The organism is Falsibacillus pallidus, from assembly GCF_003350505.1.
Taxonomy (GTDB): domain Bacteria; phylum Bacillota; class Bacilli; order Bacillales; family DSM-25281; genus Falsibacillus; species Falsibacillus pallidus.
In genome coordinates, this window is sequence record NZ_QQAY01000001.1 from 574917 (window position 1) to 632587 (window position 57671).

The window sequence follows — 57671 nt, forward strand, 5'->3', positions numbered from 1 at the left end:
AGGTTCAAAATACACCAGCTGGGGCATAAACGGCTTCATCTTCCCATCACCCTTCCAAAGCATCCCCAAAATAATATTGGTAAGCTTCTTCTGCTTCTGTTTCAGAAGCATAGACTGCCACCTCATCATTCAAGGGATAGTAAGTATCATATAAAAATATCGATAGAGCTTCTGGATTATCAGGATCATGGACCACTGCTGCCGACTGCACGTTGGCGACATTTTGGGTATGAGGGTTTCGATAGATGACATAAACGATGTCCCCTGCCTGGAACCCATGACCTGATTCATTAAGATTCATGAAGTATTCTCCTTTCCTGACTTGCTATTATTCATTATTCCTCGATGAAAAAGAAACATGTCCTTTTATTCATAGGAAAATAAAGGACTGTCTGAATACCTTTGCTTTGTTTTTAAATGGAGGTGTTATGTATAATGAGGCTAATGACTTTTTAAGGAGGCATTCGATGGAACGAATACAAATGGCGGATGGATTGTCCTTTTCAAGGATCGTCCATGGCTTATGGCGCTTAAATGAATGGAATTATTCTTCACAACAGACACTGGATCTCATCCATCACGCTTTGGATAAAGGGATCACTACATTTGATCATGCTGATATTTATGGAAGTTATACGTGCGAGGAGTTATTCGGGGATGCCCTATCGCTTGAACCTTCCATAAGGGAAAAAATTGAACTTGTGACGAAATGCGGGATTGTCCTTGAGTCCGCAAACCGTCCAGAGCATAAGTCCCATCACTACAACACGAGCAAGGCCCACATCATTTCATCAGTAGAGAACTCATTAAAAAATCTACAAACCGAGTACATAGATGTCCTGCTCATCCACAGACCAGACCCATTCATGGACCCTGAACAGACTGTGGAAGCTTTTACTCAACTGAAGGCTCAGGGAAAAGTGCGCTATTTCGGCGTTTCTAATTTCAAACAGCATCAATTCGACCTGCTTCAATCCTATATGGATGAAAAGCTGATTACCAATCAAATTGAACTATCTCCATTGCAGCTCGAAAACTTTGAAGATGGCACACTTAATTTATGTATGAAAGAAAGAATTGCTCCAATGGCCTGGTCTCCTCTTTCCGGTGGATCCATCTTTTCATCTCAGGAAGAAAGAGCGGCCCGTTTGAGAAATGTGCTTCAAAAAATCAGCGGTGAAATCGGAGCCGAAAGCATTGATCAAGTTATGTACGCATGGCTGCTGGCGCATCCAGCCAAAATCATGCCGATCGTGGGTTCAGGTAAAACAGCAAGAATCGATGCGGCAGTAGATTCTTTATCATTAAAAATGAACCACGACCAATGGTTTGAAATTCTGCAGACATCGATGGGGCATGACGTTCCATAGAAAAGCGGAGCCGAACACTTAGAAGCAACGAAAACACCCTGTGAGTGACAGGGTGTTTCTTTTTGTTTTATTGGATCTTACAAGAAAGAAGCTCCAACGATGATTAACAAGATGAATAGTACAACGATCAAAACAAAAGTTGAACCGCCGTAACCGTAGCCGTAGCCGCCGCCGCAGCAGCCATATCCGCCGTAACCCCACATATCCTTTCACCTCCTGAAGAAGTTGTTAAGGATAATCCTTACACTCCTAACTTATTCAAGATTGGAAAGGTTCGTATGGACGTAAACCTACATAAATAAATTTTATCTTCAGCCCACGCGGCCTGTTTTCGCATTTTTCTTTTTTTCATGCAGCAGGAAATAATATAAAAGAAAAATCAACCCCTGCATTGCCGGATAGACTGAAAATGAATAAAAGATTCGATATCCCTTCGAATAGTGATATACACCCAGCAGGTGGCCTATATATTCAAGCAGCATGGAAAAAAGCGACCAGCATAGGATATACGCTGGAATATGTTTCGGTGCGGCATTCAATTTATCCCAAAAATAGACAAAATAATAAGCAAATGGACCGTACATGAAGTATGAAATGAAATCAATGAATTCAAATGAGGACTTATCATTTACATCGTAGAAATTCCACGGATCGATACTGATGGTATGGTCATAAAAATTCCCGATGAACATTCCTGAAAGAACATATAAAAAAGTATCCTGCAGGGGGAACCTCCTTGGGAGGAGAAAAAGAACAGCATAACCTCCGATAAAAATGATCAGGGTGAACCATTCGTTGCCGTTAAAGGCATTATCGTAGACTTTCATGCTTCTTCTCCCTTCCTGCACGGTCATAGAATTTCACAAGGAAAAGCATTAAAATAATAATAAGTGCCATTAATATAAACGTAAATCCGAAATACCATTGATTATATTTATAAACATGGAAATACAGATTGATAAATTCCATCAAGCTGACGCCGCCTGCAAATAAGAGGAATTGAACCCCTCTTTTGAATCGCAATGCTTTGTTTTCTATATGCCCGCAAATCCATGTGAAAAATAGAGGGAGCGTGATATTCCTGTAAATAAGGAACCCGACAAATTCTTCTACTTGAGTGCTGACTGAAATATATTTCAAGTCCATGCTTAATACAGTGTATATGTTCATAATTATGATGGATGATGACAGGAACAGTAGTATGAACTTTTTGCCATTCAATTTATAATGGCTATAGCTATAACAAATCAAGAACAGAAAAGACAAGAGAAGCTGAACGGGTATTATCATTCATCATGACCTCTTTTTGTATAGGCTCTTTTCTCAAATTTTGTTGCTTTAAGTATTAAAAACAGGATAATTTATGAAAACTATGCAGAAAATTCAACTAGAAAAGAGCCTGGATATTCCATTTCAACACGCAAAACAGGTATTTTTACGTTAAAATCGGCATTAAGATTTTAACAACAAAGTTTACGAAAACTGCATTTGTATATCATGCAGGATAGACGGATAGGCCGGCCAATGGCCAGCCTATCATCATTAAAATGAAACCATTACTTTGTTTGATTTTCGGAAATTTGGCTCAAGGCGCTTCCGGCACTCTGGTCTGCCTGCTCCCTGACAGCCAAATCACCAAGAGACAGCATGCCGACAATTTGGCCGTTTTCAACAACTGGTAGACGTCGGATTTGGTGCTGGGACATTAATGCAGAAGCTTCTTCCAAAGATGCATCTGCATTGACTGTAACGATCTTGTTTGACATGACTTGAGAAACAGTATTGGAAGTATTGCCTGATGCTACTCCTCTGACTGCCAAATCCCGGTCTGTTACCATACCGACTACTTGGCCGTTCTCAACGACAGGAATGGCTCCGACATTTAAAGATTGCATTTTATTGGCTACATCCTGAAGTGTATCTTGATTTGTACAAGACTCCACATGGGATGTCATAACATCGCGTACTTGCATTAGAATTCCTCCTCTTGATCGCTATTGCCTTACATATGTATTCTGTGAATTTAGGGAGGAAATATTCACGAATAGAACAACACTATATACTACCTCATATACCAATTGGAAAGGCGGCCTCTGGCATGAAAAAAGAAGAAAACAATCAAAATGAGATCCAAGAACTTGATGAAGAGACATTATTTATCGTTTCACAGACGTTCAAGGCCCTTTCAGATCCGACTAGGCTAAGAATTCTGCACCTCCTGTTCCAAGGAGAACATTCCGTCAATGAAATAGCAGAAAAACTTACCCTGCTGCAGTCGACGGTGTCGCACCAGCTTCGGTTTTTAAAAAATCTGCGGCTCGTTAAATTCCGCAGAGAAGGCACCACATTTTACTATACCCATGATGACGAGCACGTTTTAGATCTGTTGAAGCAATCCATTGAGCATGCTTTACACCACTAGAAAAGCGGAAGCGCCTTGTTCAGCCCCGACCAGCATAAGACGGAACTCGAAGGAAATCCTGATTTCCGTAGAGTTATGGCTTATGACTCGAGGGGCTAGGCGCTGGAGCTGGACAGAGAGCATCACCCTGAATTTTTCTACTTCCTAATCTTAAATTAAATCCTCCCTGCATGAGCAGGGAGAACCTCTTCATCCTTCTCCTCCTGATGTGAATTTCAATCCGATTATCCCAATCACGATAAACAGCAGAAAGATGAATCTGATCAAACTTTTTGGTTCACCGAATAAGATGATCCCCATGATGACCGCGCCTGCTGCACCGATTCCTGTCCAAATGGCATATGCCGTCCCAATCGGAAGCACTTTTGCAGCGGCAGCCAAAAAATAAAAGCTGATGATCATCCCCGCGATGGTTGCCAAACTCGGGTACAGTTTCGTGAAACCATGGGAATATTTCAACCCGATCGACCAAACCACTTCAAATACACCTGCTATCACTAAATAAATCCAAGCCATATAACTCCTTCTCCTTTCAATCAAAAAAGCCTGAAAGATATCACATCGATATCTCCCAGGCTTTTATCCTTCCGTGTACACGTTTACGTGCGTTTTCTCTCGGACCAGGCCAGTTCAAATGAATACTGCGGAACCCTAGAAAACTGTTTTATGAAATTGTTTTTTATTATAGTACCGAATCTAACTTGCGTCAAATGACTCCATCATTTCCCTTTCGTCGGAGTGGTCTTTATCAAATCGATAAACCTGAAGACCTCGGTGATCAGTATGACCAGACTCACCCATACACCGCCAAATGCCAGACCCCCAACAATGTCGCTGGATTGTTGAATTTCCAAATAGCTGTAGCTGACCGCGAGCATTCCAATGACGCCAATCTCTAAGAACACCATGATGACGCTGAATAAATGACTGATTGGGTGCCGGATGACAATATAAAGGAAAAAACCCAGGACAATGATGGCCATGATCATTTCCCCGCTCGGAAACTCCTCACTGAAATTCCTACCTCTTGTCAAATAGCTGAATAAAAGGTGAAGGCCCTTGCCGAACAACACTGCACCGATTAAATTCACTGCATAGAACTGAAGCTCCATAAGTTTATTTTTTCCATTCACCAGAATCCACACGACGGTCAATAATATAATGGTGTCCAGTACCCTCCATGAAGCAGCACGAGAGAACATTTTCATGACCTGCTCCCATCTTTCGTCGAACGTATAATGGATTACCATGGAAGAAATCACATTGAACTGGCCAAATTCATTCGCAATGAAGTCCTGAATCAGCCCCACCATCAAACTCACCAAACCAATAAAAATGATAGAGACAAACAGGATGAAGAATTTTATCCCCAAAAAGGTCTTAAAGCGTTTGAATGTATGTTCGAAAAGCAGCAGTCCATCTTCTCTGATGCGTTCCCGATTGGTCTTGATGACAAAATAGATGACATAGATAATCGCCCCGATAATGCTGGCTATCACAAGGAACTTGCTTGTTTCCTGGTGAAATTGCTCCCATTTGGGGCCGAAAATTCTTCCCAATGTAATGAATGTCCCAATCCAGATGAAAACACCGGGAAAAGCAAAAATAGCAAACGTCTTGAATGTGATTTTAGTGATGCCGGAAAAGATGCTGGTTATATGTCTGACGCCTGGAATGAAGTAGGCAAAAATCAAAAGCATTTTTCCATAGCGTTCATTCCATGCAGCCATCTTGTCCAATTTATCCGGCCCAAGATGCACTTTTCGTCCATATTTATAAAAGAATGGTGCACCGAGCTTTGATCCAATCCAATAAGAGACTGAAACACCGATCATCCCGCCTGTCCCCGCCATCAAAATGGCCAGGATCCAATTAAGTTTGTCCTGATAGACCATGAAGCCGGCATAGGTCATAAGGAGTTCATTTGGGATAGGAACAATAATTAACTCAAGCATTAGGGAAAAAAATAAAAAAATGTACCCGTGCTCTTCAATCAGGCGCATAAATAAATCCAAGCCATACACTCCCATAGAGAATTGATTTAAGTAATAAAATTATACTGAAAAAAATAGAAAAAAGCGAAATATGGAACTAAAAAAGCCCGCTTCCAGGAAGCAGGCCATACCACTATAAATATTTCCGCTGAACGGCACGGCCGTCATAGGAGAACAGCATATTCTTCCCTTCCACCACTGTATCCAGATGGACCGTCCTTCCCCAAAGCTGATGGACATATGGAAGAACTTTTTCTAAATACTTCAGGTCTAGCTCAATGTCCTCAAAGGAATGCTTCAGATAAAGCTCCCCATTTTTCATATAATCGCCGTCTTCGACCATCAAATAAGGGAATCCTCCATTCACCCTCGTACTCACTAGCTGATCCCTGACATTCTCCCATTGTTTATCCACAACCTTGTAGTCTTTCCCCTGCTTCTGGAAAAGGTACATATCCTCCCGCATCACTAAATCCTTTGTTAAATAATTGCGCAGGAACGAAATATCCGATTCAATTTCGCGCACTTCAAACATTTTTTCGCGGCCTGAATTCGGCTTAACCCCGCGTTCCTTCATTTTTTCAGTAGGATTGTTGTAGCGCTCTTCAATGTCCTCGAATATTTTCAAGCCAAGGTAATATGGATTGATGCTCGTTTTCGAAGGCTGTACGACACCTGCATTCAATTTTGCAAATTCGAGCGCTTCACCACTTGTGAGATCCATCTCACGCAAGATGCGCTGATGCCAATAGGATGCCCAGCCCTCATTCATGATTTTGGTTTCCAGCTGCGGCCAGAAGTAAAGCATTTCTTCCCTTATCATCGTCAGGATATCCCGCTGCCAGTCCGCCAGCTCCCGGCTGTAGGATTCGATAAAGAGAAGGATATCCTTCTCGGGTTTTGGAGGCAGTTTCTTTCGCTTCTTTTTAGGAGCCGGTGCTTTTTTCTTTTCATCCAGGCTCCAGAGATCATCATAAGGCGAGCTTATTTTAATATCTTCCTCTTCCTCCCAGTACTCTGCGTCTTCCATTGTCCATGAAAGCTTCGGTCTCATCAAAGAAGAATCGATGTGTTCTTCAATGGCAAGGACGGCATCGATGAAGGTTTCGACTTCCCTTTTGCCATAAAGGATTTCATACTCCCTGACCCGGTCAGCCGTAGCCGCCATGCTTTCAACCATGTCCCTTTTTGTATTTTGGAACCGGACATTATTTTTGAAAAAGTCGCAGTGCGCCAACACATGCGCCACGATCAGTTTATTTTGAATCAGTGAGTTCGAATCGAGCAAAAATGCGTAGCATGGATCAGAATTGATGACGAGTTCATAAATTTTGCTCAGCCCCAAATCATAATGGAGCTTCATCTTGAAAAATTGCTTCCCGAAACTCCAGTGGGAAAACCTTGTCGGCATTCCATAGGCTCCAAATGTATAAATGATATCAGCCGGACAAATTTCATAGCGCATTGGATAAAAGTCCAGGCCAAACCCTTTGGCAATTTCCGTGATTTCCGCAATCGCTTTTTGAAGTTCTTTATGTTCAGCCTCTCTCATCGGCTTTTCCCCCTTTACTCTCTTATCACAATGTATGAACCGAGATTTGATAAGATGAACAAAAAAGACTGCAGAACCTGCAGCCTTTAAGTTTGGTTTTTGATTTTTTTTGCCAGGACAGCCGAAGGAACTATGGCAGCAGCCAAAAGCAGTGATGAGGCAAGAAAGGCATTTTCCACGCCAAAGTGCTGGACAAACCATCCGACCAGCAAGGACGCTGTACCAAAAGTAATGGTCACCAGTGCATTCTGGGCTGCATATACTTTCGGAAGCTTCTCCGGAGATGTCATACTTTGGACGGCCGTTTGAAGTATGACGGCTTTTGCCTGATCAAACAATCCATAAAGGACTGAATAAATCAATGCCAGGATCGGCAATTCATTTATTCCGAATAAGAACGTCAATACTGCGATGAAAATGCTTCCGATAAGTAGAATCGGTCCACGATTCTCAGCTATTCTCTTGTGCTGCTTCATCACAAGGAAACTGGCTAATATCAAACCGGCAAAAAATGCACCGTTGATCAAGCCCCACCATTGTTCTCCCGTCTTCAGCTGTTCTTTGACGAATACATACATGATGGCTGCGATCCAGACAACACTCGCTGCTGATTCTATCCAATAAAGGGTATGTATCGTCCTGAGCGCCGGATCTCTCCATATGGTGGACCAGCCGTCTGACATGGATTTTATATAATTTTTCGCTCTAGCTTCCACATTTTCTTTATGATAGCCAGGTTCTATATTGATTCTGAACATGAATAAAGTACTCAGCACATACAGGCAAAATACGGCTGCCAATGTTCCGCTCGGTGCTATAAGAGCAGTTAGAAGACCGCCGATGCTCCAACCGCCAATCCCGATTGTATGATCGACAGTGGAAAGGAATCCATTTGTTCCAAGCAGTTCTTCCCTTTTGACCAGCAATGGGACCATCGCATTTTGCGCCGGGAGAGCCCATCCATCCAAAAAGGAAATGAAAAACGCCAGAATGAACAGAAAGACTGTCTGCTGTGGATTCATTACAAGCAAAATGAACATTACCAGCAGCAGGAATGTTTTAGCCCCCTGCGAATAAAAAAGAAGCGCCTTCAGCTGGCAGCGCTCCATGAGAATAGGTGCAATGACACTGCTGATGAATTTAGCCAGCGTTACAATGAACGGGACAAATGCCATATAAAGCGGGGAACCTGTCCTTGTATAAATAGCCGCAATCAGAGCCGTCACATAAAGGATGTCCCCCAGGTTTGCAAATGCCTGCCCCATCCAAAGATAACGGAATGCTTTCGATTTCAAATAACTTCTCCCCTAATCATCCAATTTTTATTAGGAATGCAGAGAATTTTACATGGGCGATGCACCTTCCGAACGATTTATTTTCAATCATCGTACCACAACGCCGCTATTGAAAAAAGCCCCTGTCTGATGGATTCAGACTGGAGCTTTATGCTACTTGACTGTTTCTGATACTGTAAGCCCCACAAGCTTTTCATTTTTCAAGCTGTGGGTGACCCTGACAAGAATATAGCTGGTCTTCCCGTTTTCGCTTACAGTAAATTTAAAATAATCGGCTACTTGATCATCCCCCGCCGGTGTCCTTCCTTTATATTCATAATCCTTTAATTCTTCAGAAGGATAATCCTCTATTACGATGGCTGTTGCCATCCTCCCATACTTTGCATAATCTGTTTGTTGAGCGCCGGCATGATTCCATGAAGCCAATGGAAGGACGCTTAATAAGATGACAATGGAAAGAAATCTGCGCATGATGAACCTCCTAACAAGTCTTCTACCTGTAGGTTCTTCCTGTAAGAAAATTTTATACAGAAAAATAGCGGGCTATCCATGCAAATGAAGGAAAACGTGCTGCAGCAGCACCTCCAAGTTTTTCAGGGAGAAATAGCTCTGCATGCACACATACTAAAGTCAACTCCTTATAAGGAGGTACAAAGATGAACAGAATGGACTATGACCGTGCCCTGTATTATACGCATCGGTCCCAGTGGGATAATTTGCTGATCCTAATGGTTCGCACGCAGGATGATGTTTTATCCAAACGAATTGAACAATTCCTCCATGCCTATAATTTTTCAAATGATTATACGGTGGTGGAAAGAAAATTATATAATCTTTTACGTTATGTGGATCATGCCAACTCTCTAGGGGTCCAGCAGGATGCCGAAGAAATCAGCATGGCGACAACGTAAAATGGCTGGGCTGGCCGAAAAAAACACCCGCAAAAAATAAATTTTGCGGGTGTTTCTCTTTGTTTTCCTGATTACTTATTGATGCTTTCGGCTATTTTTACGTACATTTTTAATTCGTTCACCATATCATCGACTAATTTTGCCGGTTCTTCAAGAAGGCCGTCATTTTCATAATCGAAACAGTGCGGGTCAAGTACAAGCTGCTTCGGAATGGCATTTGCATAAACACCACGAGCAACAGTTCTCATGTTGTTTAGGCAATTGATTCCGCCCTTTCCGCCGCCTGCACAGGACAATAATGCTGTCGGTTTATGGGCAAAGTATTCACCGCTCAAGAAGTCCAATGCATTTTTCAACGCGCCGCTCATGGCACTGTGATATTCAGGGGAAGTCAAAATGACGCCGTCTGCTTCTTTTACCAATTTGCGAAGATTTTTGACGCTTTCCAGTTCAAATTGTTCTTCTTCTCCTGTGTATAACGGAATTTCCCCTGCGCTCAAGTCAATAAGATTAAAGCCGTATTTCCTGGCCATGAATCTGGATGCAATACCTGTCCTTCCTTTTTTTCTTGGGCTTCCATTGATAATGACAATATTCATTGCAATCTTCCTCTCCGTTTCTAAGGTGTTTCAAGATTTTTCGTCCAGTCCCAATTTCACTGCAAATAATGCAGCCTGTGTACGGTCGGCAACGTCTAATTTTGCTAAAACATTCGATACATGGGTTTTGACTGTCTTTTCTGTAATGAACAATGCAGAAGCGATATCCTTATTGCTTTTCCCTTTTGCAATTTGGCATAAAACCTCTTTTTCTCTATTCGTCAACTGCTCAAGCCTATGCTCAGGCTGGTCTTTTCGCGATATCCTTGTCAGCAGATGGTTTGTCGCTTTAGGATGAAGGGTGTTTTCCCCTCCATGAAGCTTACGGATTGCATTCACTAATTCCTCAGGTTCGATGTCTTTCAATTGATAGCCTGAGGCCCCTGCCTCAATCGCAGGAATAACATGATCATGATCCGAAAAGCTAGTAAGCATGAGGATCTTGACTTGATCATTAAACCGTTTGATTTGCTTCGTTGCTTCTATTCCATTCAGGACTGGCATGACTAAGTCCATTAATATGATATCAGGATTGAGCTGTTTTGTTAACTCTACTGCTTCTTCCCCGTTTTTTGCTTCTCCAACGATGACAATATCCTTTTGTGTACGCAAAAAGAAAACCAATCCTCTTCTCACGATGTGATGATCATCTGCAATCAACAATCGGATCTCCATTACCCTTCCCCCTAATATGGCAAAACCACTTTGATTTTCGTACCTTCTCCCAGCCTGCTGATTATTTTAAAAGTACCATTCAGGTTTTCTGTCCGTTCTTTCATACTTTGAAGCCCGAGGGAAAATAGTCCCTTTTCTTCATCGAAATCAAACCCGCAGCCATCATCTGAAATTTCCAGGTTGATTTCTTTTTCTGAAGCATCTAATGCCATGTGGACACAATCTTGTCCGGAATGTTTTTTACAGTTATTCAAAGCCTCCTGGCCGATTCTCCAAAGAGCCTCTTCCAATTTGGATGGCAGACAGAGGACTCCATTCAGTTGTGTGGAAACTTGCAAGCCAAGCATTTCTCCATAGCCTTTGATCGCTTCAAGCAGTCCAATTTCAAGGCCTTTTGGACGCAGCTGCCAGATCAATGCCCTCATTTCTGTCAGAGCGGATTGCGAAAGCTCCCCAATCATTGAAAACGTTTCTTTGATGTCCTTGTCATTGGTCATGGCTTCCCCGCCTCGAGCCGTCAACGTAAGTGAAAACAGAAGCTGATTAACTGAATCATGCAGATCCCTCGCCAATCGGTTCCTTTCTTGTACAAGGGCCATTTCCTGCTCTTTTTTTGTCAGTTTCACCCTCTTGATGGCAGAACCAATTTGAAAGGCAACCGACTCTAACAGTGCCAATTCCCTGGAGGAGAACTCCTTTTTGTTAGGGGAAGCAACGTTGAGCAGTCCAAAGACCTCTTTGCCTGACTGCAGTGGAACTGTCGCGTGGTGGGTAATTCCATTGGTTTCTCCCAATTCATTGATGGTCGCTTCTTCAATGCGCTTGCACTCCATGATGTTGGACGCTTTTTTCAGCCGTCCATTCTGCAATTTATCGACACACCAGCAGCTCCCTTTCTTCATCGGCTGGCATTGGCAGTATGTCAAAGCTGCCGGCAGGTTCTCTGCTGCAGCCAAGGTATGTGACTTGTCTTCTTCATCTATGAAAAAAATCCATCCGGTTGTAAATCCCGTGATTTGGAGGAGCTTCTTTATGACCCCTTTCATCATCTGGGACAAATCGGTCTCTTCATTCAGCAGTTCTGCAATATTCTTCAAAATGTGAAGATCTGAACTATGCTTGATCTCATCTATGGCCATGTTCCAATCCCCTTCGCAAAAATCCTCATATTACCATTATACGCACGGGACCTTTAAAAACCATTCACAAAAAGAATGAACTTCACCTCAGACTAAAGTCTTAGACAAAGTTCGACAAAAAACGGGGCGTCACTGTCACGCCCCGTTCTACTTGCTGTTATGCTATTGGGTAGTTTTGTGCAAATGGGTGGATGACCATTTCATCGATCATCATATGTTTAGGAGCAGATGCCATGTAGACGACTGCTTGCGCGATGTCGTTCACTTTTAGCCAGTCTTCTTTTTCCGGCAAGCCCTGCTTGGATTCAGCAAAATATGTATCAACCATCCCCGGGTTCACTGTGCCGACACGGATGCCATATTCCCTAACTTCCTGTGACAAGGATCCCATGAAGCCTTGGACTGCATATTTCGTTGCAGTATACGCGGATCCATTTGGAATTGTATAGCGGGCTACATCGGATGAAATCGTGATGATCGTCCCGAATTTTTGTTCCTTCATTGCTGGAAGGACTGCCTTTGAGCATAAGAAAACGCCTTGGACGTTTACCTCAAATACTTTCTTCCATTCCTCTGCAGTCGTTTCTTCGACGCTTTTGAAGAAGCCGACTCCAGCATTATTCACCAGGATATCCACTCTGCCGTACTGTTTCTTTGCTTCTTCTACAACACGCGCGACATCCGATTCCTGGCTTATATCAGCTTTTACTGCCAATGTGTCGTTAAACCCGGATTCCTTCAGTTCCTTTTCTGTTCCAAAAATATCATCTGAACTCCCGACAAGCACTAGTTTCACGCCTTTTTGTGCAAGCTGGACAGCAATTTCTTTTCCAATTCCCCTTGATGCACCTGTTACAATCGCGGTCTGATTTTCAAGCATTCCATTCATCCTTTCAGTATGCAATATTCTAGTCTTTGAATGCTCAACTATTATAGCTTCTTTATACAAGAATTCCAACAACATGGCCATAAGAGAATTGAAAAGGGAAAAGCTGCATTAGCTTCTCCCTTTAACCTGACTTATTTTACAGTTTGTTTAACTGCATCTAGTGTGTGGTGGACTAAATCCATAAAGCACTCTTGATACTCATTAAGCTTTTTACTGGCTTCCCCATCGTCTTCCCCTGTCACTCCAAAGTAAAATTTCACTTTAGGCTCCGTTCCGGATGGTCGAAGGCAGATCCAGGATCCGTCTTCCAAGAAATATTTAATGACATTGGAAGCTGGAAGGACGAGTTTTGATTCAGCGTCATTCTCAAAATCATATTTGATCTGTTCTTTATAATCTTCGCATACTGTGACTTGCACCCCATTCAGAGCCGTCATTGGCTTCCTTCTGAATTCGCTGAGGAGGGCATTGATCTGTTCGGCCCCTTCTTTGCCTTTCAATGTCAGTGATTGAAGGCCTTCTGCATGATAACCATGTTTTTCATATAAGGACTGCAGGACATCATAAAGCGTTTTGCCCTTCTTTTTATAATAAGCGCTTGCTTCAACGGCTAAAATGGCTGCTTGAATGGCATCTTTATCCCTTGCAAAGTCGCCGATTAAATAACCGTAGCTTTCCTCATAGCCAAACAGGAAGCGATAGGATCCGTCATTATGGTATTGCTCAATTTTTTCGCCAATAAATTTAAATCCTGTCAGTACATCCTCTACCTTGACACCATAGGATCCGGCAATTTTCTCACCGAGAGTGGAAGTCACAATGGTCTTGAAGATGATGCCATTGGATGGGATCGTACCTTTGGCTTCTTTTTGGCTTAAAATATAATCAATCAACAATGCCCCAGTCTGATTGCCGGTTAGAAGGACATACTCACCATTTGGCTTTTTCACAGCCACGCCAAGTCTGTCAGCGTCCGGGTCCGTAGCAATCAAAATGTCTGCATCGTATTTTTGTCCATCCCGTATAGCCAGTTCAAATGCCTCTTTTTCTTCAGGGTTTGGCGCCTTTACAGTAGAGAATTGAGGATCAGGCTGCTCCTGTTCTTCTACGACGTGCAGGTTTTCATATCCAAGGGCATTTAGTGCTTGGCGCAGAGGTTTATTGCCTGTTCCATGAAGCGGTGAATACACAATACGAAGGCCGCTGTCATTCGCTAAATCTGGATTCTCCGAAATGGTTATGAGTTTTTCTACATAAGCCTGATCCATTTCTTCTCCTAAGAATTTAATGAGTCCACAGTCGATTAGTTCCTTCTCATCCTTCACTTCTAATGAGAGCTCATTTTCCACCATATTGACTTTCTTGATGACCTCATCCGCTTCTTTCAAGTTCAATTGAGCCCCATCTTCCCCGTATACCTTGAATCCGTTATATTCAGGAGGGTTGTGACTTGCAGTGATTACGATACCGGCAATGGCATTCAGCTCCCTCAAAGCAAAGGAAAGCTGCGGGGTCGGCCTCAATTCCTTAAATACATAAGCCATAATCCCTCTGCTTGCAAGGGTGCGTGCTGCTTCCATGGCGAATTCTGGGGATTTATGGCGTGAATCATATGCAATGACAGTTCCACGCTCTTTAGCATCTCCCCCTTTATCAAGTATGTATTTCGCAAGACCTTCCGCTGCTTTTCTGACGGTGTAGCGGTTCATTCGATTCGATCCTGGTCCGATGACTCCCCTCATTCCGCCCGTTCCAAACTCCAAATTTTTATAAAAGGCATCCTCCAGCTGTTTTGCATCCCCTTGGATGGATTCCAGCTGTGTACGCAGTTCTTCATCAAGCTCTTTAAAATTCAGCCATTTTTGGCAGGTTTGTTCCCAATTCACAAAATCCGCTCCCTTTTTACTTTTAATCATTATACTTTCCATAAAATTAAGGAATTCCCTTTATAAATAATATGATAAATTATGACAAATCTTTCGTTTCCATTATACGGGGAAGCGACGAAAAATACAGCCTTGCATTGAAAAAGACCGCCTCTATTTAGACGGTCTTCAAAGTATCATGTTATAAATGTAGGTTTTTGCTGGGCAAGGACCGCTTCTTTTAATTCCTGCTTTTGTCCATCATGAACATCAAGCACTGTTGAGGCTTCTTCAAACCAGCAGTCTGGAGCTGCATGGCCCCAAAACGTCTGCCGCCTTGAATCATTGATATCCCACCGGATCGGCTTGAAATCAGGATCGCTTGTCAAATAGTCTCCCGTATATAACTCGATCCTGTGGCCGTCCGGATCCCTTAAGTAAAGGAAGAATGCGTTGGAAAGACCATGTCTCCCCGGACCCCGTTCGATATGGGCACCATAGCCGATCGAAGCAAGGACATCACACGTATGGATGATGCTCATACAATCGCTCAGCCAAAATCCGATGTGATGCAACCTCGGTCCCTTTCCATTCATAAAAGCCACATCATGGACTGTCGGCTTCCTGTGAAGCCATGCCGCCCAAATTTTTTCTTCTGCACCGGCTGTGTATTCAGAACAGGCAAACCCAAGTTTCTTCGTATAGAATTCATAGGCTTTTTCCACATCCGACACCATGCAGTTAAAGTGGTCGATCCTCTGTACGCGTGCACCGCGATACATGTCATATCGCTGCAGGAACCTTTCAGCGCCATCCATTTTTACAAAAAATTCAACAGGCATACCGGAAACATCCTGCACTCTGAAGGCACGGCCAACCGCTGTTTGCGATCCTGCTTCCAGCCACTTCACTTTAGAGCCATCCCTTGTAAATAGTGCGGCCAGTTCTTCCAGATCCTCTTCATTCCGAACCTTATAGCTGATGGCCTCCACAGCTGCCTCATCCGCTTTCTTTAAAACAAGGCTATGATGGGTATGCTCTTCCAGGCCTCTTAAATAAATGTGGGCATCATCTGCTTCTGTTTCAATGAACCCCAGTGCATTGACATAAAAATCGCGTGATTGGTTTAAATCCGTTACATGCAAGATGGCCCTGGCAGCCCTGATAATATCAAAACTCATCCTTCTTCCCCCCTTACATTCCTACAAAATGCGGTTTGCTGCCGCTGTTTTTCAAAAAGCTCTTGATTCGTTCTTTATATGGATCCTTATCGTAGTTATCAAAATAGGTCATTCCCATTTTGATTGGGTCGCCGAAGAAATAATATTCATAATGCATCTGCCTGCCGCCGAATGCGCTCAGCGTCAAATCCCAGGCAAGCCTGAAAAGCTGCACTCGCTCATAGCCGTCAAGATTTTTACCTTGTACTGCCCGATTTAATAGCGGTCCGATTTCTTCATGGTGGAAGTCTGCCTCGCTTGGAATCCCCATCAACCCTGAAGCACCCAGAATCCTCACAATCTCAACCAGCCTCGGGTATACCCTTGGATACCAGTTGCGTGCAGCATCAAGTGCAGCATAGTCCGGGGTCATTGTGCCCCATTTATCCAGTGAAGCGTTATGCTCTGCCCGATAAAGATGCGATTTCATGATTTCAAGCGTGAGCATGATTTCCGTGCCTTTATCCTGGACATGCTGGAATTGGTCGATTCCGATTGCGTCCATGATGCTAAGGACGACCCCTAGCAAAAATTCAGTCTTGACCACATTTTTTGCCACCACTTGATGGGCCATATGGACAACGGCGTTCGTTTCCCTGAATGTCCTGTTGCAGATGGAGGAATCCTCGCATACAAATACCCGATTCCACGGAACAAAGACATGATCGAATGAAACAATCGCATCCCCTTCTTCAAATCGAGAAGATAGCGGGTGATCCCACTGGTTTTTGCCATAGTCGAAAGACTCCCTGCTCAAGAACTTCAGCCCCGGTGTATTATTCGGGATGGCAAACGCCAGTGAATACGGATCATCTTTTTCACCCGATTTCTTAACGGTGGAAGGGAAGACAAGGATTTCGTCTGTAATCCCGCCCTGCGTTGCAAGAAGGCGGATTCCGTCGACGATGATCCCGTCTTTATTCTTTTCGACTAAATGAAGGGCGACATTGGCATCCTTCTGTTCATGGATCGCCTTTGCACGATTGACCTGTGGATGGATCAACGTATGCGTCAAACTGATATCGTTTTCGCGCGCAAATTCATAATAATTCTTGGCATTTTCCGCAAAACTAGGATCTGCTTCTGCGAAAAGATCGTTGGATACACCCATTGCCATGACTTCTGCATTCAAATAATCGGGAGATCTTCCCATCATTCCTCCGGATGTCAACGCCCATTCTGTTATGGCTTCCCTGCGTTTGATCAAATCCTCAATCGACTTCGGCTGCAGGAATGTCATGCCTACCTTCTGGCCAGTAGTCGGAGAGGTATAAAGCATCTTGTCTTCTTTCTCATATTGGAGATCATAAAGGTCTGCCATCGATTGAATGACATTTTTAAAAGCTGGATGGGCGGTGACATCCTCGACGCGCTCCCCGCCAATATAAATATTGTTCTTTGCTTTCTTCAGCCGCTCCTTATATTCAGCACCTGTTTTTGCCGGCATTTCCGCTCCCCCTTTAAATGATTATTTTTTCTTCCCGAACTGCGGGATGTGATGGTCGCCGATGGCTACATGGATCACTTTGGCCTCTGTATAAAATTCAAACATGGCGTAGTGGCCGCCTTCCCGTCCGATCCCGCTTGCCTTTGAACCGCCGAATGGAATTCTTAAATCCCGTACATTCTGTGCATTGATCCAGAGCATTCCTGCATCCACTGACTGTGCAACCCTGTGCCCTCTTTTGATGTCATTTGTCCACACATAACCCGCTAGGCCGTATTTCACATCGTTGGCCGCCTCAATCGCTTCTTCTTCTGTTTCAAATTCGATCACCGACATAACAGGTCCAAAAATTTCCTCTTGGGAACTTTTCATCTCATTACCCGCTTCCAGCAAAAGTGTCGGCGGGACGAAATTGCCCTTGCTGTATTCTTCCGGGACTTTGCCTTGAATGACTTCACAGCCTTCTTCCCTCGCAATATCGATATAGCCTTTTACTTTTTCCGCATGTTCTTTACTGATAAGCGGCCCAAGCTGTGTACCAGAATCCATCGGGTTGCCGATGGTAATATTTGAAACTCTTTCCTTCAATGCATCAACAAATTTTTCTTTAATCCCTTTTTGGAGGAATAAACGGGAATTGGCTGTACAGCGCTCTCCGTTGAATGAAAAGATTCCCCATACCGCAGCATCGAGGGCCCTGTCGAAATCGGCATCATCAAAGACAATGAGAGGCGACTTCCCGCCAAGCTCCATTGATGTCTTTTTCAATGAATCTGCCGCGTTTTTTATGATGACAGAACCTGTGACTGTCTCTCCTGTAAAGGAAATGGCTTCAACATCCGGGTGAGAGACAAGTGCTGCCCCCGCTGTTTCGCCAAATCCATGGACTACGTTGAATACCCCTTCCGGAAGACCGGCTTTATCAATGACCTCAGCCAATTTATTGGCAGTCAACGGGGAAAGCTCGGCTGGCTTAAGCACTACTGTATTCCCTGTCGCAAGTGCCGGGGCCACTTTCCACGTTTCCAGCATGAATGGTGCATTCCAAGGAGTGATGAGCCCGACGACCCCAAGCGGTTTATGGATGGTATAATTGATGAATTCATCATCGACTGCATAGGCTTCACCGTGGAGCCTTGACTGGACCATCCTTGCATAGAAGCGGAAATTTTCCGCTGCACGTGCTGTCATTTTCTTTGTCTGGCTGATGGGCAGTCCGGTATCCAATGCTTCCAAATAGGCAATTTCTTCTATTTCCTCATCGATTACTTCCGCAATCCGATTGATATACTCCATCCTTTTTTCAAGCTTCATCTTGCCCCATGGCCCCTGCTTAAAAGCTTTCCTTGCAGCATCAACCGCAAGCTTGATATCTTCTTCCCTGCCTTCGGAAACCTGATTGATGGCATGGTTCGTAAATGGGTTCAAGTTTTCAAACGTCGAACCGCCCTTGGAATCCACGAATGCACCGTTAATATAAAGCTTGATATCCTTCACATTTTGATAGGCATTTTTGCTGCCTTGATCCTCTATTTTGTTTTGCAATTCGATCACCGCCATTCTTTAATCATTTTCTTTATTACTTCGCAGGTACTTCAGGGGCTAATTCAACATAGCTGCTCAGGACTTCGCGGATTTCATTTTGAAGTTCCTGTGAAGGCAAATCCATCGGCAGCCTTAACACTGGCTTGATTTTGCCCATCATGCCCAAAGCTGCTTTCAATGGAGCTGGATTTGTATCTTTAAAAAGGACATCGTTCAATGGCATGAGTTCGTAATGCAGATCCTGCGCCCGTTTGACGTCACCTTCTGCCCATGCATCGTAGATCTCAGCCACTTTTCCCGGAGTGATATTCGCTGTCGCACTGATATGCCCTGCCCCTCCGATTGCGAGCATTGGATAGCATAAGAGCTCAATTCCGGAATACAAAAGGAAGTCCCTTCCGCAGTTCAATAAGACACGGTTGATATGTTCAAAATCTTTATTCGACTCTTTGACCCCTATGATGTTCTCGCAATCTGCATTCAGTTTTGCCAGCGTCTTCACTTCCAGATTGGTTGCTGTCCTGCCGGGAATATTGTAGATGATGATTGGAATGGAGACAGAATCAGCGACTGCCTTGAAATGTTTATACAAGGCATGCTGTGACGGCTTATTGTAATAAGGAACGATGACCAGAGCCGCATCTGCCCCTATTTCTTCCGCTTTTTTCGTTAAATAAAGGGTTTCTTCATGGTTTGTCGATCCGGTGCCGGGAACAAAAGGTACTCTCTGGTTAATGACTTTTGCCGAATGTTCCATGACTTTGACCCGTTCCTCTGTCGTCAATGAGCTCGGCTCTCCTGTTGTCCCGGTAACGGAAATCGCATGCGTCCCGCTCTCAATATGCCAATTGATCAAGTTTTCCAATGCATCAAAGTCAATGGAACCGCTTTCATTAAATGGCGTAACAACCGGAGCAATCGATCCTCTTAGCTTCCTTTTGGCCGCTTCATACTTCATTCTCTTCAGCACTCCTTTGCTTATCTTTTTCATTCTGAATTAATTAAATTATCTGAAATATTTATCAATACCAATGTATCATGTGGTATCATATATGAAAAATATACAAAACATTGCAAATTCATATTTTAAAAATATACTTCACGGAAAGTGAGGATCAGTATGAATCTTAAACAGCTCCGCTACTTTTCTACTTTTGCTGAAGAAGGACAGATTACCAAGGCTGCCAAAAAGTTATTCATGGCCCAGCCCCCATTAAGCCAGCAGCTGAAATTGCTGGAAGAGGAGCTCGGGGTGAAGCTGTTTCAAAAAAACGGACGTAAACTGGAGTTGACAGATGCCGGCCATCTGCTTCATGAAAAAGCAAAAAAAATCTTGCAGGATGTCGATGAAACGGTTCAGGAAATCAAGGAAACGGGAGAAGGATTAAGGGGCGTATTATCGATTGGTTCGGTTAAGACTTGCTTCCATCACATTCCGGAACGGATCAAGTTCTTTCAGGAGCGCTATCCCGAGCTCACATTCAAATTGATTGAAGGTGATACATATCGGCTGGAGCGCTATTTAAAAGAAAAGGAAATCGAGTTTGCGGTGGTTCGCCTCCCGCTTGGGATGGACGACTACAATTCAATCCCGCTTCCTGCAGACCACTTTGTGGCCGTCCTGCCTGAAGATCATAAGAAACATAATGAGGAGATTTTGATGGAAGAACTTGCGGAAATGCCGATGATGCTTCTTCACCGGGCTGGAGAAGGCGGATTGGGGCTTTATGAACTGGTATTGGATTCCTTCAAAGAAAAAGGACACTCTCCGCATGTCATCTGTGAATGCCCTGATGCTGCGATGCTGCTCGCTTTAGTCAAAGAAGGGGTCGGGATGACGCTTCTGCCGAAATCGACTTTGCGTTCATTCCCGCCCCATGGATTAAAGGTTTTGGAGATCAAGGATGCTGTCATTCATTCCGAATCGGCCCTCATCTGGCTGAAAGACCGCTACCTTTCAAAGAATGCCCGGCGTTTCATCGAGACATTTCAGAGTTCATCTAAAGAATTGGAGATCTGATTCATTTAAATCGTCTATGGATATTGTTCTGTTTATATGTCCCGTTCGTAAATTCAGCAATTTCAAATGACAGTGCCAAATATCTTTTTTCATATAAAGCGGCAAAATGCTCCTTCATGATGCGAAACAATTCGTACCCGACGGATTGTTTTTCTTCTTTTGTGCGCCCCATCCCGATCTTCAGCATTCCGTGGACAAAGGCATCATCTTCTTTTCCATCAGCGATCCGATAATCCTTCAGTTCAATGGCACGCGACCGGATTCCTCCAATCGGGAACAGATCGCCTCTTTCCATCAGACACGCATTGACTTTGGCCAGTAGTTCAGGGATATTCCCCTCCTCTTTCAGGTTATCCGTGTATTCCAGGATAAAGTGCGGCATTGGAGTTCTCCTTTCTTTCCTTTGCAATGATGGTATTTTTCAGTTGTCCGATCCCTTCGATTTCACATACCACTTCATCTCCGACAGCTGTGTTTACGGTCCCTTTTGGCGTCCCTGTCAATATGACATCACCGGGGTTCAGCGTCATGAAGCTGCTCAGATATTCGATTAAATAAGGAATGGAAAAAATCATATCCTTCGTAGAACCTTCCTGAGTCAATTTGCCATTTACATAGGTTTTCATCTGTAGATTCATAGGGTCCGGAATATCCGCAGCATCCACTAGCCAAGGGCCGATCGGTGTACTTGCATCACGGTTTTTCACCCTTAGATTAGGACGGTAGTAGTTTTCCAGGTAGTCGCGGAATGCATAGTCGTTCGCGATGGTGTAGCCTTGAATATAGTGTGATGCCTCTTCTTTCTTGATGTTCCTTGCCTGTCTGCCAATCACTGCAGCAAGTTCACATTCGTAATGCATATATGTCACATCATGAGGACGCGGCACTGCTCCTTTATGGCCGATGAAGGTATTCGGGCCTTTTAAAAAAACAAGGGGCTCTTCCGGCGCCTGAAAAGACAGTTCGCTCGCGTGGTCGGAGTAATTAAGCCCTAGAGCAAATACGGTGCGCGGCTGAATGGGCGGAAGCCAAACGGCCTCTTCCCCGTCTATCAATCTTCCATCTGCAAGCTTCAATTTTCCGTTCAATGCCTCTGCAGCATGGACTTTCCCTTCAAATGCGATCCTTGCCCATTTCATCGATCGTCCCCTCCCTTATATTCACGCATGATGGTATTTTCGAGGGAACCGATTGATTCAATATTAATTCTTACGGAGTCCCCATTTTTTGCTTTGGGAGCCCCCTCGGGAATACCTGCCAAAAGCATATCGCCAGGATACAGGGTCATGAACTCCGTTACATCTGCTATTAATCTTGGAATGGAGCGAATGAGATTGCTTGTATGGTTCTGCTGTACGAGCTTCCCATCTATGTAGACTTGGATGCTGAGGGAGTCAGGATTGATTCCGTCTTTGTCTACCGTCCATGGGCCTGCTGGGCAATATCCGTCCCTGCATTTATATTTGACCGGCGGCCGATAGACGCTTTCGTGCGGGATGCTGACGTCGTTGACAACAGTATAGCCTTCGACATATTCCAATGCTTCCGCTTCCGAAACGTTGACCGCTTCTTTTCCGAATACGATGCCTAGCGCCGCTCCCATTTCAAGTTCTTCTATCCCATCAGGCAAAAAAATAGGCCGCTTATGGCTGCTGATTGTGTTATATGGCTTGATATAAAGGATGGGTGCTTTAGGAGCTTCCTTATAGGGTGGGTGATTAACCTGTTCCCCCAGTTCTTTTAGTGCCCCTTGATAGTTTAAGAGTGTTCCATAAATCGTTCCCCTGACAGGAGAAGTAAATGCGAGTTCTTCAACTTTATATTCAATCCCATCGATGGAAACTTTCCCGTGATCTAAATCCGCAGTGCCTTCAACCATTTGCTCCATCCCGTTCAATCGTGCCGAAATTAATGTCATATGTACGCCCCTTTCTACTTGTTTAAATTTTCCGATAACTTCACTATACCCAAGACAACTATATAAATAAAATATTTAATTCATACATATTGCATATGAAAATTGTATATAGAAAAAAGCTGACCAAATCGTGGCCAGCTTTTTCATTATTATTTTTTGTATTTGAGTTCGTAGACGTCGTGCCTTCTGTCTTTTAGCTGTCTTACTGTTCCGGATTGGCGCTGTCTTCTTAGGATTTCGAGATCGACGTCGCCGATCAGCACCATTTCGATGTTTGGATTCGTCTCTCCCACGATGCCGTCGCGGGCAAATTCGAAATCAGACGGGGCAAAGATCCCTGACTGAGCGTACTGGATATCCATATTCTCCGTCTGCGGCAGATTTCCGACTGTACCGGAAATGACCGTGTAAATCTGGTTTTCTACAGCACGGGCTTGGGCGCAGTATCTGACACGGAGATAGCCTTGTCGGTCTTCTGTACAGAATGGCGTGAAGATGATTTTCGCCCCCATATTGGTGGCAATCCGGGCCAATTCAGGGAATTCGATATCATAGCAGATCTGAATGGCAATTTTTCCACAGTCCGTATCAAACACCTTCACTTGATCTCCTGGACTGATGCCCCACCATTTGCGTTCATTCGGGGTGATATGGATCTTATATTGCTTCTCGATCGTACCGTCGCGTCTGAATAAATAGGCAATATTGTAGATTTCTTCATCATCTTCCTTGACCAGGTGAGAGCCTCCGATGATGTTGACGTTGTAGCGCACCGCTAAATCGGTGAAAAGTTCAATGTACTCTTCCGTATATTCGGTCACCCTTCTTACGGCTAGACTCGGCGACTTTTCTTCCATGAAGGACATCAGCTGTGTCGTGAAGATTTCAGGGAATACAACGAAATCTGAGCTCGCATCAGAAGCGACATCCGTAAAGTACTCCACCTGATTCGCAAAGTCCTCAAAAGATTCAATCTGCCTCATCATGTATTGAACGACACAAATCCGGACCGGATAGCTCGTCTTGAAGTGCCTCTTGCTGTTTGGCAGATACTCCACGTTGTTCCATTCCATCAATGTGGCATATTTATGAGACCTCTTGTCGTCAGGCAAGTAGTTCGGGTTGATCCGCATCAATGTGAAGCCATTCAACAATTGGAATGACAGGACAGGGTCATAAATTTTATGGCGCGATACGGCATCCACATATTCTCTCGGCGACATTTCATCTGCATGCTTAAAGTAGTTCGGGATCCTGCCTCCGATGATGATACTCTTCAGGTTCATCTGTCTCGCAAGGTCTTTTCTTGCTTCGTAAAGCCTGTGTCCGACCTTCATCCTCCGGAAATCCGGATGCACCATGACTTCGATTCCATAAAGATTGTATCCATCCGGGTTATGGTTCGTAATATACCCGTTATCCGTCACGTCATCCCATGAATGGCGGTCGTCATACTCGTCGAAGTTAATGATGAGGCTTGAACATGATGCAATGATATCCCCATCATATTCAGCAACGATCTGCCCTTCCGGAAAAATTTCCAGATGGCTCCTTAGCTGCGATTTCTTCCATGGATCCATGCCTGGAAAGCATAGAGACTGCAGTTCTATGATTTGATCAATATCTTTATATTCAAGGTTTCTAATAATCATTTTCTTTTCAAATTGAGATAAATCCAGTTTATCTGACATATCCGACAACTCCTTTACCTAGTAAATTTACCCCGTACTATTTTATTCTAAACGAAAGAGAGATTAGTTTTGAAATAATAAAATTGAAATAGTACAAAATTTTCTATAAGATGGACGGTAGAGGTGATTCAGTGAACGGTTTTGAGAAGCGAAGACTTCAAAAGATGCAGCAGATAAAACAAACGGCATTTTCCCTGTTTTCAAAGTTTGGGGTCCAAAAAGTCAGCATCCAGGATATTGCTAAAAAAGCGAATGTTTCACAGGTGACGATTTATAATTATTTTGGCAGTAAAGACGAATTATTAATCGAGTCCCTCAAAGAATATTTAGAGGAGCAATTATCCCTGTTTCTAGAGGTTGTTGAGAGCAAGAGGCCTTTTACAGATAAAATCCAACAACTCTTCGAAATGAAGATCGACACAGCAAAAAGCTTCAGCCCTGCATTAGTGGAATCCTTATTTATGGAAAGCGGACCGACAGCAGAGTTGATTCAGTACTATTCCGAGGAAAAAATGTTCCCCCAATTAATGAGGCTATTGGATGAAGGAAGGGAGCAAGGGATCATCACTAAGACCATTTCCACGGAAACCCTTTTATTCCTGCTTAATAGTATGACCGCAGCTGTCCAGCAGCATCCACAGCTATTTTCCACGGAAGAAAAAACAAAAGAGATTTCAATGGAAATGCTTCATTTTTTCTTCTATGGTGTAATGGGCCGGGAAATAGAAAAAGACTGACTTCAAAACCTTCCGTCTGGAAAAACTTTTGAAGCCAGTCTTATTTTTTTATATAGAATATTTATAAACCCTTGCTTCCCATGGCTTAAGTTCGATTTGTTCTACGTTTTCTCTTTCATCTACTTCATAATTGCTGATCAAGAGTTGTTTCTGATCCTCGTTCACTTGAATGTGGTCCGGCTTGATAAATGTTCTTCCTTCATTAGACACATTTCCGATCACAAGTAGTGCTTCTCCGTTATATCTTCGAACATAGGAATAGATAGAGTCATCATCTTCATAAAGAAGTTCAAAGGATCCGTATGGAATGATGTCATGTTCTTTGCGGGTAGAAATCAACTTTCTGTAATAATGGAAGACAGAGTTTGGATCTTCCATTGCCTTTTCAGCATTGATTTCTTGATAATTCGGGTTGACAGCGATCCATGGGGTTCCTTCCGTAAAACCTGCATGCTCTGATGAATCCCATTGCATCGGCGTTCTTGCATTATCCCTGCCTTTTGCATAGATAGACTTCATGATCTCTCTTTCGTCGACGCCTTCAGCTATCTTCTCTTTAAACATATTCAATGTTTCAATATCTTTATATTCATCAATCGAGGCGAATCGGACGTTGGTCATTCCAAGTTCCTCCCCTTGATAGATATACGGGGTTCCTTGCATCATGTGCAGCAATGTTCCGAGAAGCTTGGCGGAAATGACGCGGTGCTCCCCATCATTTCCAAAACGGGACACAACGCGCGGCTGGTCATGGTTATTCCAATAAAGACTGTTCCAGCCTTGTCCATTTAGCCCTGTCTGCCATTTCGTCAGGATTTTCTTCAATTTTTTCAAATCGAATGGAATCAGATCCCATTTCCCAAGTTCACCGGAATCGACATCCATATGTTCGAATTGGAAGACCATGTTTAGTTCTTTTCGGTCCTCACCTGTGTACAACTGTGCTTCATCTGGTGAAACACCCGGCATTTCACCGACCGTCATGACATCCTTGCCATCCAGCACCAACTCATTCATTTCCTGGAGGAATTCATGTATTCTAGGCCCATTCATAAAATACTCGTGTCCGGAGGCATACTTCTTTCCTTCAGGATTTGGGGCATCCGGAAGACCCGGCGCCTTGGAAATGAAATTGATGACATCCATTCGGAATCCATCAATTCCATTTTCCAGCCAAAAATTCATCATATCGTAGATTTCATTTCTCAATTCAGGATTTTCCCAATTCAGGTCAGGCTGCTTTTTTGAAAAAAGGTGCAGATAGTATTCGCCGGTTTCCTCCGCATATTGCCAGGCAGAACCGCTGAAAACAGATTCCCAGTTATTCGGTTCCCGACCATCATTTCCTTCTCTCCAGATATAGTAGTCCCTGTAAGGGTTGTCTTTTGACTTGCGCGACTCAACGAACCATGCATGTTCATCGGAAGAATGATTCACAACGAGGTCCATGACAATCTTGATCCCTCTTTTGTGCATTTCATCCCTTAGCAGCTCCCAATCTTCCATCGTTCCGAATTCACTCATGATCCTGCGGTAATCGCTGATGTCGTATCCATTGTCATCATTAGGGGATTCATATACAGGAGAGAGCCAAACAACGTCTACCCCCAGCAGCTTTAAGTAATCCAGCTTGGAGATGATTCCTTTGATATCCCCTACCCCGTCGCCATTTGAATCCATAAAGCTGCGCGGATATATTTGATAAACAACTGCTTCTTTCCACCATTGTTTGGACATTCTGTTCACCTCATAGAAGAATTTATTTATTTGATTTCATTTGTGCAAACGCTTGCACTTTTGAATATAAAAAAAACGCTTACACACTTATTTTACATGATTGCCTATGAAGAGCAAGAAAAAAATGGCCGGAATCAGATCCGGCCATTTGATTATACAAGCATTTCGTTCGCTGCCTTTGTATAGATGCTAAAAGATGTTTCTATATCGACATTCGGATAGAATTGTTCTAAGGTAAATGGGAAAAACAAGCCGAATTCCTGCAGGATATTCACGTTGGTGGTGAAAAGGTCTACATAGAATGAGTTTAATTTTTCTTTTTGATGAACATCAAGTATGCTAATAATGGTCTGCAGGCTTGAGATGACCTGGAATGCTTCTTTCAGTGTCCCAAAGTACTCAAAGTGACGAGTGGTCGTATGTAAGATTTTCAGCTCATGGAATTTTACAATTTCTTCATCACTGAAGTATTGGGGGAATATTTGTGAATAAAAGGTATCTAACAGTTCACATATTTTTTCCTCTTGTTCCTGTGTAGACGCAAATAGTACCTTCACGAAAAACCCACCTTTTGTCATTATTGTAATCTCTCTGTAACAGTTACTATTAGAATAACATATTCGACTTGCCCAAACTGTGGTAATTATACCCATAGCCTGTTTATTTTTGTCGAATTCAAGGGACTATTTGATTATATAAGGAAAGATCTGGTGAATAATTATGATAATTTCAAAAAAAGGGACTCTTTTTGAAATGCAGGTCCCAAAAGAGTACGAAGGAAAATCGGCAGACGATATTTTCCGCACCATCTGGAGAGCTCCAAAAAAGTGGATCCACTCGATTCGAATGGCTGATGAAGTGAAAATCAACAATCAAAAAGCCAATTGGAATGCTCCATTGAAAGAGGGGGATTTTCTTCACTTTCCTCTATTCTATGAAGAAGACTATGGGGTCATCCCGCACTTCCATCCGATTGAAATTCTTTATGAAGATGAACACTTGCTTGTGGCCAATAAACCCACCGGAATGGATACGCATCCGAATGAGGAAGGACAGACAGGGACGCTTGCCAATGCTGTCGCCTACCATCTGCAAATGAACGGAGAGCTCTCAAAGGTGAAGCACATCCACCGTCTGGACCGCGACACCACAGGGGCAGTACTGTTTGCGAAAAATCAGTTGAGTGGAGCCATCCTGGATCGAATGCTGTCAGAGAGAAAAATCAAACGAACTTACTGGGCGCTTGCAGACGGGCTCATCGGTCCTAAAAAAGGCACCATCAATAAACCGATCGGCCGCGACCGCCATCATGCCGTTAAAAGGCGGGTGTCCCCTTCCGGCCAGGAGGCAGTCACTCATTTCCGCGTATTAAAGAAAATCCCTTCTGCGAGATTGAGTTTCATCGAATGTACACTTGATACAGGCAGGACACATCAAATCCGCGTCCATTTCAGCGACATGGGATATCCTTTGGCTGGAGACAAGCTATATGGAGGAAGCAGCCGATTCAAGCGGCAGGCCCTTCATGCGAGATTCCTTGAATTCTCTCATCCGCTATCAGGTGAATTCATCCACTGCGAAGCATCATTTCTGGATAATCCCCCGATATTTGAGAATGTGATTGATTAGACTATATGCAAACTAAAAAGAGGCTGTCCCTAAAATAGGACAGCCTCTTCACGTGTATATTCAGATTAAAAATCAAAGTTATCGGGATCTGGACCGAAACGTTCATCTTTATTCAATCCATCGACTTTAGACATTTCTTCTGCAGAAAGTTCGAAATCAAATAGATCCGCATTTTCTTTTATGCGATTCTCATGAACTGATTTAGGGATGATGATGGTACCGTTTTGCAGATGCCAGCGAAGAATGACTTGTGCAGATGACTTGCCATGCTTCTCGCCGATCTCTTTTAAGACGGATTCATCCAATAGTTTACCTTGTCCAAGCGGAGACCAAGCTTCTAATGCAATGTCATTCTCCTTGCAAAATGCTTTCAATGCGTCTTGATTTAAGCGTGGGTGTGTCTCAACTTGGTTGACCATTGGCTTTACAGTTCCTGCAGCAAATAGATCTTCTAAGTGATGCTGGTGGAAATTGCTGACGCCGATGGCTTTGACGAGGCCATCGTTGTACAATTTCTCCATTGCTTTCCATGTATCCACATATTTGCCTTCAACTGGCCAGTGGATTAAATAGAGATCAAGATAATCCATATCAAGGCGCTTTAGACTTGCTTCGAATGCCTTAAGAGTAGAATCATATCCTTGATCGGAATTCCAAACTTTAGAAGTGATGAAAAGCTCTTCGCGGGAAACACCGGATTCCTTCACTCCCCTGCCGACTGCTTCTTCATTTTCATAGACAGCGGCTGTATCGATGGAGCGGTATCCTGCTGTAATCGCTGATTTCACTGCATTGACTGCTTCATTTTCATCTTTCATCTGCCAGACTCCAAGTCCAACATATGGCATTTTCAAACCATTGTGTAATGTGATAGTATCTTGTAGATTTTTCACCATAGTAAGCGCCTCCTTTTGCAAGTATTTTTCCATTTTACTCTTTCTCTTTAAAAATCACTACTAACTTGCTCAAGGAACTATAAACTAAGCAGGAAGTCCTCTTCGGTCCGGCCATAGAAAAATAAGCGGTGGAGCGGGCGCGTCATGACGACATAGAGCAGTTTGACGTCAAGTTCATTTTCCCTCTTATAGATTTCATTCAAGGAAAGGGCGATGACGACATCAAATTCCAGTCCCTTTGCCAGGTAAGCGGGGACGATGACCACTTTGTCCTTTGGAATCGATTCCTGTTCTTTCAATAGTTTTGCGCTGTCAGGACTCCACTTCTCATACCAGTCGTAAAGCTGCAGGCAATCTTTCATTGTCTTGCAGATGATTGCAAACGTATGAAATTTTTCCTTTCTGGATTCAGCAATCTTGCCAGAGAGCTGGGCAATCAGTTCCTCCCCTTCTCCCCGCTCGAAAAATGCCGGTTTATCCCCATGCCTGACAACCGGAGTGACTTCCGGAAATTGATAGGGCAGCAGTGAAAGCAGTTTGTTCGCTTCATTCATGATTTCAATAGTGGTCCGGTAGCTCTTTTGAAGCTCTGTATAGGTTGCCCTTGGGAAAATGCCTTGCTGGATCTGCTCCCATGAAAGGATCCCCCGGTAGGAATGGATCCCCTGGGCCAAATCACCGACAAGGGTGAACATATCTGTTTCAAGCGCTTTTTTAAGCGATGCAAGCTGCATATAGCTGTAGTCCTGCGCTTCGTCGATCACCACATTTTTGGCTCGGTGGTGTTTTTCGATCCCAAACAATTCGGTTTGCAGATAAAGTAGCAGCCCCAGATCTTCCAGCTCATATTTGCCTTTTGAAATATGAGTCATTGTGTAGCGGCACAATTCCTCGGCCTCTGACAATGGAAGCTTCCCTCCTGATAAATGCGCGAGGCGTTCCGGATCTGAAAAGAGCTCATCATAATAATCCAGGAGCTTCTTCTTCTCAAACTGCTTCATATAAGAAGGAACCCCTTGCCGGATAGCTGTTTGGATTTCCTTCAGCCTCTCTTGCTTTCGATCGAGGGCTCGGGAAACGTAGTCTTTTCTTTTTGCCGCATCCTTCAGATTATATAGGGCTTTTTCGATCTTCTCATCGAAAAATTTCTCTACTTTATCGACCATCATTTTTTTATTAAAACGAACCTGTTCCTGCAAGATGCTTTTGAGCTTTTCTACTCTTTTATATAAAGGAAGATAAAAGAAATCATCCGTCAACAGCTTAATAAATTTCTTTTTGGAATAAAGGCGGTATTTATCGATGATAAAGTCTTCCTTTGGATGGAATCTATCATAGATTTCGTTTAAAAATCCTTGGAGGATCTTCTGAAATACCGGCGAACCCTTCAATCCTGAGAGCTTAGCCGCCTTTAGCGATTCGGGGTCCATCTCTTCTACCATCTTTATGAGTTTATCATCTTCTTTTAATTTCAGCTGGCGGCCGATGCAGGTCATGACATAATCAGAAAAAGTGGTCTGCCTTACCTTCTCCACCCCTAATTCAGGGAGGGCTTCTGAAATATAATCAATGAATAGCCTGCTCGGAGCGAGAATCATCAGCTGGCGCGGATCGAAGTATTCTTTATAGTTGTAGATAAAATAAGAAATCCTGTGCAGGGCAATCGTGGTTTTGCCGCTTCCTGCAGCCCCCTGAACGATGATTGGCTTATTAAGGTCCGCACGGATGATTCTGTTCTGCTCTTCCTGGATCGTTGAAATGATTTCTGTGAGACGGTTGCTTGAACTTTTTGCGAGGGATTCCTGCAGAAGTTCATCTGTTGTCGTCAAATCAATGTCCCTGATCTCGTCCAAGCTTCCTTCTTCAATCATGAACTGCCTCTTAAGAGTCAATTCACCGGAATAGGTTTCACCTTCTGCTTCATAGGAAACGTCTCCTATCCTTCCTTCATAATAAAGATTGGCGATCGGGGACCTCCAGTCGACAATGATCTGTTCCTGATTCTCTCTTTGATAGAGCGAGGTTTTGCCTATGTAATGGCGTTCTTCCTCACCCGAATCCTTTCCTTTAAAATCGATGCGGGCAAAGTAGGGTTTTGTCCTTGCCAGTTCGAGGCTTTCCAGTTCCTCCTTCGACATCTCGAAGAAACTGGCATTGGTTAAGATGTCTGTGTATGCAGCACTGGAGTCGAGCCAGTCTGCGTCACCAAAGGCTTCTTGGATATTGCTTTTGAATTGGTCTTTGCTTGTGGATGAGGTTTTAATGACTACATCAATGTACTTTTTCGTAAAATCCAAACGATTAAGCTCATGTGTAAAATCAGGATGCTGTGGAATGTTTGACGTCATATGTTTCTCCTTTCATTCATATTTCAGCCGCAATGGAGAAAGCTAGACATAAGGCGTAAAAAGTGCAGAAGATTATATTATCAGAAAAGTGGTAATTATACAATATTGTTTTTTCTCTTTTCAGATATGGGATTTCTAATGAATTGTAAAGGTTTTGTAAAGGAAGTTACAGTAGTATGATTTTTTTCGACAAATTGTTTATAATTTCTTCATAAAACGATAAAATTAAATCGTTTGAAAAACCTTTGATGAAAAACAATTAGATGGAGGGGTTCTACATGGCCTTAATCGGCAAAAAGGATAAGTTTTCGATCCTGTTAGGAAATATTTCTTCAAACATCGTCACAGCAGCTAACTACTATGCTGATTTTAAAATCACAAACGTAAGCGACTTGAAGATTTTCTCCGATAAAATGAAGGAATATGAAACAAAGGGCGACACTCTCGTTCACGATATGATCCTTGAATTAAATCAAGCATTCATCACACCAATCGAACGTGAAGATCTTTTGGCATTAACGATGACTCTTGATGATGTCCTTGATGGACTTGAGCACAATGCTGCATTATTTGAAATGTACTCAATCACATCAGCAGACGACTATATGATCAAGTTCGTAGAAGCAATCCGCAACTGTGCGATTGAAATTGAAAAAGCAATCAATCTTCTTTCTACAAGAAAATTAAAAGATATCCGTGAGCATGCGATTAGAATCAAAGACCAAGAATCCATGTGCGATGGCGTCCTTCGCCAATCCATCAAGAATCTATTTGCAACTGAAAAAGATCCTATCCAAATCATTAAAGTAAAAGAAATCTACGAAAATCTTGAAGAAATCGCCGACGATTGTCAAAACGTTGCCAATACTCTGGAAACAATCGTCATGAAAAACGCATAAGGGGCCATCATAAATGGATACTTTATTCGTCATAACTATTCTTATCGTAATCGGTGCACTCATATTTGACTTTATCAATGGATTCCATGATACGGCCAATACGATTGCCACATCTGTCTCTACAAAAGCATTAAAGCCGAGACATGCCATTTTATTGGCTGCCGTCATGAACTTCATCGGTGCATTGACTTTCACTGGTGTTGCTAAGACCATCACTAAGGACATTGTAGATCCTTTCACGCTTCACAACGGATCTTTGGTCATTTTGGCAGCTTTGATTTCTGCAATCGTTTGGAATTTGATTACTTGGTATTACGGAATCCCAAGCAGTTCTTCACATGCCATTATCGGGGCCATTGCTGGTGCCGCGATTGCATCTGCAGGATTTACTGCATTGAACTACACAGGATTCATCAAGATTCTTGAAGCTCTGCTTATTTCGCCAATACTCGCTTTCGTAATCGGATTTATTATTTATACCATCTTTAAGGTCTTCCTTAAGAACCACAATTTAACGAAGACGAATCAGCGCTTCCGCATCTATCAAATTGCCACTGCAGCGATTCAATCCTATTCACACGGAACGAATGACGCGCAAAAGGCAATGGGGATCATCACGCTGGCATTGATTTCAAATAATTACTTATCTTCAGCCGATATCCCGTTCTGGGTACAGTTATCCTGTGCTACCGCTATGGGACTTGGCACATCCATCGGTGGATGGAAGATCATCCAGACAGTCGGAGGCAAAATCATGAAACTCCGTCCTGTAAATGGCGTTGCAGCTGACTTATCATCTGCATTGATCATTTTCGGAGCGACTTACGTGCATTTGCCTGTCAGCTCCACCCACGTCATTTCTTCATCCATCCTTGGCGTCGGGGCCTCTCACCGCAGAAAAGGAGTTCAGTGGAATACAGCGAAAAGAATCATCATTACTTGGGTCATCACCCTTCCGATTTCCGCTGCTTTAGCTGCAATTCTATATTGGATAATGGATTTCTTTTTTTAATAAATGAAAGGCCGTGATCATCACACGGCCTTTTTATTATCGACTTATATGGTGCTTCGCATAAAAATATTGGTTTCGAGCTTTTCCCGGACATTGTCTTCTCCATCCAGACTGCGGATGAACAGTTTAAAAGCCCTCCTCCCCATTTCTTTTACCGGAATGTGGATGGATGTAATATCAAGCAGTTCTGAAATCGGATGGTTGTCACAGCTCATGACTGCTAAATCTCCTGGGATATCTATTGCCGCTTTTTTAGCTTCAGACACAATTCCTGCTGCCACTTGATCGCTTGTAGCCAAAAGGGCAGTCGGACGATTCTTCAGCTTTTCCCACTCATTCATCACCCTTATTCCATCATTGATGGTATAGCAGCCGGTAAAAATCCATTCTTCGTTTAAATCCATTTTAAATTTCTTCAGAGAATCTCTATATGCTTGAATGCGTTCAATGCTATTAGTGCCTGTTTTCCGGTGGATGCAGAGTCCGATGCTCTGATGTCCCTTTTCCCTTAATGTTTCAAGAGCTGTTTGAAACGCTTGGTAATGGTCGATATAAACCGATGGAAAACCTTGTTCAATCTTTTCGCAAAGAACGATGGGGCCATCCTCCCGAAAAGCAGAAATCACTTCGATTTCATTTATCCTCGAGACAATGATCAATCCGTCGACCTGTCTGCTTTTCAATGATTGAAGTGCATCAATCTCCGCTTTCTTTTGATAGTTGGTCTGAAAGACTTGCAGGCTGATTCCTTCCTTGATCGCTTCTTCTGCCAGCCCGTGCAGCCATTCACCGTAATAAGGAAGATGCAAAAATGGAAGGACGATGCCCACAGAGTTTGTCCTCCCTTTTGACAAATGAACCGCATTGATATTTTTTGTATAATTCAGCTTTTCTGCAGCTTCCATGACAGCCTTCACTTTCTCCTCAGATACATATGGATGCCCATTGAAGACCCTCGAAGCAGTCGTGACGGAAACTCCTGCAAGCTTTGCTACTTCCCGAATATTTCCCATATCATCACCTGAATATTTATTTAATAAAAGTCTTGCTATGAAACGCGTTTCATACATTAAAGTTACCTCAAACAAGGAGGTGCGTATCTCATGATCGGTATTTTGATTCTTCTATTCCTTTGCCTCATCATCCTTTTTGGCTCCTATCTTGCCTTGAGCGCCAAGGGTTTCAGCTACATGGATGATTCAAAGGATCCCTTTAAAGATTTATTTAAAAAATGATATAACACGTTGTTTTCTTTCATTATATCCTTCCTCTTTTTTAAAGTCATGAAATTGCCTTTTCCACATCAGACGGAAAAAACACCTGTTTATTCTTCGTTCCGATGTGGAATGGAATAAGTAAAGACTGTTACAGGAGGAGATTTTTTGATCATCAACAATGTTAGAATCTATCAGCCAGGCACCACACATCCAAAAGAGGAGCTTTATCAAGTTTCTATTAATGAAGAGGGAAAATTTGATTCCATCGGTCCCGCCGCTTCCAATCAAAGTGGTGCAGACTCATATGACGCAAAGGGACGGGTCATGGCCCCGAGCTTCACCGATTCCCATCTGCATTTCTTGCGGTATGGACTGATGAAAAAAGAACTTGATTTACGGCATGTGACCAGCTGGGAAGAAATGAAGCGGGAAGTCCGCGAATTTTATCCAGAGATGGAAGAAGAAGATTGGATTGTTGGAAGAGGCTTGGATGACAGCCAATTCACTGACATCGACCACTTGCTTAAAAAAGACGATCTGGATGAAATCCATTTGGATAAAAAAATGTTCTTCCTTCACGAGGACGGCCATGAATGTGTAGTAAACCAAAAAGTGATTGACTTGCTTGAAAAAGAAAAAAACTTTAAGAACATTCCAGACCTCTTCAAAGAAACCGGGGAAGACGGGAGCTGGAATGGCCGTTTTAAAGATACTGCCGTTCATTACCTTAAAAGACACTTCCGAGGGAGATCCGTTGCCGATGCAAAAGAAGCAATAAAAATGGGAATCCCACATCTCCTAAGGCATGGCATTACAGCCATCCATACAGAAGATCTGAATTTCATCGGCTCCTATGAAAAATTATGGAGTGCCTATACAGAGCTCGAACAGGAAGGAGAGCTTCCGATCACCTGCCTCCTCCATCATTACTTATTTAACATCGATGACATCCACCACTATTTAAATAACCACTCCTTAAGAACCGGGGAAGGAACAGAACGCGTCAAAGTCGGGGCGTTTAAAATTTTCCTAGACGGGACGCAGCGCCTCCACACTTCTGCCTTAAGGATGGCATACCGGGATAAACCTGAAACATCCGGTAAACTTGTCTATTCCCAAGAGGAATTAAATGAAATGGTGAAACTTGCTTCAGAAAACAATATGCAGGTCGCCATGCATGCCATCGGTGACAGATCAGTTGAACAGGCAATCATTGCCTTGGAGCAGGATGAAGCCAGAACGGACGAACTCTGCCACCGGATCATCCATGCCCAGGTATTGGGAGAAGACCTGATTCAGCGTTTAAAAAAGTTAAAACCTTATATTGAAACACAGCCCTCTTTCCTTATGAATGAGTGGGATGAAACTGCAAAATGGGTTGGCGACGACCTTGTGCCGTACTGTGACGCCTTTGCTTCCCTGATTAGAAATCATGTTCCGACCACCCTGAGTTCAGATGCCCCGATCGGTGAATTGAATCCATTTGAAGGGATATTTGCAGCAGTAAATCGAACGGACAAAGATCATCAGCCGGAAAATGGCTGGATGCCTCAAGAAAAGTTGACTATTGATGAGGCGTTTGATGGCTATTCATTTGTCCCTGTAAAAATGGAACTCTCAGACAATAAGCGGGGAAAAATTGAAAAAGGCTTTCAAGCTGATTTCATCTTATTGGATCACCATCCATGCGAGGTGCCAGAAAAAGAGCTTCGTCATCTGCAAGTTTGCGAAACGTGGATGGAAGGTAAGCGTGTGTATCAGAAGGAATAAAGAAAACAGGCCGGAGTCAACGGCCTGTTTTTTTATGTTTCTTATTTGTCATTCAACATCCATTCCCCAGAAGGATCCGGTCACTTCGCGGATGACCTCGGGCAGCACACCGAATGTATACGGCATATAAAGCCGCTCGGTCCATTTATGCCCGTCCTCACCGTAAACGCCAATATTAATGGATGGAATATTTAAATTCCTTATCCTTGAAATCGGCAGCGGATACAGTTCGTCCATCATGGGGATATTTTTTGTCAAATTATCAATGTCCTCATCGCTTTCATGGAGCGAAAGGAAACTTCCATCTGCCAAGTAAGGAAAGAACCGTTTTACCACAAACTCTTCCCCTGTTTCCTCACTGATTCTATTTAAACGTTCTTCCAGCGCCTTTTTGGTCTTGGTCCCAAACTCATTCTCTACATTCAAATAGTTATGAGGCAGAAATGGCGGGGCAAAAAACACAACTACACGAGGATTCTTATCAGGATCAAGCTGCTGAAGGGCTTCTACCATCTTAAATGCCCGCTCCCTTGTATCGAGCCCCATTGTTTCATCTAAAACAGTTTCCAATGTATTTTCCACGTCTCTGCCTTCCAATTTCAATTTTTCCATGAACTCAAAAAGTGTCACAACTTCAATATTTATATCCAAATTTCTTTCCGGCAGACTATGAATGTTCCGGAATAGTTCATTTCTCTCCAGCAGCATCTGTCCGTAGTCTTTGCATACACCATGCGCGATTTGAACCATTTCCTTCAGAACGTCCTTCGCCGTTTTTTCATACATGAAGTAGTTGAAGTAAATCTTGCTGCTTTCAGGAGTCTGAACATTATAAGAAACTTTATCGTCCCGGTGATAAAGGCATGATGGCGGCAATATGAACTCTCCGTCTATCCTTTCCATGAAACGCGGATTTTGATTGATGCTGCGATTGATTTCGGAAGTGATATAAGTCGGATCGATTGCTTTTAGACCATCCCCCACGTGGGCAACCCGCCCGAATACGTGGAAGCACGGAAGAATTTTGCCTGCAGCACCCGTGTAGATATACCGTTTGCAATCCCCTTCGTAAAGCGGCGAAATGAAATCATTATTGATAGCCGCGAGGAACGTCAGGTTCTCTTCCATTTTCAATCTCTCAAGTTCTGACAATGCCGTAATCATCCCTGCATGCTGGCTTTCTTCATCAGGATTGAACAGTAAGAGAAGGCTTCCCTCCAATTCTTCCGGGTGTTCTGAATAGTATAGGGCATTAGCCAAATGGACCGCAATTCCGCTCTGCATATCCAGAGCCCCTCTGCCGAACAGCCATTTACCGGATTCAGCATCCTTCTGCACTTTTTCATCCCCATCATAGGACTGAAAAAATCTCCTTAAGGCATCGGGATCATGCGCTTTTTCCTGAAGCGGACCATAGTCCTCTGTAGAAACCGTATCAATATGGGCGTGATAAAGGACGGTTCGCTTCGATTTCCCTTGAATGAAGGCAAATATATTTTTTCTTTCCAGACCGTCATTTTCTATTTCCTGCACCCACACCTGATCCGGGTGCTTTTGAAAATATGGAAAGGATACAAGGATATCCTTGATGAATTCTGCTTTTTCTTTTTCCCCATGAGTGCCATTATAGCTTTCTCTTTTGACCAGCGTTCTTGTGAGAAGCTCTGCCTGCTCATACAATGAAAGATCCTTCAGCTGTTGAAACATAGAAAACCCTCCCCTTCTCTTCCTTCATCTTATCTCACCCTCTATGGAAATGAAAGGGGTTTCACAGGTGTCAGACTGCCTAATTTGGGCGAAAATATAAGGAAATGAGAAAAATCACTTGCAACACAAGAGAAAAACGAATATTATTACTTAGGTAAATAAATAATGTTCGTGTTTTTGGAGGTTACCTTTCATGTTTAAATTAAAAGAAAACGGAACAACTGTTAAGACGGAAATGATTGCCGGACTGACAACCTTTTTAACAATGGTCTATATCGTTGTCGTGAATCCGGTCATTTTAGCAGATGCGGGAGTGCCGTTCAATCAAGTATTCACTGCAACCATCATTGCTACTGTCATTGGTACACTTTGGATGGCGCTGTCAGCCAACTATCCAATTGCCATTGCACCCGGAATGGGATTGAATGCATACTTTGCCTATTCAGTTGTGGGCACCCATACTAATATTTCTTATCAGGTCGCATTTTCAGCAGTCTTTGTTGCTGGTATTATATTTGTCATTTTATCTTTGACGCCTTTCAGAAAAAAATTGATTGAAGCGATTCCGGATAATTTAAAATATGGGATCACCGCAGGGATCGGCCTGTTCATCGCCTTTATAGGACTCCGTCTGACAGGCATCATCACAGCCCACCCAACAAATCTTGTTACTCTTGGAGACCTGCATGCCCCTTCAGCACTTTTAGCTCTTACAGGTTTAGCCATTACTCTCATCTTGATGGTGCTGAACGTAAACGGCGCCCTTTTCATTGGGATGATCGTGACTGGCATCATTGCCTTCTTCACAGGCCAGCTTTCATTCGATAATGGATTCGTTTCATTGCCTACGTTGCCTGAAGGAATGGTCATTAATCCATTGCATGCCTTTGGAGATGTGGTCCAATATGGCCTATACGCCGTTGTCTTTTCTTTCTTGCTTGTTACGATTTTTGATACGACAGGTACAATGATCGGGGTTGCCCAACAAGCGGGCTTGATGAAAGGAAAATCCATGCCGCGTGCTCGTGAAGCTCTTCTGTCTGATTCTATTGCCACTACAATCGGGGCCATTTTTGGTACAAGCCCGACAAGTGCTTACATTGAATCTTCCAGCGGTGTTGCAGCAGGCGGACGTACTGGATTGACTTCCTTGACTGTAGCCGTATTATTCATCCTTGCAGCATTCTTCGGCCCAGTGGTCAGCGCTGTTTCCGGATTGTCTGCCATTACGGCCCCTGCCTTGATTATCGTCGGAAGCTTGATGATGGGAAGCATTGCGAAAATCAATTGGAATGATCTTGAAGAAGCATTCCCTGCCTTCCTGATTATCCTCAGCATGCCGCTGACATCAAGCATTGCAACAGGCATTGCTTTAGGCTTCATCTCTTACCCATTATTGAAAGTGGTAAAAGGGAAATGGAGAGAAGTTCATCTGTTAGTTTATGTGTTTGCCATCTTGTTTTTCTATCAGCTGGCGTTTTTACCACACTAATAGAAAGTATAAAACCGTTCAGGAATGTCCTGAACGGTTTTTTCATTTACGAGATGGATGAACCACTTTCCCGACTCTCGCAAGTTTCATATTTTCTTTTATGTTGAATACTTCGTGGTCGGTCATGTACATTCTGTGGCAGGAGAGGAGCGTCTGCCTGAATTCCGGCGGCACTCGCTTTTCATCATATGCGCATACGGAGGTCAACCCTAAGCTTACTAGCGTCTGATCCACTTCTTTTTCGTATTCGCCGACATAGTAGGTCAGCTGGTCGCTGTCTCCCCATTCAACGTGTGCCCATGAGCGGATAGGAATGTCTTTTTCGAAGAAGGGCTCCACATATTTTTCAAAATAGGAGATGATTGATTTATAGTAAAAATCGCCTCTGAAGCAATAAAAATCAAAATTATGTATATAATGTACTTTCTCTATTTCTTCCGGAGTCAGCTCTTTCTTCAACTGGCAGAGGATTTTTGGATAAAAATGTTCATTTTCAATAAGAATTACGTGGTCTCCGTGTTTAATTCCGGCTGTTATGTACGAAACCGTATTTTTGATGTAATCATCCACTAATTGAAATTCATAGAATATGTGCCCACCAGAAGACTCCAAAATTTCCTTCGTCTGATTCGTGAACTCCCCCATTTGTTTATTCCCCTTTTCTCTCTATTTTTAAGCGGATGTATATTCAATTGACACATTTACCCGTTATCTATGAAAACGAAACACTATTTTGTAAAAAAATCCGCTGGTTCATGAAAAAAGATATAATCCACACTTAATAGAGTGGATTATATCTTTTTATTGGAAGAATATGATTCTTAGTTCCTGCTTCTACATTTTTACTTTTTCTGCTTTCTTATTCTTAGGGGCTTGATGGATGGCTTTCCCTACTGCATCCTCACAAGCCTCCAGCAAGCTTTCTGCGAGGCTCGGATGGGCATAGTTAGGGTAAAGGAAATCTTCGTCCCTTGCTGCCATCTCCAGTCCCACCACACCCGTCTGAATCAGGTCGATGGCTCCTTCTCCGATAATATGGATGCCAAGCAGCCGGTCTGTCCCTTCTTCAAATAGCACTTTCACCAATCCATCTTTTTTCTCCGTCAACGCGGCATAGCCGTTTCCTCCAAGCACGTAGGTCCCTGCCCTGTAGTCAAGGTTTTCACTTCTTGCTACTTCTTCTGTCATTCCAACAGAGGCAACCGGCGGCTGGGAGTGAATGATTGTCGGCAAATAATAGAAGTCAGCAGGAGCTGCATGCTCGTTACCCATCATGGCTTCGACAGCTGCCTTCCCTTGCTTGATCGCTTTAACAGCAGAGAATGGTGCGCCAGTGACATCCCCGGCTGCATAAATGTTAGAAAGGGACGTCCTTCCCCATTCATCCACTTTAATAAATTGATTTTCATCCAACTCGATTCCAATCCGTTCAAGTCCAAGGGCAGAGGTATTCCCATTGTACTGCTCATCCATATAGATATGGGAAGAAGCAAGCTCCATCGATTCTCCTTTTGCATTGACAAAACGGCATAAAGTCCGATCGCCATTCCAATCGATCTTGATTGCTTTCGCTCCCATATGAACAGGAATTTTAGCCTTCTTCAACTGCCTCAGCAGTTCTTTTTCAATCGTTTCGTCCAATCCGAACGTTTCACCCTCATTAATGATAGTCGTTTTGACGCCGAATGAATGGTAGGCAAATGCAGCTTCTAATACGATATAGCTGCTGCCTGCCAAAATCAGTTCTTCAGGGAGAGTTGAGAACCGGAATAAGTCTGACGCTCCAATCAGTCCGGCCTTCTTCCCTCCTGAGGCTCCGACGGAAATCAAGGCGTGGTTGAAACGTACAACATCAAATTGGTGTCCATTTTCAATTCCAATGCGGTCATCTGAGAGGAAGACGGCTTCGCCAAACATCACTTCAATTTTGTTCGCTTTGCACAAAGACTCGACTCCTTTTCTCAATTGATCCACTTTTCCATCCCTGTACTCTTTGAAGCGGCCAAAATCGAAATGCCCGCTGCCTATTTCAAATCCCATGTTTTTTAAATGATCCATATGCTTATACTGTTTCGCAGCTTCTGCTGTTGCTTTAGAAGGGATGCATCCCTTGTTCAGACATGTGCCGCCAAGCTGATCCTTTTCAATCAGCAGCACTTCCCTTCCCGATTGCGCTGCCCGGATGGCGGCTGTATAGCCTGCCGGACCGCCTCCTAAGATGACCACATCTTTTTCCTGAGCGAGTTCACCTACTACCATTTAAACCATCTCCAGTATCATTTTGGATGGATTCTCCAATAGTTCGATCACACGATTCGTAAACCTGACCGCATGGGCACCATCAGCTACCCGGTGGTCAAAGGACATGGTCATATTCATCATCGATCGGATGACAATCTCATCCTTGACGACGACCGGACGTTTTTTCGTCTTATGGAAAGCCATGAGCCCTACCTCCGGATGATTGATGATCGGAGTGGCGCCGGTGCTTCCGAGTGGACCGACATTGCTGATGGTGAAAGTACCGCCAGTCATTTCTTTAGCGGACAGCTCGTTCCGCTGGGCTTTTTCGATCAATTGCTTCATCTCTTCGTGTATGGCTTTAATGCTTTTTTGCTCGACATGATGGATAACAGGGACAATCAGGCCATCTTCTGTATCCACTGCAACGCCGATATTTATATTCCTTTTCAGATGAATCTGTTCATTTTCTTCATCCAGGACCGCATTGAATATCGGGAAATCCTTCAATGCCAAACCGATGGCTTTGATAAATAATGCGGCAATGGAAATTCGTTGATTCGATTCTTTCCACTCTCCCACCATTGCAAGGAGCGTCGTCATATCCACCTCATCAAAGTGGCTTACATGAGGGATCGTGAACAGCGATTTCGTCATTTTTTTGGCGATCTGCTTTCTTCTTCCTTTGAATGGAATGGATTCAGGCGCCAAATCCACTGGTGCGGATTGGCTGGCTTTCGATTCCGGTTTTACAGGGTCTTTGGCTTCAACTTGAGTCGACTGGGAGCCATTTTTCATAAAGCGGTGAACATCTTCATCTGTCACCCTCCCGGCAGGACCTGTTCCTTTGACTTCTTCAATATTAACCCCTAGCTCTCGTGCAATCTTTCTTGTATAAGGAGCTGCAAGAACTCTCTTTTTAGAAAGGAGGGCAGCAGGGGCTGTTTCTTTTATTTCATTATGAACAGGCTTTTCCGGGAGCTTTTGTTCTGCTTGTGGAGAGAAATGCTTCACGCCTTCTGATTCAATGATCAGCAGGGTGGTTCCTACTTCTACAGTGTTTCCTGTCCCAATCAGAATTTCTTTAACAATTCCTGCAGCAGGGGATGGGAGTTCTGCTGTCATTTTGTCTGTCTGGACTTCGACCAGTGGCTGATCGCTTTTCACTTGATCTCCGACTTTCACAAAATAATGCAGGACTTCCCCCTCTGTCATGCCTTCACCAATATCATGAAGCTTTAATTCGACCATGTTCTACACCTCGCTTCTTTTAAAAATGAATGACTTTGTCGATTGCTTTCACCAGTCGCTGCACTGTCGGCACATAATGATCCTCCAGGGCAGAAAACGGAACGGGAACGTCATAGCCCGTCACTCTTTCAATCGGAGCCTTGAGATACAGGAATGAGGTGTCGTTGATCAATCCGATCAGGTCGCTTCCGACTCCTCCAGTAGCATGGGCTTCATGGATGATGACGGCTCTTCCTGTTTTTTGGATAGAGGCACTGATGGTTTCTTTGTCCAGCGGGTAAAGGGTCCTTAAATCAACCACTTCACAGCTGATATTCTTCTTTTTAAATTCTGCTGCTGCTTTTTCGGCAATCACGACCATAGCACCCCAGGCAAAAATCGTGACATCCTCTCCTTCTGTCAGGACGTTTGCCTTTCCGATTTCCACGGTATATTTCCCTGTAGGGACCTCTGCTTTCGTGGAGCGGTAGCACCGCATGGATTCCATGAATAATACGGGATCCGGGTCCTCGATGCTGGCAATCAACAGTCCTTTTGCATCATATGGATTGGATGGGCAGACGACCTTGATGCCCGGCATATGTGTGAATAGCGCTTCAACACTGTCAGAGTGGATTTCCGGTGCACGGATCCCTGCTCCATAAGGGGCGCGGATGACCATCGGAACTGAATATTTTCCAAGCGTCCTCATTCGGATCCGTGTCGCATGGGTCATGATCTGCTCAAAGGCAGGGTAGATGAATCCAAGGAATTGCATCTCCACAACCGGCAAAAAGCCGTTCAGTGCAAGCCCGATCCCCGTGCCTACGATGCCCGCCTCGCTCAATGGAGTATCAATCACCCGGTCCTCTCCAAATTCTTCCATCAATCCTTCTGTAGCCCGGAAAACCCCGCCATTCTTGCCGACATCTTCTCCCATCACAATGACTTCTTTTCGTTCCTTCATCATGGTCCGCAAACCATCTGTCACTGCCTGGACTAGCGACAGTTTTTGGACGTTCGTCATGGTTGTACTCATCCTTGATTCCCCCTTAACAGCTGAAGGTACTCTTCTTTTTGCTGCTGAATGGTCCATGTTGGCTTTTCAAAGACATAATCAAAAATATCTTCCACGTTCGGCTCAGGGAAGGATTCCATTTCAGCGACAGCCGATTCAATGGTTTCTGTACATTTCTTTCTGACTTCCTCTGCCCAATCCTGATCCCAATACCCCTCATTTTTCATAAAGCGCTCGAGTCTTAAAAGCGGATCGATTTGCGGACGCTTCTGGACGCTTGCTTCCTGGTCGCGGTATTTTGTCGGATCATCTGCTGTCGTATGGGCACCATACCGCCAAGTGACTGCCTCGATCAATGTCGGGCCTTCTCCTCTCCTTGCCCGTTCGAGAGCTTTTTTCGTTTCAAAATGAACGGCGAAGATATCATTTCCATCCACACGGACTCCCGGAATCCCATAGGCAACCGATTTTTGGGCGATCGTTTCGGAATTCATCTGTCTGCTGATATGGACTGAAATCGCATATTGGTTGTTTTGATTGAAGAAAACAACCGGTGCTTTAAAGACGCTGGCAAAGTTCATGCCTTCATGGAAATCGCCTTCAGACGTAGCTCCGTCTCCGAAATAAACGATCGCTGCATTATCCGTCCCTTTCCATTTCTCTGCCAATGCTGCACCTGTCGCATGGGGAAGCTGTGTAGCGATGGGGACTGCAGGCGGAAAAATATGCTTTCCTTCCGGTGCGACGCATCCTTCCACCCTCCCATTCCAATAAAGGAAGACACGAGGAAGTGAATGTCCGAATGTGATGGTTGCTGCGTGGTCGCGGTAAGTCGGGAACAGCCAATCTTCTCCTTTTAATGCAGAGGCGCTTCCTACCTGTGCTGCCTCCTGTCCCTCAAACGGTGCATAAGTTCCAAGTCTCCCTTGTCTCTGAAGGCTGATGGCTTTCCTGTCGAATGTTCTGACAAGCGTCATCTTCTCAAACATGGCTTTGGCCAAATCCTCCGTAATAGCCTCTGCTCCTTCGATATCCTGCTTATTTCCTTGTTCATCCATATAGCGGATCATTTTAAACGGCTCCATCTTTCAACATCCTTTCCACGAGAGATTTTTTAGTTTCGGATACTCCATTTCGGGCGTTTATGATGTGAAAAGAAACTGCTTCTTTTTCTTCTGGAATCAATTCGTTTTTCGCAAAAGGCATTGGCTGCCTGGGAAGTAGGGACATGTTCATTTTCTGAATGCAAATAAACGGCAAGCAGCGAATCATAAATGGCCTTCGTCTTATTCAGGACCCTGCTTTTATTCGGCCCGTATAATTCATCCGCCACTTGGATCAGTCCTCCTGCATTGACGATATAGTCAGGTGCATAAAGGATGCCTTTTTTCATGAGCATTTCCCCATGTCTGTCTTCGAGCAGCTGATTATTGGCGGACCCTGCCACCGCTTTTACGCGAAGCATATCGATCGTTTCGTCATGAAGGATGCCGCCAAGTGCGCATGGCACAAACACATCTGCATCCACCCCATAAATATCTGTCCCGGAAACGGCCCGGATGGAATCATTGCCGACTTCCTTCCCTTTTTCGAGCAGCGCTTCTATGGCTTTTGGATTAATATCCGTTACGTAAAGCGATGCTCCTTCAGACAACAATTTTTCAGCGACCTTGAAGCCGACTTTGCCAAGCCCCTGAATGGCATACGTATGGCTGCCGAGATCAGGTGAGCCGTAAACCGTCTGATTGGTGGCCTGTATTCCGTAGACGACTCCGAGTGCAGTCGGCACTGAGGAATCGCCGCTGCCTCCGTATTCCTCCGGCACGCCCACGATGCAGTTTGTTTCTTTCAAAGCATGAACGAAATCATCCGGCGTTGTGCCCATGTCGGTGCCCGTATAGAACCGTCCATTCAATGATTCTACAAATTGACCGAAAGCACGGAACAATTCAGGCGTCTTATCTTTTGACGGGTCTCCGATGATGACGGATTTTCCTCCTCCGAAGTCCACATCGGCAGCCGCACATTTATAAGTCATTCCTTTTGAAAGCCTCAAAACATCTTCCAAGGCATCATCAAATTTGGCATACGGGCGCATCCGACAGCCCCCGAGCGCCGGTCCAAGCGTTGTATTATGTATGGCGATAATCGCTTTCAGCCCCGTTTCCGGGTCATTGCAGAAGACAACCTGCTCATGTTCACGAATATCCTGAAATAAATCCATCTGAAATCTCCTCCTTATGTGCGATATCGTAAACGCTTACATTTTTTAAATTGGAAAGAGCAGGCGCTTTATATATAGCGCCGCTGCTCTATTAAACCATCAAACTGCTTTCTATCTTTTTCTTGATTTCTTCTTTTGGAAGGATCGCCTGAACGACCTCTCCGACTCCAATAAGGCCAGCTTCATTTGAAGCTTCCACTTTTGTTAGTACTGTATTTTTCTTCAATTGTATTAAAGTTGCTTTTACCTGCACTTTTGTCCCCGCACCTGATGGAGCGATGTGCTTGACCTGAACCGTCCCGCCGATTCCCTCTTCATGTTCTTCCAGATAAGGAAGGATGATCTTTCGGGAAGCCCACTCCATATGGTAGACCATCGAAACGGTTGAATAGGCAGGGTGCACGACATTCCCTTCGAATTGCGCAAACATGTCAGGCGTGACCTCAAAGGTCACGACAGCTGTCTGCCCCACTTCCATTCCTGGTTTCATCCGCGTTCCCCTTTCTACATGCTGAGGAGAGCTCTGTCATTCGCCATTTGCTCTCCCTTGATGCGCTGGAACTCTTTCAGCAGCTGTTCAATGGTCAGCTGGCTCTTTTCATTTTCAGACGCTTCTAAAATGATTTCGCCTTTATCCATCATGATCAGACGATTTCCTAAATCCAGCGCCTGCTTCATATTGTGTGTGACCATGAGTGTCGTGAGTCCATGCTTTTGCACGATTTCTTTTGTAAGCTCTGTGATCAGCTGCGCCCTGGATGGATCTAGAGCAGCCGTATGTTCATCTAAAAGAAGGATGGAAGGCTCAGTGAATGTCGCCATCAAGAGTGACAACGCTTGGCGTTCCCCGCCGGAAAGGAGGCCGACCTTCGCATTCATCCTACCTTCCAGCCCTAAATGGAGGGAGGCTAAGGAGTCCCGAAAAAACTCTTTTCTATCCTTATCGACGCCTTTTCTTAACCCCCTGGATTTATTCCGCGAGTACGCCATCGCCAGGTTTTCTTCTATCGTCATGGTTGGAGCGGTCCCTGCCATGGGGTCTTGGAAAACACGGCCTATGAACCTGGAACGTTTATACTCTGGCAGATTCGTCACGTTCTGCCCGTTTATTTCCACTGAGCCGACATCAGGGGAAAGGACGCCGGAAATCACGTTCATCAAAGTTGATTTTCCAGCTCCATTGCTTCCGATGACGGTCACGAAATCCCCTTTGTTTAGATGAAGGCTGATATTTTGGAGGGCAATTTTTTCATCCGGTGTGGTTTCATTGAAAATTTTCCCGATGGAATGCATTTGCAGCATCTACTGCACCTCCCGCTCTGCGGAAACATTCAAGGCAGAAACACGTTCAGCATGCCTTTTGGCTTTCCGCTTCTTCTCTTTTTGCTTTTCAATCAGCTTCGGCATGATCAAAGCAAGGATCACGATGAATGCTGTGATCAGCTTCATATCCCCAGTATCGAGGAATTGGACCCTTAGAGCCAAACTGACGACAATCCGATAGATGATTGCCCCGCCAATGACTGCAAATGTGGTTCTGAAAATGGATTTGGTTCCGAATATCGCTTCACCGATAATGACAGATGCCAATCCGATGATAATCATCCCGATCCCCATTCCAATATCGGCAAACTTGGCATATTGGGCAACCAATGCCCCTGATAGGGCAACAAGTCCATTGGAAATGCCCAGACCGAGAATGATCAGCGTATCTGTATTGGCTGAAAAGCTGCGGATCATTTTTTGGTTGTCTCCCGTTGCTCTTAAAGCAAGTCCCACTTCCGTCTTTAAGAACCAGTCTGCCGCGAACTTGATCAATAGGACTACGACGAGCATAAAGAAAACGATTCCCCATGTGGATGGCAATGTATCGGCATGCATACGTGAGAAGAAGCCATTCAACCCTTCATCGATGCCTGTCTTTTCCCATAAAGCCCCAAACTTTGTAAACAGTGTCTCGCTATTTAAAAGAGGGATATTGGGGCGGCCGACTGACGTATCAGACGTCAGCCCCATGATCCTTAAATTAATGGAATACAATGCAATCATCATCAAAATCCCGGAAAGGAGTGCATTAATCTTCCCTTTTGTATGCAGCAGCCCTGTGGCACAACCTGCTATGAATCCGGCAGCAATGGCCAGGATAGTCGAAAGCCAAGGGGAATAGCCCATCGTAATCATGGTTGCAGCGACTGCAGCCCCCGTTACAAAGCTTCCATCAACGGTTAAGTCAGGGAAGTCAAGCACCCTGAATGATAGATAGACTCCCAGCGCCATGATGGCATAGATGATTCCAAGCTCTACGGAGCCGAATATCGCGACAAACGAGAACATTTCGAATCATCTCCTTTAGTTTTCTACGTATTCTGCCATGCTGTCCCATTCAGGCTTCAATTCTATGCCCATTGCTTTTGCAGCTTTCTTATTAATGACAAGCTTCAGATTCTGTGGAAGCTGTACAGGAAGTTCAGACGGCTTCTTTTCGCCTTTCAGGATTTTCGCAGCCATTTCTCCTGCTTCATGGCCGATGTCGTAGTACTCAAAGCCGTATGCAGCAAAGGCTCCTCTTTTCACGGAATCGAACTCGGCTGCCAAAAGCGGAATGTGCTGTTCATTGGCTACACCTACCACAGATTCGAAGGCGGAAACGACCGTGTTATCCGTAACGATATAATACGCATCGATTTTTCCAACAAGGGATTCTGCTGCCTGCTTTACGTCAGCAGATGTCGCAACAGATGCTTCAACTGCTTTCATTCCCCCGATTTCATCCATGATCTTCTTGACATTGTCGACCTGGGCTCTCGAGTTTTGCTCGCCGGCATTATAGATGAGTCCGACGTTTTTGACGTTCAATTGTTCTTTCATGAATTTAAGTGTGTTAGGAATGGCGTCTGGATGGGAGTCGACTGTACCTGTGATATTATTCCCCGGCTGGTCCATGGATTTTACCAATTCAGCACCGACGGGATCTGTCACAGACGTAAAGACGATCGGTATTTTTTTTGTGCTGCTCAGGGCAGCCTGTGCACTTGGTGTAGAGTTTGCGAAGATGAGGTCTACATTGAAGCTTACTAAGTTTTTGGCTATCGTGGTGTTGGCGGAAGCATCTCCTTGAGCGTTTTGAACAGCGTATTTCACATTGTCCTTGAGCCCGCTTTCAGCTATTGCATCTTTAAATCCATCGAAGGCGGCGTCTAATGAAGGATGTTCAACAATCTGTGTGACACCGATGGTAAACATCTTTTTCTCCTTCGAGCCACCGGCCGATTTTTCCGGAGCACCGGATTCAGTCGATCCGCATGCTGACAGGACGATAGATGTGGTGAAGATTAACGCTAAACTTTTTTTCCAAAAATGCTTCATTTCTTTTCCCCCTTGATCATCTAAATAAGTTGGCCAAGCAATACCATTTATATGAAGATTTTCTCTGGTTGAAATCGGTTACATTTTCTTTGTGACAAAAAATTTATTAACGTTAATTTAACGTAATATTAACGTATTTTTTCATCTACCGTCAATAAAATTTATAATATTTAAAAAATATAGAATATATTTCTATCCCCGGAAAATAGGCGGCAGAGATTTTAACTGGGCATCGTATTCACTCATCATTTGATCAATGAGCTCCTGGACAGTCGGGATCGTTCGGACAAGTCCTGCGATCTGCCCACTGTTCATGAATCCGTGTTCCTCATCGCCATCCAAAGCTCCGATGCAATGGAACTTTTCACTTGTGGCTTGATGGAATGCTTCGGGCTCAATCCCGCTTTTCTCTGATTCTCTCAGTCTCTTCGCATATGGACCATCCAGGACACGCCTTGTCCTTCCCACAGATCGTCCAACGATGATGGTGCTGGTATCCACTGCCGACAAAACTCTTTGCTTGTAAACTTCAGAAAAAGGCGCTTCTGCCGTTGCTATGAATCTAGTACCCATCTGGACTCCCTGCGCCCCAAGGGCAAAAGCGGCAAGCATCCCCCTTCCGTCTCCTATTCCGCCAGCAGCTGCAACAGGGACATCCACTGCATCTGCAACCTGTGGGATAAGGGTCATTGTAGTCGTTTCAAGCGGTGAATTGATTCCTGCCGCTTCGAATCCTTCCGCCACAATGATATCCGTTCCTGCCTCGGCCGCTTTCACAGCATGCTTCACGGTTCCCACTACAGATATGACCTTTATTCCCTGCTCATGTAAATACGGGATGAAAGGAGCCGGATTTCCTGCAGATAGGGAAATTACCGGAACTTTATAATCAACAGCCAAGCGAATGAGCGCTTTTACATTGCCGCTTACTGTCAATGGGATATTGAGGGCAAATGGGCGGTTTGTCAGCTGAAGGGTCTTCTGGATGATTCGTTCCACTTCATCGGCACCAAGCGTACCGCAGCCAATTGTCCCAAGCCCCCCTGCGTTGGATACAGCTGCTGTCAGCTGCGCGTTGCTGATATTCCCCATGCCTCCCTGGATGACAGGGCAGCGGATATTCAATATCTTTGTCAGTTGATTCAATGTAAACACTCCCATTCTATGAAGTTACCTGCTTCGGCCGCTCTGGAGTGGCAGCGGCTTCCTCCACCTCAATCTTCAATGATGAGGGGATGGTGCATCACATCATACCCTTTATCTTTCTTCCTCAATTCATTCCCATCTTCAAATACCCGTTCAAAGAACAGGCTTGCAGGCTCTGCCAATTCCCGGTAATAATCGGCAAACAGCTCAGCCGCCATTCCTCCAAGCCATTTATCCGGAAGAAGCTCCTGCGGAAGCCCCGGATCGCTGAAGAGGAACTTGCGATATTCATGAACGAGCTTTGTCCGCTCGACGAAGCAATCCGCATCACTCATTTGGCCGTTTTGGATCTTCACTTTGTCTGCTTCATATTTCTTTCTGTAAAACCCCAGGAATTCTTCGTACTTTTGGTTGATTTCAGCAATATTCCAGCATTCCTGAACGAGTTTATTATTCTCTTCAGGACCCTTGTATTCACTAAGGAAATAATGGACATGTTCATGGATATCATACTTATCCAAAAGGGCAAAGACTTGCTTCTTAAGATCATTTGGAGAAATCCAGCAGCTGTTGGAAATCGTCCCGAATCCGCTCCATACTAATTCTTTCCTTAGTTCATCCCGTACATTGCGCTTTTCTTCCGGGATTGAATAGATGAGCATCCTCCACTTTCCATCCCACTCTTCAGGGCTCAGTTTAAAGATGCGCTTCGCTGCTTCTTCCATCCTGTCGACACCAATCGGCGTCAGAAAATAATAGCTTTTATTCCCTTCCCGCCTTGATTGGACCCATCCCTGCTTATTCATCCTTGAAATGGCCGCTCTGACGGACTGCTCATTATGCCCAAATTCCTTCAGCAGCCGGATCAGGCTTCCTATCCAAATTTCATTTCCGTAGTGCCGGATATAATCCCCGTATAACGTAAATATCATTGATCTCGTATTCAAGTTGTTTTCCACTTCTGCCTCACGATCCTTTTCGTTTGTCAAAACAATTTTTTGAACAAAGTTTACCAGAAAATGCACATATGTGCCATGTTTCCTGTTTAGGATAGGAACTTCGTGAAGGAAGGTGTTTACATATTTTCAACGATGGAAGCTATTCCTTGTCCTACACCTACACACATCGTCGCAAGTCCTGTCTCTGAATTCCGCCTCTTCATTTCGTAGAGCAGCGTGGTTAAAATCCTGGCACCGCTCGCACCAAGCGGATGGCCGAATGCGATGGCCCCTCCATTCACATTTACGATTTCCGGACGGAGATCGAGCTCTTTGATGCAGGCAATCGACTGCGAGGCAAATGCTTCATTCAACTCAATCAAATCAATGCCGTTTGCTGTCATCCCGGTTCTTTGCAGCGCTTTTCTCACGGCATGCACCGGACCCATCCCCATAATGGAAGGCTCTAATCCAGCTACTGCCGATACCCTGTATTTGGCAAGGGGCTTCAAACCGAGTTTTTTCGCTTTGGACTCACTCATCAGAAGGAGGACGGATGCTCCATCATTCACCCCAGAGGCATTTCCCGCCGTTATGGTGCCGCCTTCGAATAGAGGTCTTAGACTGGACAATTTCTCTAGCGTCGTTTCCGGGCGGGGATGTTCATCTACGGCAACAGCAAACGGCTGGCGCCTGTCATCCAATGTATGAACAGGGATGATTTCCTTTTCGAACAGGTTCTTTTCCATCGCTGCTTTTGCCTTCAGCTGGCTTTCAAACGCAAATCGATCCTGTTCTTCCCTTGTTATGCCATACCGCCTTGCCACATTTTCAGCCGTTTCAGGCATGGAATCTGTTCCATACAATTTCTCAAGCTTTCGATTGATGAATCTCCAGCCAATGGTAGTATCAAAAATCTCCATGTTCCCTCTTGGGAAATCCTTTTCCGGCTTGGCCATGACCAATGGCGCCCTGGTCATGCTTTCCGTTCCCCCTGCAATGAAAATGTCCCCTTCACCGGCCATAATCGCCCTCGCTGCATAATTGACTGCGTCAAGTCCTGATCCGCAAAGGCGATTGATGGTTGTGGCAGCGACCTCAACGGGAAGACCCGCAAGCAAAGCAGCCATCCGGGCTACATTACGGTTGTCTTCCCCTGCTTGATTGGCATTGCCAAGCACCACTTCCTCGATTTCGTGAGGTGGGACTTCCGGGTTTCGCTCCAATATGGCTTTGATGACCGCTGCCCCGAGATCATCCGGACGGACTTTTTTCAGCCCTCCCTTATAGCGGCCAATCGGTGTTCTGGCAGCATCGATGATGACTGCAGTCTCCATATCCCTTCACTCCTTATCTGTGTAGTCGTAGACGCCGCGCCCGCTCTTTCTGCCGAGCCTGCCAGCCTTTACGTATTTGACCAACAATGGGGCAGGACGGTATTTTTCCCCCAATGTTTTATGAAGGTATTCCAGGTTGTTCAGCCTTGTATCCAATCCGACCAGATCCCCGAGTTCAAATGGCCCCATCGGATAATTGAGCCCGAGTTTAATGGCTTTGTCTATTTCTTCAGGCGATCCGACGCCTTCCTGGAGCATATAGAAAGCTTCATTGCCGACCAGTGCGGAAATCCGGCTTGTGACGAATCCCGGAAATTCATTGACGACCACGGTTTCCTTCCCCATGGATTTGGCGCATTCCCTGACGATTCCGACTGTCTCCTCGCTTGTCTCCAAACCTTTGATGATTTCGACAAGCGGCATTTTATGTACGGGATTGAAGAAATGCATGGCGATGACCTTGTCAGGCCGCTTCGTAAATGAGCCGATTTCAGTCGGACTCATAGTAGAAGTGTTGGTTGCCAGGATGCAGTCTTCCTTTGTCCAGGCATCGAGCTTTTCAAATACATCTTTTTTGATGGCGATTTTTTCTGGTACGGCTTCGATAACCAGATCTGCCGATTCCGCTGCTTCTTGCAGATTGTCTGTATATCGCAGGGCAGCCTTCGATGTTTCCATTTGCGATACGGAAATCTTCCCTCTTGCCAGCCCCTTTTCAAAAATCGATGCAATCTCTTTTTCTGCGTGAAATAAAGCATCCTGATGGACATCGAACAATTTGACTGAAAATCCGCCAAGTGCGGCCGCGTAGGCAATTCCCCTTCCCATTACCCCTGATCCAATCACAGCAATGTTTTTCATGAAATTCCCTCCTTTTAAAAAGGGATCAGAATTCGCTTTACGCTTCTCCCAATCCCTTCTTTATCACTTTCCTTGGAAAGCTGGCTTCCTTTTTTCTTTAAAAGCCTGCAAACCCTCTAAGTGGTCTTCTGACTTTCCTGCAATCCGCTGGGCATACGCTTCTTTCTCCAGCATTTCCTGAAGATCTGAGTCCCAGCTTTGGTAGAGGTAACGCTTGATGAGCCCGATGGCTTTCGTCGGCATCGCTGCCAGCTTGGAGGCAAAATCATCAACTTCCTGCTCCCAAGCTTCGAGAGTGGCGACTTTCGTCACAAGTCCAAGCTCTAAAGCTTTCCCAGCCGGAATCTTCTCTCCTAAAACAGCAAGCTCCATTGCTTTGGCATGCCCAATCAACCTCGGAAGGTAATAAAGGTTACCTGAATCCGGAATCAGTCCAACATGAATGAAGGCTTCCATAAAACTTGCTTTCTCTGAAGCCAATCGGAAATCACAGGCCAGAGCCAGGCTCAATCCAGCGCCGGCAGCGACCCCATTAACAGCCGCAATGACGGGCTTTTCCAAACTGCTGATGGCGGATATTAAAGGGTTGTAGCCTTTGCGGAGGATTTCCCCATGATCCATTTCTTCGTCTACATCTGCCAAATCCTGACCTGAACAGAAGGCCCTTCCCGCACCTGTCACAACCACTGCCCTGACTTCCTGATTTTTAGCGATGGATTTGAACGCTTTCAGCAGCTCTGCATTCATCTGCTGTGTAAAAGCATTCAATTTATCCGGCCGATTCAGCGTGATCCAAGCCGTCTGATTTTTTTCTTCATATAAAATCGTTTCGTACACCCTTTTCCACCCCCTATCTTCCTTTGAAGTCCGGTCTGCGTTTTTCAACGAATGCTCTCATGCCTTCTTTTTGATCCTCTGATGAAAACAACAGATAAAAGTTCTTCCTCTCATACTGCATGCCTTCATATAAGGAATAATCGATAGCCTTCAAGACACTATCCTTGATCAGTCTGACTGAAAGCGGCGGCTTCTGTGCCACTTGGAGCGCAAATTTCTTCGTTTCCTCCATTAGGACTTCAGGGGCTACCACCCTGTTGATAATCCCAAGATCGCAGGCTTCCTGTGCAGGATGCATTTCTCCCGTCCAGAGCCATTCCATCGCTTTTGTCTTTCCGATGAGTTTGGTGAGGCGCTGAGTTCCGCCAGCTCCAGGCATCACGCCCAAATTCACTTCAGGGAAGCCGAATTTTGCATCTTCTGCGGCAAAGAGGATATCACAGACAAGTGCCAATTCGAATCCTCCTCCAAGGGCAAATCCATGCACCGCCCCGATGATCGGCTTCTTGACGACAGCCAATCGGTCCCAATCGGCAAATTGATTCAAGCGTTCGAAGTCGATGCTGCCTTCATCGGCCATTTCGTCTATGTCAGCCCCGGCTGCAAAGGCACGGCCATTCCCGGAAAGAACGATGGCTCTCACGTTCTCTTCCCTGTCCATGTATTCAAAGGCAGCAAGGATTTCTGACACCATTTCCCGATTGATGGCATTGAGGACCTTCGGCCGGTTTAACCGGACAAATCCCAGCACTTCCTCAATCTCGACTTCAATATGGTGAAAATTATCCATTAGTCGTTTCACCGAACATAAATGTCACGGAGTCGCCTGCAAGCTTCATGACATCTTTTCCGGATGCTTTGGACTCTTCTGTCTTTGATGCTTCTTTGAATGCCTCTTTATTTTCATAGTACATTTCACACATCATATAATACGGCGCATCCCCTGCGAATTTAGTGACTTCCACGCGCTGCAGGCCAGGGATCTTCTCTGTCAAAGGAATATGCGTCCCGAAGTAGTACTCATCAAATTTTTCCGTATCTTCCGGCTTCTTGAACATAGCGATCATTTTAAACATGTTTTTTCCCCCTTGTTTTTGGTCTACATTAATGTAGAAATTGGTTTCATTGCTTCAAATGGATTTTTGCACGACTTGCAGTATAAAATGCTTCTGCAGGCAGTCGGGCCAAAAATATTTTCCAGCGTTGTGTATTCAGAATCACAATACGGACAGTTGACTTTCCACATTTCTTCTCCTTCTAAAAAGACGGGAGGAGGGGCAATTCCGAATTCCTTCAACTTCTCCCTGCCCTGCTCGCTGATCCGGTCCGAAGTCCATGGCGGCGAATAGCGGTAATGTACTTCTATTTCTCTCCCAATCTGCAATTCTTCCACTGCCGAAAGGATGTTTTTTTTGATGATTTCCAGAGCCGGACAGCCAACAAAGGTCGGAAGAATTTCAATCACAACACTTTTTTCATATGCTTGGACAGAGTGAATCATTCCTAAATCAATGATGCTGACAGAATCGATTTCCGGATCCTTCACTTCTTGAAGCTTCATCATAATCGATTCTTTTATTTCCTTCTGGATGATCATTTGAGATCCCTCCTCACCATACGGCTTTAGGATGGGAGCGGCACACTTCACTCAATGTTTCAAGGGCTGATGAAAGGTCTGTGGTGTGAATTCCCGACCTGCCATCTCCGAGTTCCATTCCGGGCTCTCCCGGCCAAGTGACATCGACCTGCTCCAAAATCTGCTTCATGGCAGATTCCCATCTCTTCTTAAATGCCTGTTCTTCTTCCACAAGGCCATGCTTGTGAAATTCAGCTGCCAATGGGCCGTAGGAGAGCACGCCTCCAAAATCCTTCCACACCCTCGAAATGGCTTCAAGCATCCTCTCCCTGCCTTCTCCTTTACTCAAGGAAAGCTGCTGGAACCATACTTTCCAGTGCATGACATGGTAATACTGCTCCATATTGATTTTCACGGCAGCATCGGAAAGAGGCTGATAGGATGACAGTTTAAGAGATTCGAGTTTCAGCTTTTTATACGTGTCATAGAAATAATGCCTCACCACGGTAAAAGCCCAATCATATCTCGGTTCATCCAAGTAGGTGCCGGATCCGTTGACAAGCTCAAGCAAAACCGCATTCTTTCGGTCTCCAGTTTCCCTGAGATGCGCCAGGTCATCTGCCGAACCCTCTCCGAGTTCTTCAAGCAAGCTGTAGTACATGGCTGCATGCCCCATAGTGTCCTGATTGATCGAAGAAAAAGCAACGTCTTCCTCGATGTGAGGGGCAAGCCCAAGCCATTCGGAACCCCGGAAAGCATGCAGGAAATCGTCGTCCGCCAGCTGATAGAGCAATTCACGAAGTGCCGAGTGATACTCAGGATTTAGCTTCGCTTCCTGCGGTGTGTTTACTTTTTTCACTTTTTAACTCCCCCCATGACATGATTTCCTTTTCATCGAGCA

The 57671-nt window shown here is 44.4% G+C and carries 61 protein-coding genes and 1 riboswitch (2 of these 62 cut by a window edge); of the genes, 11 read left to right on the forward strand and 50 right to left on the reverse strand.

The window, feature by feature from the left end:
• A protein-coding gene (gene splB, locus DFR59_RS02870) for a spore photoproduct lyase (protein ID WP_114744117.1) crosses the window boundary here: on the reverse strand, window positions 1-39 show its beginning. The gene continues 987 nt to the left of window position 1, outside the view; only the first 39 of its 1026 coding nucleotides appear in the window; it begins with the start codon at window positions 37-39; its stop codon lies off the left edge, out of view.
• Between the two features lie 7 nt (window positions 40-46).
• Window positions 47-301 (reverse strand): transcriptional regulator SplA domain-containing protein, encoded by a 255-nt coding sequence (locus DFR59_RS02875; RefSeq protein WP_114744118.1) that lies wholly within the window; start codon window positions 299-301, stop codon window positions 47-49.
• 166 nt (window positions 302-467) lie between these two features.
• Here DFR59_RS02875 and DFR59_RS02880 point away from each other — a divergent pair, with 166 nt between their 5' ends.
• A complete protein-coding gene (locus DFR59_RS02880; RefSeq protein ID WP_114744119.1) occupies window positions 468-1370 on the forward strand; it encodes an aldo/keto reductase in 903 nt (300 codons plus the stop codon).
• A 77-nt stretch (window positions 1371-1447) separates the two neighbouring features.
• Here the strand turns inward: DFR59_RS02880 and DFR59_RS02885 are convergent, their stop codons facing one another.
• The 4 genes from DFR59_RS02885 to DFR59_RS02900 all read right to left on the reverse strand — a co-directional run bounded on the left by DFR59_RS02885 (window position 1448) and on the right by DFR59_RS02900 (window position 3343).
• Complete coding sequence (locus DFR59_RS02885) at window positions 1448-1573, reverse strand: YjcZ family sporulation protein (RefSeq protein ID WP_114744120.1); 126 nt, start codon at window positions 1571-1573, stop codon at window positions 1448-1450.
• Between the two features lie 108 nt (window positions 1574-1681).
• Entirely contained in the window at window positions 1682-2197 is a 516-nt protein-coding gene (locus DFR59_RS02890; protein ID WP_114744121.1) for a hypothetical protein, read from the reverse strand.
• Window positions 2181-2660, reverse strand: coding sequence for a hypothetical protein (locus DFR59_RS02895; RefSeq protein WP_114744122.1), 480 nt, complete (start codon window positions 2658-2660; stop codon window positions 2181-2183). The genes DFR59_RS02890 and DFR59_RS02895 overlap by 17 nt, the downstream gene beginning before the upstream one ends.
• 266 nt (window positions 2661-2926) lie before the next feature.
• Complete coding sequence (locus DFR59_RS02900; protein ID WP_245948354.1) at window positions 2927-3343, reverse strand: CBS domain-containing protein; 417 nt, start codon at window positions 3341-3343, stop codon at window positions 2927-2929.
• A 125-nt stretch (window positions 3344-3468) separates the two neighbouring features.
• Between DFR59_RS02900 and DFR59_RS02905 the strand changes: the two genes are divergently transcribed.
• Window positions 3469-3792, forward strand: a complete 324-nt coding sequence (locus DFR59_RS02905; protein WP_114744123.1) for an ArsR/SmtB family transcription factor — start codon at window positions 3469-3471, stop codon at window positions 3790-3792.
• Window positions 3793-3981: 189 nt separating this feature from the next.
• Here the strand turns inward: DFR59_RS02905 and sugE are convergent, their stop codons facing one another.
• The 5 genes from sugE to DFR59_RS02930 form a co-directional block, all read right to left on the reverse strand.
• Window positions 3982-4308, reverse strand: a complete 327-nt coding sequence (sugE, locus tag DFR59_RS02910; RefSeq protein WP_114744124.1) for a quaternary ammonium compound efflux SMR transporter SugE — start codon at window positions 4306-4308, stop codon at window positions 3982-3984.
• 50 nt (window positions 4309-4358) lie between these two features.
• Window positions 4359-4458: riboswitch (guanidine-I (ykkC/yxkD leader) on the reverse strand.
• Window positions 4459-4511: 53 nt separating this feature from the next.
• Window positions 4512-5807: a VTT domain-containing protein gene (locus tag DFR59_RS02915; RefSeq protein WP_158538296.1), complete on the reverse strand. Its 1296-nt coding sequence runs from the start codon at window positions 5805-5807 to the stop codon at window positions 4512-4514.
• Between the two features lie 112 nt (window positions 5808-5919).
• Complete coding sequence (locus tag DFR59_RS02920) at window positions 5920-7338, reverse strand: SpoVR family protein (RefSeq protein ID WP_114744126.1); 1419 nt, start codon at window positions 7336-7338, stop codon at window positions 5920-5922.
• 86 nt (window positions 7339-7424) lie between these two features.
• Entirely contained in the window at window positions 7425-8633 is a 1209-nt protein-coding gene (locus DFR59_RS02925; protein ID WP_114744127.1) for an MFS transporter, read from the reverse strand.
• A 153-nt stretch (window positions 8634-8786) separates the two neighbouring features.
• Window positions 8787-9104: a DUF3889 domain-containing protein gene (locus tag DFR59_RS02930; RefSeq protein ID WP_114744128.1), complete on the reverse strand. Its 318-nt coding sequence runs from the start codon at window positions 9102-9104 to the stop codon at window positions 8787-8789.
• A 185-nt stretch (window positions 9105-9289) separates the two neighbouring features.
• Here DFR59_RS02930 and DFR59_RS02935 point away from each other — a divergent pair, with 185 nt between their 5' ends.
• Window positions 9290-9544, forward strand: a complete 255-nt coding sequence (locus DFR59_RS02935; protein ID WP_114744129.1) for a YhdB family protein — start codon at window positions 9290-9292, stop codon at window positions 9542-9544.
• A gap of 71 nt (window positions 9545-9615) precedes the next feature.
• Here DFR59_RS02935 and DFR59_RS02940 read toward each other — a convergent pair whose 3' ends face one another.
• The 9 genes from DFR59_RS02940 to hpaI all read right to left on the reverse strand — a co-directional run bounded on the left by DFR59_RS02940 (window position 9616) and on the right by hpaI (window position 19881).
• Window positions 9616-10143: an NADPH-dependent FMN reductase gene (locus DFR59_RS02940; protein WP_114744130.1), complete on the reverse strand. Its 528-nt coding sequence runs from the start codon at window positions 10141-10143 to the stop codon at window positions 9616-9618.
• A gap of 30 nt (window positions 10144-10173) precedes the next feature.
• Entirely contained in the window at window positions 10174-10818 is a 645-nt protein-coding gene (locus DFR59_RS02945; protein WP_114744131.1) for a response regulator, read from the reverse strand.
• Between the two features lie 11 nt (window positions 10819-10829).
• A complete protein-coding gene (locus DFR59_RS02950) occupies window positions 10830-11957 on the reverse strand; it encodes a GAF domain-containing sensor histidine kinase (protein WP_114744132.1) in 1128 nt (375 codons plus the stop codon).
• Window positions 11958-12114: 157 nt separating this feature from the next.
• A complete protein-coding gene (locus DFR59_RS02955; RefSeq protein WP_114744247.1) occupies window positions 12115-12837 on the reverse strand; it encodes an SDR family oxidoreductase in 723 nt (240 codons plus the stop codon).
• A gap of 140 nt (window positions 12838-12977) precedes the next feature.
• The gene (locus DFR59_RS02960; protein WP_170137258.1) at window positions 12978-14732 is read right to left on the reverse strand and encodes a phospho-sugar mutase; all 1755 of its coding nucleotides are present in this window, start codon (window positions 14730-14732) and stop codon (window positions 12978-12980) included.
• A 176-nt stretch (window positions 14733-14908) separates the two neighbouring features.
• Window positions 14909-15892, reverse strand: coding sequence for a 3,4-dihydroxyphenylacetate 2,3-dioxygenase (hpaD, locus tag DFR59_RS02965; RefSeq protein ID WP_114744134.1), 984 nt, complete (start codon window positions 15890-15892; stop codon window positions 14909-14911).
• A gap of 13 nt (window positions 15893-15905) precedes the next feature.
• Entirely contained in the window at window positions 15906-17378 is a 1473-nt protein-coding gene (gene hpaB / locus DFR59_RS02970; RefSeq protein WP_114744135.1) for a 4-hydroxyphenylacetate 3-monooxygenase, oxygenase component, read from the reverse strand.
• A 21-nt stretch (window positions 17379-17399) separates the two neighbouring features.
• On the reverse strand, window positions 17400-18923 hold the full coding sequence (hpaE, locus tag DFR59_RS02975; protein ID WP_245948355.1) for a 5-carboxymethyl-2-hydroxymuconate semialdehyde dehydrogenase: 1524 nt from the start codon (window positions 18921-18923) through the stop codon (window positions 17400-17402).
• A 34-nt stretch (window positions 18924-18957) separates the two neighbouring features.
• Window positions 18958-19881: a 2,4-dihydroxyhept-2-ene-1,7-dioic acid aldolase gene (hpaI, locus tag DFR59_RS02980; protein ID WP_114744137.1), complete on the reverse strand. Its 924-nt coding sequence runs from the start codon at window positions 19879-19881 to the stop codon at window positions 18958-18960.
• Window positions 19882-20043: 162 nt separating this feature from the next.
• Between hpaI and DFR59_RS02985 the strand changes: the two genes are divergently transcribed.
• Window positions 20044-20943 (forward strand): LysR family transcriptional regulator, encoded by a 900-nt coding sequence (locus tag DFR59_RS02985; protein WP_114744138.1) that lies wholly within the window; start codon window positions 20044-20046, stop codon window positions 20941-20943.
• Between the two features lies 1 nt (window position 20944).
• Here DFR59_RS02985 and DFR59_RS02990 read toward each other — a convergent pair whose 3' ends face one another.
• From DFR59_RS02990 to DFR59_RS03005, 4 genes are all read right to left on the reverse strand, one after another.
• Window positions 20945-21325, reverse strand: coding sequence for a 5-carboxymethyl-2-hydroxymuconate Delta-isomerase (locus DFR59_RS02990; RefSeq protein WP_114744139.1), 381 nt, complete (start codon window positions 21323-21325; stop codon window positions 20945-20947).
• Window positions 21294-22082, reverse strand: coding sequence for a fumarylacetoacetate hydrolase family protein (locus DFR59_RS02995; RefSeq protein ID WP_114744140.1), 789 nt, complete (start codon window positions 22080-22082; stop codon window positions 21294-21296). Before DFR59_RS02995 ends, DFR59_RS02990 begins: the two co-directional genes overlap by 32 nt.
• Window positions 22079-22861 carry a fumarylacetoacetate hydrolase family protein gene (locus tag DFR59_RS03000; RefSeq protein WP_114744141.1) on the reverse strand — a complete coding sequence of 261 codons (783 nt, stop codon included), beginning with the start codon at window positions 22859-22861 and terminating at the stop codon, window positions 22079-22081. Before DFR59_RS03000 ends, DFR59_RS02995 begins: the two co-directional genes overlap by 4 nt.
• A 149-nt stretch (window positions 22862-23010) precedes the next feature.
• Window positions 23011-24552: a bifunctional GNAT family N-acetyltransferase/carbon-nitrogen hydrolase family protein gene (locus DFR59_RS03005; RefSeq protein WP_114744142.1), complete on the reverse strand. Its 1542-nt coding sequence runs from the start codon at window positions 24550-24552 to the stop codon at window positions 23011-23013.
• A 131-nt stretch (window positions 24553-24683) separates the two neighbouring features.
• On the opposite strand from DFR59_RS03005, the gene DFR59_RS03010 reads away from it, so the two are divergent.
• Complete coding sequence (locus DFR59_RS03010) at window positions 24684-25289, forward strand: TetR/AcrR family transcriptional regulator (protein ID WP_158538297.1); 606 nt, start codon at window positions 24684-24686, stop codon at window positions 25287-25289.
• A gap of 48 nt (window positions 25290-25337) precedes the next feature.
• On the opposite strand, the gene DFR59_RS03015 is transcribed toward DFR59_RS03010, so the two are convergent.
• On the reverse strand, window positions 25338-27026 hold the full coding sequence (locus DFR59_RS03015) for a glycoside hydrolase family 13 protein (RefSeq protein WP_114744144.1): 1689 nt from the start codon (window positions 27024-27026) through the stop codon (window positions 25338-25340).
• A 152-nt stretch (window positions 27027-27178) separates the two neighbouring features.
• Window positions 27179-27583 carry a DUF5365 family protein gene (locus DFR59_RS03020; RefSeq protein ID WP_114744145.1) on the reverse strand — a complete coding sequence of 135 codons (405 nt, stop codon included), beginning with the start codon at window positions 27581-27583 and terminating at the stop codon, window positions 27179-27181.
• Window positions 27584-27746: 163 nt separating this feature from the next.
• On the opposite strand from DFR59_RS03020, the gene DFR59_RS03025 reads away from it, so the two are divergent.
• Window positions 27747-28655, forward strand: a complete 909-nt coding sequence (locus DFR59_RS03025) for an RluA family pseudouridine synthase (RefSeq protein WP_114744146.1) — start codon at window positions 27747-27749, stop codon at window positions 28653-28655.
• Between the two features lie 65 nt (window positions 28656-28720).
• Here the strand turns inward: DFR59_RS03025 and DFR59_RS03030 are convergent, their stop codons facing one another.
• Window positions 28721-29548, reverse strand: coding sequence for an aldo/keto reductase (locus DFR59_RS03030; RefSeq protein WP_114744248.1), 828 nt, complete (start codon window positions 29546-29548; stop codon window positions 28721-28723).
• A gap of 80 nt (window positions 29549-29628) precedes the next feature.
• A complete protein-coding gene (gene helD / locus DFR59_RS03035; RefSeq protein ID WP_114744147.1) occupies window positions 29629-31899 on the reverse strand; it encodes an RNA polymerase recycling motor HelD in 2271 nt (756 codons plus the stop codon).
• Window positions 31900-32177: 278 nt separating this feature from the next.
• Between helD and DFR59_RS03040 the strand changes: the two genes are divergently transcribed.
• Window positions 32178-32798, forward strand: coding sequence for a DUF47 domain-containing protein (locus DFR59_RS03040; protein WP_114744148.1), 621 nt, complete (start codon window positions 32178-32180; stop codon window positions 32796-32798).
• A gap of 13 nt (window positions 32799-32811) precedes the next feature.
• Window positions 32812-33810 (forward strand): inorganic phosphate transporter, encoded by a 999-nt coding sequence (locus tag DFR59_RS03045; protein ID WP_114744149.1) that lies wholly within the window; start codon window positions 32812-32814, stop codon window positions 33808-33810.
• Window positions 33811-33854: 44 nt separating this feature from the next.
• Here DFR59_RS03045 and DFR59_RS03050 read toward each other — a convergent pair whose 3' ends face one another.
• On the reverse strand, window positions 33855-34880 hold the full coding sequence (locus DFR59_RS03050) for a LacI family DNA-binding transcriptional regulator (RefSeq protein ID WP_245948356.1): 1026 nt from the start codon (window positions 34878-34880) through the stop codon (window positions 33855-33857).
• 33 nt (window positions 34881-34913) lie between these two features.
• On the opposite strand from DFR59_RS03050, the gene DFR59_RS20470 reads away from it, so the two are divergent.
• Together DFR59_RS20470 and DFR59_RS03055 are read left to right on the forward strand one after the other, a co-directional pair.
• Complete coding sequence (locus DFR59_RS20470) at window positions 34914-35045, forward strand: hypothetical protein (protein WP_281269330.1); 132 nt, start codon at window positions 34914-34916, stop codon at window positions 35043-35045.
• 147 nt (window positions 35046-35192) lie between these two features.
• Window positions 35193-36797, forward strand: a complete 1605-nt coding sequence (locus DFR59_RS03055; protein ID WP_114744150.1) for an amidohydrolase — start codon at window positions 35193-35195, stop codon at window positions 36795-36797.
• Window positions 36798-36845: 48 nt separating this feature from the next.
• Here DFR59_RS03055 and DFR59_RS03060 read toward each other — a convergent pair whose 3' ends face one another.
• On the reverse strand, window positions 36846-38504 hold the full coding sequence (locus DFR59_RS03060; protein WP_114744151.1) for a M20/M25/M40 family metallo-hydrolase: 1659 nt from the start codon (window positions 38502-38504) through the stop codon (window positions 36846-36848).
• Between the two features lie 193 nt (window positions 38505-38697).
• Between DFR59_RS03060 and DFR59_RS03065 the strand changes: the two genes are divergently transcribed.
• Complete coding sequence (locus tag DFR59_RS03065) at window positions 38698-39996, forward strand: NCS2 family permease (RefSeq protein WP_114744152.1); 1299 nt, start codon at window positions 38698-38700, stop codon at window positions 39994-39996.
• A 42-nt stretch (window positions 39997-40038) separates the two neighbouring features.
• Here the strand turns inward: DFR59_RS03065 and DFR59_RS03070 are convergent, their stop codons facing one another.
• The 20 genes from DFR59_RS03070 to paaB all read right to left on the reverse strand — a co-directional run.
• Window positions 40039-40641 (reverse strand): MEDS domain-containing protein, encoded by a 603-nt coding sequence (locus tag DFR59_RS03070; protein ID WP_114744153.1) that lies wholly within the window; start codon window positions 40639-40641, stop codon window positions 40039-40041.
• A 189-nt stretch (window positions 40642-40830) separates the two neighbouring features.
• Complete coding sequence (locus tag DFR59_RS03075; protein ID WP_114744154.1) at window positions 40831-42255, reverse strand: dihydrolipoyl dehydrogenase family protein; 1425 nt, start codon at window positions 42253-42255, stop codon at window positions 40831-40833.
• Window positions 42256-43488, reverse strand: a complete 1233-nt coding sequence (locus DFR59_RS03080) for a dihydrolipoamide acetyltransferase family protein (protein ID WP_114744155.1) — start codon at window positions 43486-43488, stop codon at window positions 42256-42258.
• Window positions 43489-43507: 19 nt separating this feature from the next.
• Window positions 43508-44506 (reverse strand): alpha-ketoacid dehydrogenase subunit beta, encoded by a 999-nt coding sequence (locus DFR59_RS03085; protein ID WP_114744156.1) that lies wholly within the window; start codon window positions 44504-44506, stop codon window positions 43508-43510.
• Window positions 44503-45570: a pyruvate dehydrogenase (acetyl-transferring) E1 component subunit alpha gene (gene pdhA, locus DFR59_RS03090; protein ID WP_114744157.1), complete on the reverse strand. Its 1068-nt coding sequence runs from the start codon at window positions 45568-45570 to the stop codon at window positions 44503-44505. Before pdhA ends, DFR59_RS03085 begins: the two co-directional genes overlap by 4 nt.
• A gap of 29 nt (window positions 45571-45599) precedes the next feature.
• Window positions 45600-46709, reverse strand: a complete 1110-nt coding sequence (locus tag DFR59_RS03095) for a Leu/Phe/Val dehydrogenase (RefSeq protein ID WP_114744158.1) — start codon at window positions 46707-46709, stop codon at window positions 45600-45602.
• A 91-nt stretch (window positions 46710-46800) separates the two neighbouring features.
• Window positions 46801-47199 carry a thioesterase family protein gene (locus DFR59_RS03100; RefSeq protein ID WP_114744159.1) on the reverse strand — a complete coding sequence of 133 codons (399 nt, stop codon included), beginning with the start codon at window positions 47197-47199 and terminating at the stop codon, window positions 46801-46803.
• A gap of 14 nt (window positions 47200-47213) precedes the next feature.
• Complete coding sequence (locus DFR59_RS03105) at window positions 47214-48011, reverse strand: ABC transporter ATP-binding protein (protein ID WP_114744160.1); 798 nt, start codon at window positions 48009-48011, stop codon at window positions 47214-47216.
• The gene (locus tag DFR59_RS03110; RefSeq protein WP_114744161.1) at window positions 48012-49043 is read right to left on the reverse strand and encodes an ABC transporter permease; all 1032 of its coding nucleotides are present in this window, start codon (window positions 49041-49043) and stop codon (window positions 48012-48014) included.
• Between the two features lie 15 nt (window positions 49044-49058).
• Window positions 49059-50075: an ABC transporter substrate-binding protein gene (locus tag DFR59_RS03115; protein ID WP_114744162.1), complete on the reverse strand. Its 1017-nt coding sequence runs from the start codon at window positions 50073-50075 to the stop codon at window positions 49059-49061.
• A 192-nt stretch (window positions 50076-50267) separates the two neighbouring features.
• On the reverse strand, window positions 50268-51221 hold the full coding sequence (locus DFR59_RS03120; RefSeq protein ID WP_114744163.1) for an NAD(P)H-dependent flavin oxidoreductase: 954 nt from the start codon (window positions 51219-51221) through the stop codon (window positions 50268-50270).
• A gap of 68 nt (window positions 51222-51289) precedes the next feature.
• Window positions 51290-52168, reverse strand: coding sequence for a phenylacetic acid degradation operon negative regulatory protein PaaX (paaX, locus tag DFR59_RS03125; protein ID WP_114744250.1), 879 nt, complete (start codon window positions 52166-52168; stop codon window positions 51290-51292).
• 128 nt (window positions 52169-52296) lie between these two features.
• Window positions 52297-53496: a thiolase family protein gene (locus DFR59_RS03130; RefSeq protein WP_114744164.1), complete on the reverse strand. Its 1200-nt coding sequence runs from the start codon at window positions 53494-53496 to the stop codon at window positions 52297-52299.
• A gap of 6 nt (window positions 53497-53502) precedes the next feature.
• A complete protein-coding gene (locus DFR59_RS03135) occupies window positions 53503-54357 on the reverse strand; it encodes a 3-hydroxyacyl-CoA dehydrogenase (RefSeq protein ID WP_114744165.1) in 855 nt (284 codons plus the stop codon).
• Between the two features lie 63 nt (window positions 54358-54420).
• The gene (locus DFR59_RS03140) at window positions 54421-55194 is read right to left on the reverse strand and encodes an enoyl-CoA hydratase-related protein (RefSeq protein ID WP_114744166.1); all 774 of its coding nucleotides are present in this window, start codon (window positions 55192-55194) and stop codon (window positions 54421-54423) included.
• Window positions 55195-55207: 13 nt separating this feature from the next.
• Window positions 55208-55984, reverse strand: a complete 777-nt coding sequence (locus tag DFR59_RS03145) for an enoyl-CoA hydratase-related protein (RefSeq protein ID WP_114744167.1) — start codon at window positions 55982-55984, stop codon at window positions 55208-55210.
• Window positions 55977-56270, reverse strand: coding sequence for an EthD family reductase (locus tag DFR59_RS03150; protein ID WP_114744168.1), 294 nt, complete (start codon window positions 56268-56270; stop codon window positions 55977-55979). The genes DFR59_RS03145 and DFR59_RS03150 overlap by 8 nt, the downstream gene beginning before the upstream one ends.
• Window positions 56271-56293: 23 nt before the next feature.
• The gene (gene paaD, locus DFR59_RS03155) at window positions 56294-56791 is read right to left on the reverse strand and encodes a 1,2-phenylacetyl-CoA epoxidase subunit PaaD (RefSeq protein WP_114744169.1); all 498 of its coding nucleotides are present in this window, start codon (window positions 56789-56791) and stop codon (window positions 56294-56296) included.
• A gap of 13 nt (window positions 56792-56804) precedes the next feature.
• Window positions 56805-57629 carry a 1,2-phenylacetyl-CoA epoxidase subunit PaaC gene (paaC, locus tag DFR59_RS03160; protein ID WP_114744170.1) on the reverse strand — a complete coding sequence of 275 codons (825 nt, stop codon included), beginning with the start codon at window positions 57627-57629 and terminating at the stop codon, window positions 56805-56807.
• Window positions 57586-57671, reverse strand: partial view of a 1,2-phenylacetyl-CoA epoxidase subunit PaaB gene (gene paaB, locus DFR59_RS03165; protein ID WP_114744171.1) — the final stretch only. Its footprint extends 310 nt past the window's final position; only the last 86 of its 396 coding nucleotides appear in the window; its start codon lies off the right edge, out of view — the gene reads right to left on this strand; the stop codon is at window positions 57586-57588. Before paaB ends, paaC begins: the two co-directional genes overlap by 44 nt.

Coding starts and splice junctions, on each gene's coding strand:
- DFR59_RS03080 (WP_114744155.1), bottom strand. CDS start 43,488: ATGGTCGAATTAAAGCTTCATGATATTGGTGAAGGCATGACAGAGGGG.
- pdhA (WP_114744157.1), bottom strand. CDS start 45,570: ATGGAGCCGTTTAAAATGATCCGCTATATGGATGAACAAGGAAATAAG.
- DFR59_RS03145 (WP_114744167.1), bottom strand. CDS start 55,984: ATGGATAATTTTCACCATATTGAAGTCGAGATTGAGGAAGTGCTGGGA.
- DFR59_RS03085 (WP_114744156.1), bottom strand. CDS start 44,506: ATGAGTACAACCATGACGAACGTCCAAAAACTGTCGCTAGTCCAGGCA.
- DFR59_RS02995 (WP_114744140.1), bottom strand. CDS start 22,082: ATGAAATGGGCAAGGATCGCATTTGAAGGGAAAGTCCATGCTGCAGAG.
- DFR59_RS03105 (WP_114744160.1), bottom strand. CDS start 48,011: ATGCTGCAAATGCATTCCATCGGGAAAATTTTCAATGAAACCACACCG.
- helD (WP_114744147.1), bottom strand. CDS start 31,899: ATGACGTCAAACATTCCACAGCATCCTGATTTTACACATGAGCTTAAT.
- DFR59_RS03005 (WP_114744142.1), bottom strand. CDS start 24,552: ATGTCAGATAAACTGGATTTATCTCAATTTGAAAAGAAAATGATTATT.
- DFR59_RS03115 (WP_114744162.1), bottom strand. CDS start 50,075: ATGAAGCATTTTTGGAAAAAAAGTTTAGCGTTAATCTTCACCACATCT.
- DFR59_RS03065 (WP_114744152.1), top strand. CDS start 38,698: ATGTTTAAATTAAAAGAAAACGGAACAACTGTTAAGACGGAAATGATT.
- DFR59_RS02950 (WP_114744132.1), bottom strand. CDS start 11,957: ATGGCCATAGATGAGATCAAGCATAGTTCAGATCTTCACATTTTGAAG.
- DFR59_RS03150 (WP_114744168.1), bottom strand. CDS start 56,270: ATGTTTAAAATGATCGCTATGTTCAAGAAGCCGGAAGATACGGAAAAA.
- DFR59_RS03000 (WP_114744141.1), bottom strand. CDS start 22,861: ATGACATTAATTTCGGCACGATTGAACGGGATGGAGCAAATGGTTGAA.
- DFR59_RS03060 (WP_114744151.1), bottom strand. CDS start 38,504: ATGTTTCAACAGCTGAAGGATCTTTCATTGTATGAGCAGGCAGAGCTT.
- DFR59_RS02900 (WP_245948354.1), bottom strand. CDS start 3,343: ATGCAAGTACGCGATGTTATGACATCCCATGTGGAGTCTTGTACAAAT.
- DFR59_RS02940 (WP_114744130.1), bottom strand. CDS start 10,143: ATGAATATTGTCATTATCAATGGAAGCCCAAGAAAAAAAGGAAGGACA.
- hpaB (WP_114744135.1), bottom strand. CDS start 17,378: ATGCCGGCAAAAACAGGTGCTGAATATAAGGAGCGGCTGAAGAAAGCA.
- DFR59_RS02885 (WP_114744120.1), bottom strand. CDS start 1,573: ATGTGGGGTTACGGCGGATATGGCTGCTGCGGCGGCGGCTACGGCTAC.
- DFR59_RS02880 (WP_114744119.1), top strand. CDS start 468: ATGGAACGAATACAAATGGCGGATGGATTGTCCTTTTCAAGGATCGTC.
- DFR59_RS03095 (WP_114744158.1), bottom strand. CDS start 46,709: ATGGATTTATTTCAGGATATTCGTGAACATGAGCAGGTTGTCTTCTGC.
- DFR59_RS02890 (WP_114744121.1), bottom strand. CDS start 2,197: ATGAAAGTCTACGATAATGCCTTTAACGGCAACGAATGGTTCACCCTG.
- paaD (WP_114744169.1), bottom strand. CDS start 56,791: ATGATCATCCAGAAGGAAATAAAAGAATCGATTATGATGAAGCTTCAA.
- DFR59_RS02985 (WP_114744138.1), top strand. CDS start 20,044: ATGAATCTTAAACAGCTCCGCTACTTTTCTACTTTTGCTGAAGAAGGA.
- DFR59_RS03135 (WP_114744165.1), bottom strand. CDS start 54,357: ATGAAAAACATTGCTGTGATTGGATCAGGGGTAATGGGAAGGGGAATT.
- hpaI (WP_114744137.1), bottom strand. CDS start 19,881: ATGAAGTATGAAGCGGCCAAAAGGAAGCTAAGAGGATCGATTGCTCCG.
- DFR59_RS03130 (WP_114744164.1), bottom strand. CDS start 53,496: ATGGAGACTGCAGTCATCATCGATGCTGCCAGAACACCGATTGGCCGC.
- DFR59_RS20470 (WP_281269330.1), top strand. CDS start 34,914: ATGATCGGTATTTTGATTCTTCTATTCCTTTGCCTCATCATCCTTTTT.
- sugE (WP_114744124.1), bottom strand. CDS start 4,308: ATGGCTTGGATTTATTTAGTGATAGCAGGTGTATTTGAAGTGGTTTGG.
- DFR59_RS03040 (WP_114744148.1), top strand. CDS start 32,178: ATGGCCTTAATCGGCAAAAAGGATAAGTTTTCGATCCTGTTAGGAAAT.
- DFR59_RS02895 (WP_114744122.1), bottom strand. CDS start 2,660: ATGATAATACCCGTTCAGCTTCTCTTGTCTTTTCTGTTCTTGATTTGT.
- DFR59_RS03100 (WP_114744159.1), bottom strand. CDS start 47,199: ATGAAACCAGGAATGGAAGTGGGGCAGACAGCTGTCGTGACCTTTGAG.
- DFR59_RS02905 (WP_114744123.1), top strand. CDS start 3,469: ATGAAAAAAGAAGAAAACAATCAAAATGAGATCCAAGAACTTGATGAA.
- DFR59_RS03050 (WP_245948356.1), bottom strand. CDS start 34,880: ATGTATGAAACGCGTTTCATAGCAAGACTTTTATTAAATAAATATTCA.
- DFR59_RS03025 (WP_114744146.1), top strand. CDS start 27,747: ATGATAATTTCAAAAAAAGGGACTCTTTTTGAAATGCAGGTCCCAAAA.
- DFR59_RS02930 (WP_114744128.1), bottom strand. CDS start 9,104: ATGCGCAGATTTCTTTCCATTGTCATCTTATTAAGCGTCCTTCCATTG.
- DFR59_RS03070 (WP_114744153.1), bottom strand. CDS start 40,641: ATGGGGGAGTTCACGAATCAGACGAAGGAAATTTTGGAGTCTTCTGGT.
- DFR59_RS03045 (WP_114744149.1), top strand. CDS start 32,812: ATGGATACTTTATTCGTCATAACTATTCTTATCGTAATCGGTGCACTC.
- DFR59_RS02875 (WP_114744118.1), bottom strand. CDS start 301: ATGAATCTTAATGAATCAGGTCATGGGTTCCAGGCAGGGGACATCGTT.
- DFR59_RS03075 (WP_114744154.1), bottom strand. CDS start 42,255: ATGGTAGTAGGTGAACTCGCTCAGGAAAAAGATGTGGTCATCTTAGGA.
- hpaD (WP_114744134.1), bottom strand. CDS start 15,892: ATGAGTTTTGATATTATCAGGGCTGCCAGGGCCATCTTGCATGTAACG.
- DFR59_RS02945 (WP_114744131.1), bottom strand. CDS start 10,818: ATGGAGATCCGATTGTTGATTGCAGATGATCATCACATCGTGAGAAGA.
- DFR59_RS02955 (WP_114744247.1), bottom strand. CDS start 12,837: ATGCTTGAAAATCAGACCGCGATTGTAACAGGTGCATCAAGGGGAATT.
- DFR59_RS02990 (WP_114744139.1), bottom strand. CDS start 21,325: ATGCCGCACTTTATCCTGGAATACACGGATAACCTGAAAGAGGAGGGG.
- DFR59_RS02935 (WP_114744129.1), top strand. CDS start 9,290: ATGAACAGAATGGACTATGACCGTGCCCTGTATTATACGCATCGGTCC.
- DFR59_RS03110 (WP_114744161.1), bottom strand. CDS start 49,043: ATGTTCTCGTTTGTCGCGATATTCGGCTCCGTAGAGCTTGGAATCATC.
- DFR59_RS02920 (WP_114744126.1), bottom strand. CDS start 7,338: ATGAGAGAGGCTGAACATAAAGAACTTCAAAAAGCGATTGCGGAAATC.
- DFR59_RS03015 (WP_114744144.1), bottom strand. CDS start 27,026: ATGTCCAAACAATGGTGGAAAGAAGCAGTTGTTTATCAAATATATCCG.